51 protein-coding genes and 1 other RNA gene (1 of these 52 only partly in view) are annotated in these 56,682 nt (G+C 66.2%); 29 read left to right on the forward strand and 23 right to left on the reverse strand.

Annotated features, from left to right (window positions below; all coding sequences use genetic code 11):
- Positions 1–64 precede the first annotated feature (64 nt).
- Together BCY78_RS15975 and BCY78_RS15980 are read right to left on the reverse strand one after the other, a co-directional pair.
- Positions 65–706 (reverse strand): MotA/TolQ/ExbB proton channel family protein, encoded by a 642-nt coding sequence (locus BCY78_RS15975; protein ID WP_068303947.1) that lies wholly within the window; start codon positions 704–706, stop codon positions 65–67.
- The gene (locus tag BCY78_RS15980) at positions 703–1,104 is read right to left on the reverse strand and encodes a hypothetical protein (RefSeq protein ID WP_068303948.1); all 402 of its coding nucleotides are present in this window, start codon (positions 1,102–1,104) and stop codon (positions 703–705) included. The genes BCY78_RS15975 and BCY78_RS15980 overlap by 4 nt, the downstream gene beginning before the upstream one ends.
- A gap of 235 nt (positions 1,105–1,339) precedes the next feature.
- On the opposite strand from BCY78_RS15980, the gene BCY78_RS15985 reads away from it, so the two are divergent.
- Genes BCY78_RS15985 through BCY78_RS16005 form a run of 5 tightly spaced genes read left to right on the forward strand, consistent with a single transcriptional unit; the run spans position 1,340 to position 7,210 of the window.
- Positions 1,340–2,416, forward strand: coding sequence for a hemin-degrading factor (locus BCY78_RS15985; RefSeq protein WP_068303949.1), 1,077 nt, complete (start codon positions 1,340–1,342; stop codon positions 2,414–2,416).
- Positions 2,417–2,419: 3 nt separating this feature from the next.
- Entirely contained in the window at positions 2,420–3,238 is an 819-nt protein-coding gene (locus BCY78_RS15990) for a hemin ABC transporter substrate-binding protein (RefSeq protein WP_068303951.1), read from the forward strand.
- Between the two features lie 3 nt (positions 3,239–3,241).
- Positions 3,242–4,291 (forward strand): iron ABC transporter permease, encoded by a 1,050-nt coding sequence (locus BCY78_RS15995; protein WP_068303953.1) that lies wholly within the window; start codon positions 3,242–3,244, stop codon positions 4,289–4,291.
- The gene (locus BCY78_RS16000) at positions 4,291–5,073 is read left to right on the forward strand and encodes a heme ABC transporter ATP-binding protein (RefSeq protein ID WP_068303955.1); all 783 of its coding nucleotides are present in this window, start codon (positions 4,291–4,293) and stop codon (positions 5,071–5,073) included. The genes BCY78_RS15995 and BCY78_RS16000 overlap by 1 nt, the downstream gene beginning before the upstream one ends.
- Positions 5,074–5,125: 52 nt before the next feature.
- Positions 5,126–7,210 carry a TonB-dependent receptor domain-containing protein gene (locus tag BCY78_RS16005; RefSeq protein WP_068303957.1) on the forward strand — a complete coding sequence of 695 codons (2,085 nt, stop codon included), beginning with the start codon at positions 5,126–5,128 and terminating at the stop codon, positions 7,208–7,210.
- 4 nt (positions 7,211–7,214) lie between these two features.
- On the opposite strand, the gene BCY78_RS16010 is transcribed toward BCY78_RS16005, so the two are convergent.
- Positions 7,215–8,132: a hydrogen peroxide-inducible genes activator gene (locus BCY78_RS16010; protein ID WP_068303959.1), complete on the reverse strand. Its 918-nt coding sequence runs from the start codon at positions 8,130–8,132 to the stop codon at positions 7,215–7,217.
- A gap of 176 nt (positions 8,133–8,308) precedes the next feature.
- On the opposite strand from BCY78_RS16010, the gene katG reads away from it, so the two are divergent.
- Positions 8,309–10,474, forward strand: a complete 2,166-nt coding sequence (gene katG / locus BCY78_RS16015) for a catalase/peroxidase HPI (protein ID WP_068303961.1) — start codon at positions 8,309–8,311, stop codon at positions 10,472–10,474.
- Positions 10,475–10,544: 70 nt separating this feature from the next.
- Here the strand turns inward: katG and galE are convergent, their stop codons facing one another.
- The 7 genes from galE to BCY78_RS16050 form a co-directional block, all read right to left on the reverse strand.
- On the reverse strand, positions 10,545–11,531 hold the full coding sequence (gene galE / locus BCY78_RS16020; RefSeq protein ID WP_068303963.1) for a UDP-glucose 4-epimerase GalE: 987 nt from the start codon (positions 11,529–11,531) through the stop codon (positions 10,545–10,547).
- Between the two features lie 12 nt (positions 11,532–11,543).
- Entirely contained in the window at positions 11,544–12,458 is a 915-nt protein-coding gene (gene galU, locus BCY78_RS16025) for a UTP--glucose-1-phosphate uridylyltransferase GalU (protein WP_068303964.1), read from the reverse strand.
- 173 nt (positions 12,459–12,631) lie between these two features.
- On the reverse strand, positions 12,632–14,089 hold the full coding sequence (locus tag BCY78_RS16030; RefSeq protein WP_068303965.1) for an MFS transporter: 1,458 nt from the start codon (positions 14,087–14,089) through the stop codon (positions 12,632–12,634).
- Positions 14,090–14,214: 125 nt separating this feature from the next.
- Positions 14,215–15,159: a Gfo/Idh/MocA family oxidoreductase gene (locus BCY78_RS16035; RefSeq protein ID WP_068303966.1), complete on the reverse strand. Its 945-nt coding sequence runs from the start codon at positions 15,157–15,159 to the stop codon at positions 14,215–14,217.
- 15 nt (positions 15,160–15,174) lie between these two features.
- Positions 15,175–16,059, reverse strand: coding sequence for a class III extradiol dioxygenase subunit beta (locus tag BCY78_RS16040; RefSeq protein ID WP_068303967.1), 885 nt, complete (start codon positions 16,057–16,059; stop codon positions 15,175–15,177).
- Positions 16,059–16,448, reverse strand: a complete 390-nt coding sequence (gene ligA, locus BCY78_RS16045) for a protocatechuate 4,5-dioxygenase subunit alpha (protein WP_068303968.1) — start codon at positions 16,446–16,448, stop codon at positions 16,059–16,061. Before ligA ends, BCY78_RS16040 begins: the two co-directional genes overlap by 1 nt.
- Positions 16,449–16,594: 146 nt before the next feature.
- The gene (locus tag BCY78_RS16050) at positions 16,595–17,860 is read right to left on the reverse strand and encodes a LysR family transcriptional regulator (protein WP_068303970.1); all 1,266 of its coding nucleotides are present in this window, start codon (positions 17,858–17,860) and stop codon (positions 16,595–16,597) included.
- Positions 17,861–17,989: 129 nt separating this feature from the next.
- Between BCY78_RS16050 and BCY78_RS16055 the strand changes: the two genes are divergently transcribed.
- The 3 genes from BCY78_RS16055 (at position 17,990) to BCY78_RS16065 (ending at position 20,447) form a co-directional block, all read left to right on the forward strand.
- On the forward strand, positions 17,990–18,883 hold the full coding sequence (locus BCY78_RS16055) for an amidohydrolase family protein (protein ID WP_233499420.1): 894 nt from the start codon (positions 17,990–17,992) through the stop codon (positions 18,881–18,883).
- A gap of 323 nt (positions 18,884–19,206) precedes the next feature.
- Positions 19,207–19,587 (forward strand): protocatechuate 4,5-dioxygenase subunit alpha, encoded by a 381-nt coding sequence (locus tag BCY78_RS16060; protein WP_233499421.1) that lies wholly within the window; start codon positions 19,207–19,209, stop codon positions 19,585–19,587.
- Positions 19,588–19,601: 14 nt separating this feature from the next.
- On the forward strand, positions 19,602–20,447 hold the full coding sequence (locus tag BCY78_RS16065; protein ID WP_068303971.1) for a class III extradiol dioxygenase family protein: 846 nt from the start codon (positions 19,602–19,604) through the stop codon (positions 20,445–20,447).
- 108 nt (positions 20,448–20,555) lie between these two features.
- Here BCY78_RS16065 and BCY78_RS16070 read toward each other — a convergent pair whose 3' ends face one another.
- The 5 genes from BCY78_RS16070 to BCY78_RS16090 all read right to left on the reverse strand — a co-directional run bounded on the left by BCY78_RS16070 (position 20,556) and on the right by BCY78_RS16090 (position 24,857).
- The gene (locus BCY78_RS16070; RefSeq protein ID WP_068303973.1) at positions 20,556–21,413 is read right to left on the reverse strand and encodes a helix-turn-helix domain-containing protein; all 858 of its coding nucleotides are present in this window, start codon (positions 21,411–21,413) and stop codon (positions 20,556–20,558) included.
- Positions 21,414–21,452: 39 nt separating this feature from the next.
- A complete protein-coding gene (locus BCY78_RS16075) occupies positions 21,453–22,001 on the reverse strand; it encodes a 5-formyltetrahydrofolate cyclo-ligase (protein ID WP_068304062.1) in 549 nt (182 codons plus the stop codon).
- Between the two features lie 5 nt (positions 22,002–22,006).
- Complete coding sequence (mgtE, locus tag BCY78_RS16080; RefSeq protein ID WP_068304059.1) at positions 22,007–23,356, reverse strand: magnesium transporter; 1,350 nt, start codon at positions 23,354–23,356, stop codon at positions 22,007–22,009.
- Between the two features lie 228 nt (positions 23,357–23,584).
- Positions 23,585–24,397: a histidinol-phosphatase gene (gene hisN, locus BCY78_RS16085; RefSeq protein WP_068303976.1), complete on the reverse strand. Its 813-nt coding sequence runs from the start codon at positions 24,395–24,397 to the stop codon at positions 23,585–23,587.
- 97 nt (positions 24,398–24,494) lie between these two features.
- On the reverse strand, positions 24,495–24,857 hold the full coding sequence (locus BCY78_RS16090) for a helix-turn-helix domain-containing protein (RefSeq protein WP_068303978.1): 363 nt from the start codon (positions 24,855–24,857) through the stop codon (positions 24,495–24,497).
- Between the two features lie 459 nt (positions 24,858–25,316).
- On the opposite strand from BCY78_RS16090, the gene BCY78_RS16095 reads away from it, so the two are divergent.
- Positions 25,317–26,279 (forward strand): NADPH:quinone oxidoreductase family protein, encoded by a 963-nt coding sequence (locus tag BCY78_RS16095; protein WP_068303979.1) that lies wholly within the window; start codon positions 25,317–25,319, stop codon positions 26,277–26,279.
- A gap of 2 nt (positions 26,280–26,281) precedes the next feature.
- Here the strand turns inward: BCY78_RS16095 and BCY78_RS16100 are convergent, their stop codons facing one another.
- Positions 26,282–27,166: a LysR family transcriptional regulator gene (locus BCY78_RS16100; RefSeq protein ID WP_068304064.1), complete on the reverse strand. Its 885-nt coding sequence runs from the start codon at positions 27,164–27,166 to the stop codon at positions 26,282–26,284.
- A 123-nt stretch (positions 27,167–27,289) separates the two neighbouring features.
- Between BCY78_RS16100 and BCY78_RS16105 the strand changes: the two genes are divergently transcribed.
- Both BCY78_RS16105 and BCY78_RS16110 read left to right on the forward strand, forming a co-directional pair.
- A complete protein-coding gene (locus tag BCY78_RS16105) occupies positions 27,290–27,520 on the forward strand; it encodes a hypothetical protein (protein ID WP_068303980.1) in 231 nt (76 codons plus the stop codon).
- 205 nt (positions 27,521–27,725) lie between these two features.
- Complete coding sequence (locus BCY78_RS16110; RefSeq protein WP_068303981.1) at positions 27,726–28,529, forward strand: Bax inhibitor-1/YccA family protein; 804 nt, start codon at positions 27,726–27,728, stop codon at positions 28,527–28,529.
- Between the two features lie 326 nt (positions 28,530–28,855).
- Here the strand turns inward: BCY78_RS16110 and rpmG are convergent, their stop codons facing one another.
- The 5 genes from rpmG to BCY78_RS16135 all read right to left on the reverse strand — a co-directional run bounded on the left by rpmG (position 28,856) and on the right by BCY78_RS16135 (position 32,715).
- Positions 28,856–29,023 carry a 50S ribosomal protein L33 gene (rpmG, locus tag BCY78_RS16115; RefSeq protein WP_068303983.1) on the reverse strand — a complete coding sequence of 56 codons (168 nt, stop codon included), beginning with the start codon at positions 29,021–29,023 and terminating at the stop codon, positions 28,856–28,858.
- A gap of 107 nt (positions 29,024–29,130) precedes the next feature.
- On the reverse strand, positions 29,131–30,660 hold the full coding sequence (locus BCY78_RS16120) for an undecaprenyl-phosphate glucose phosphotransferase (RefSeq protein WP_068303985.1): 1,530 nt from the start codon (positions 30,658–30,660) through the stop codon (positions 29,131–29,133).
- A gap of 118 nt (positions 30,661–30,778) precedes the next feature.
- Positions 30,779–31,189, reverse strand: an RNA gene (gene rnpB, locus BCY78_RS16125) — RNase P RNA component class A.
- Between the two features lie 51 nt (positions 31,190–31,240).
- Entirely contained in the window at positions 31,241–31,669 is a 429-nt protein-coding gene (locus tag BCY78_RS16130) for a hypothetical protein (protein WP_068303987.1), read from the reverse strand.
- 2 nt (positions 31,670–31,671) lie between these two features.
- Positions 31,672–32,715, reverse strand: a complete 1,044-nt coding sequence (locus BCY78_RS16135; RefSeq protein WP_068303989.1) for an aldo/keto reductase — start codon at positions 32,713–32,715, stop codon at positions 31,672–31,674.
- 87 nt (positions 32,716–32,802) lie between these two features.
- Here BCY78_RS16135 and BCY78_RS16140 point away from each other — a divergent pair, with 87 nt between their 5' ends.
- Positions 32,803–33,510: an ImuA family protein gene (locus BCY78_RS16140; RefSeq protein ID WP_139103199.1), complete on the forward strand. Its 708-nt coding sequence runs from the start codon at positions 32,803–32,805 to the stop codon at positions 33,508–33,510.
- 346 nt (positions 33,511–33,856) lie between these two features.
- Here the strand turns inward: BCY78_RS16140 and BCY78_RS16145 are convergent, their stop codons facing one another.
- A complete protein-coding gene (locus BCY78_RS16145) occupies positions 33,857–35,893 on the reverse strand; it encodes an NADH:flavin oxidoreductase (RefSeq protein WP_068303990.1) in 2,037 nt (678 codons plus the stop codon).
- Between the two features lie 107 nt (positions 35,894–36,000).
- On the opposite strand from BCY78_RS16145, the gene BCY78_RS16150 reads away from it, so the two are divergent.
- From BCY78_RS16150 to dacB, 4 genes are all read left to right on the forward strand, one after another.
- Positions 36,001–36,891, forward strand: a complete 891-nt coding sequence (locus tag BCY78_RS16150; RefSeq protein WP_068303993.1) for a LysR substrate-binding domain-containing protein — start codon at positions 36,001–36,003, stop codon at positions 36,889–36,891.
- 91 nt (positions 36,892–36,982) lie between these two features.
- Entirely contained in the window at positions 36,983–38,530 is a 1,548-nt protein-coding gene (locus tag BCY78_RS16155; protein ID WP_068303994.1) for a trimethylamine methyltransferase family protein, read from the forward strand.
- A gap of 75 nt (positions 38,531–38,605) precedes the next feature.
- On the forward strand, positions 38,606–39,202 hold the full coding sequence (locus BCY78_RS16160; protein ID WP_068303995.1) for a nicotinate-nucleotide adenylyltransferase: 597 nt from the start codon (positions 38,606–38,608) through the stop codon (positions 39,200–39,202).
- A gap of 164 nt (positions 39,203–39,366) precedes the next feature.
- The gene (gene dacB, locus BCY78_RS16165) at positions 39,367–40,857 is read left to right on the forward strand and encodes a D-alanyl-D-alanine carboxypeptidase/D-alanyl-D-alanine-endopeptidase (protein ID WP_233499422.1); all 1,491 of its coding nucleotides are present in this window, start codon (positions 39,367–39,369) and stop codon (positions 40,855–40,857) included.
- Positions 40,858–40,860: 3 nt separating this feature from the next.
- On the opposite strand, the gene BCY78_RS16170 is transcribed toward dacB, so the two are convergent.
- Positions 40,861–41,283: a tellurite resistance TerB family protein gene (locus BCY78_RS16170; protein ID WP_068304000.1), complete on the reverse strand. Its 423-nt coding sequence runs from the start codon at positions 41,281–41,283 to the stop codon at positions 40,861–40,863.
- Positions 41,284–41,413: 130 nt separating this feature from the next.
- Between BCY78_RS16170 and BCY78_RS16175 the strand changes: the two genes are divergently transcribed.
- The 12 genes from BCY78_RS16175 to BCY78_RS16230 all read left to right on the forward strand — a co-directional run.
- A complete protein-coding gene (locus BCY78_RS16175; RefSeq protein ID WP_068304001.1) occupies positions 41,414–42,994 on the forward strand; it encodes a lysine--tRNA ligase in 1,581 nt (526 codons plus the stop codon).
- 79 nt (positions 42,995–43,073) lie between these two features.
- A complete protein-coding gene (locus tag BCY78_RS16180) occupies positions 43,074–43,808 on the forward strand; it encodes a DUF4336 domain-containing protein (protein ID WP_068304002.1) in 735 nt (244 codons plus the stop codon).
- A 57-nt stretch (positions 43,809–43,865) separates the two neighbouring features.
- Positions 43,866–44,273, forward strand: a complete 408-nt coding sequence (locus tag BCY78_RS16185) for a DUF4864 domain-containing protein (protein WP_139103200.1) — start codon at positions 43,866–43,868, stop codon at positions 44,271–44,273.
- Positions 44,274–44,404: 131 nt separating this feature from the next.
- Positions 44,405–46,696, forward strand: coding sequence for a glycosyl hydrolase family 28-related protein (locus BCY78_RS16190; protein ID WP_068304006.1), 2,292 nt, complete (start codon positions 44,405–44,407; stop codon positions 46,694–46,696).
- 438 nt (positions 46,697–47,134) lie between these two features.
- Positions 47,135–49,096: an acetate--CoA ligase gene (gene acs, locus BCY78_RS16195; RefSeq protein WP_068304008.1), complete on the forward strand. Its 1,962-nt coding sequence runs from the start codon at positions 47,135–47,137 to the stop codon at positions 49,094–49,096.
- A 17-nt stretch (positions 49,097–49,113) separates the two neighbouring features.
- Positions 49,114–49,797: an adenylate kinase gene (locus BCY78_RS16200; protein ID WP_068304067.1), complete on the forward strand. Its 684-nt coding sequence runs from the start codon at positions 49,114–49,116 to the stop codon at positions 49,795–49,797.
- A gap of 97 nt (positions 49,798–49,894) precedes the next feature.
- Positions 49,895–50,149, forward strand: coding sequence for a DUF4212 domain-containing protein (locus BCY78_RS16205; protein ID WP_068304010.1), 255 nt, complete (start codon positions 49,895–49,897; stop codon positions 50,147–50,149).
- Between the two features lie 16 nt (positions 50,150–50,165).
- Positions 50,166–51,932 carry a sodium:solute symporter family protein gene (locus BCY78_RS16210; protein WP_068304012.1) on the forward strand — a complete coding sequence of 589 codons (1,767 nt, stop codon included), beginning with the start codon at positions 50,166–50,168 and terminating at the stop codon, positions 51,930–51,932.
- Positions 51,933–51,995: 63 nt separating this feature from the next.
- Positions 51,996–53,819, forward strand: coding sequence for a DUF294 nucleotidyltransferase-like domain-containing protein (locus BCY78_RS16215; protein WP_068304068.1), 1,824 nt, complete (start codon positions 51,996–51,998; stop codon positions 53,817–53,819).
- Between the two features lie 13 nt (positions 53,820–53,832).
- On the forward strand, positions 53,833–54,387 hold the full coding sequence (locus tag BCY78_RS16220; RefSeq protein ID WP_068304013.1) for a hypothetical protein: 555 nt from the start codon (positions 53,833–53,835) through the stop codon (positions 54,385–54,387).
- Positions 54,365–54,811 (forward strand): response regulator transcription factor, encoded by a 447-nt coding sequence (locus tag BCY78_RS16225; RefSeq protein ID WP_068304014.1) that lies wholly within the window; start codon positions 54,365–54,367, stop codon positions 54,809–54,811. Before BCY78_RS16220 ends, BCY78_RS16225 begins: the two co-directional genes overlap by 23 nt.
- A protein-coding gene (locus BCY78_RS16230; RefSeq protein WP_068304016.1) for an exonuclease domain-containing protein crosses the window boundary here: on the forward strand, positions 54,804–56,682 show its 5' portion. The gene runs 200 nt beyond the window's last position; only the first 1,879 of its 2,079 coding nucleotides appear in the window; the start codon lies at positions 54,804–54,806; the stop codon falls past the right edge of the window. The genes BCY78_RS16225 and BCY78_RS16230 overlap by 8 nt, the downstream gene beginning before the upstream one ends.

Consider the following 56,682-nt stretch of genomic DNA (forward strand, 5'->3'; position numbering starts at 1 on the left):
TCGATCAGCGAGGTCAGCGTGAGGCCCGACCGTCGCGGGGCAGGGACGAGGCTGGCCATCGGGATCAGCCCTCGGCGCCGACGCCGGCGCAGAGAGCGGTGTCGATGATCCGCTCGGCCATCTGGGCTTCACGGGCGATACGGGCATCGAACCACGTCAGCACCAGCGAGGCCGGCATCGCCACGGCGAGGCCCACGGCGGTGGTCAGCAGCGCCACCCAGATCCCGCCGGCCAGCGCCGAAGGGTCGACGGCGGCACCGGCCTGTTGCAGGCCTTGGAACGCCTCGATCATGCCCAGTACGGTGCCGAACAGGCCCAGTAGCGGGGCCACCTGCGCCACGGAGTCGAGCAGGCGCAGACCGGCGCCCAGACGGGCCAGCCGGGCCGAGGCCAGACCAGTCAGTCGCGCGCGCAGGGCGCCCTCGTCATAAGCCGGCGCCTCGGCCGAGCGCAGGGCAGCGACGGCAACGCCCGCCAGATGCGAGGGCGCACCGGCAGCTTCGCGCGTCGCACGCTCGGCCTCGCCCCGGTCCCAATCGGCGAGCGCTTTTTCCAACGCGCCGTGGCGACCGACGCCAAGCCGCAGGAATTGCACCAGTTTCGCCAGGATCAGCGCCAGCGCGATCATCGACATGACGATCAGGATCATCACCACCGGGCCGCCCAGATCGGCGACGCGGCCGACGGCTTCGAAGATCAGGTTCATTGCAGCACCTCGACCGGCACGCGGCTTTCCAGCGCGAGGGGCTCGGCGCAGACGGCGCTGTCGGGTTCGCAGGCGGAGACGCCGTTGACCAGCAGGCGCGAGAGATTGTCACAGGCGAGGCCCGCGATCTCGAAAGAGCGCACCCGCATCCGGGCGGCGGGCAGGTCCTGCAGATCCAAGAGCGTCAGTGCCGCGACCTGACCGCCCGCGTCGAACAGTACTGCCTCCAGCACCAGCCGCTGCAGATCCGTCTCGGAATCGTTCTGGGCCACGAAGACCATCTGGCAGGCCCCGTCGCGCGGATGCAGCGCATTCAGCTCCAGCCGCACGGGCTCGGCATGGGCCGCCCCCGCGGCACAGGTCACAACAAGGGGGAGGATTCGGGATAGAGTCGCCATGTCTGCTCCGTAATCGGTCAGGGCCTGAAACACGTTGCTGGCTGGCCGGATCGGGCCTTGGCTGGCGAAGAGGCGGAAAGCGTTAAGCAAATTTCCGCTTGCATGTTTTCGCTAGAATGACCTACAGAAATTGTCAAGTAAGGCGCCGCCTCAAATCGGACGCCTCGCGCCATCCAGCCCTTTCGCCAGAGCCGCGCAGAGAAACCTGCCTCTTTGTGACCCGAAAGGACTGCCGATGAGCACTCTCGTCGTTGATGAACCCGCGACCCTGCGCGCGGCCCGTGCCGAGAACCCGAAAAGCCGCGCCCGTGATCTGGCCGAGACGCTGGGTGTGACCGAAGCCCATCTGGTCGCCGCCATGGTCGACGGGGTGGAGGTCGTCCGCATCGACGCGGATCTGGACCGGCTGATCCCGGCCGTGCAGACCCTCGGCCCGGTTCTGGCGCTGACCCGTAACGACAGCTGCGTGCATGAGCGTGACGGCAGCTACCTCGATTTCCGGGCGGGGGCGCATGCGGCGATGGTGCTGGGGCCGGACATCGACCTGCGCATGTTCCCGCGCCATTGGGTCCATGCCTTTGCCGTGCGCGAGGGCGAGAAGCGTTCGGTTCAGGTCTTCGATGCGGCGGGCGATGCGGTGCACAAGGTGCATCTGCGACCGGCCTCGGATGTCGCGGCTTTTGACGCCTTGGTGACGGCCCTGCGTCTTGAGGACCAATCCGACCGGCTGGAGACAGCGCCGCGCGCGCCGGTCGAAGCCGCGAAAGGCAACCCCGAGAAGCTGGAGATCCTGCGCAAGGAATGGGACGGCATGACCGACACCCATCAGTTCCTGCGCCTGACGTCGAAGCTGAAGATGAACCGCCTCGGCGCCTATCGCATCATCGGCGAGCCCTATGCCAAGCTTCTGCAACCCGAGGCCCTGAACGAGGCCCTCCGCCGTGCCGCGCATGATCAGGTGCCGGTGATGATCTTCGTCGGCAATGCCGGCTGCATCCAGATCCACGCCGGTGCGATCCACCGGGTCGAGCCAATGGGGCCGTGGATGAACGTCCTCGATCCCGGCTTCAACCTGCACCTGCGCGCCGATCACGTGGCCGAGGTCTGGCTGGTGCGCAAACCGACGCGGCACGGGCTGGCGATCTCGATCGAGGCCTTCGATGCGCGCGGCGCGTTGATCCTGCAGATGTTCGGCCAGCGCGAGGCCGGCTCCGAACAGGCGGACGATGCGGCCGATGCCTCGGGTCCGCTGCCGGGCACGCTGGGCTGGGCGGCGCTGACCGGGGCGCTGGCTGCCGAGATGGGGGCCTGAGCGATGCGTTCGCTGGCTTTGACCCTTGCCCTCGGCCTGATCGCCGGGCCCACCTTGGCGCAGGAGCGCGTGATTGTCGCCGGCTCGGCGCTGGGCGAGATCGTCGCGGCACTAGGCGCTGAGGACCGTCTGGTCGGGCGCGACACGACGGTGATGTACCCGGAAACGCTGACCAATCTGCCGGACATCGGCTATCTGCGCGCTCTCTCGGCCGAGGGGCTGCTGTCCTTGGGGCCGGATCTGATTCTGGCCGATGCCGATGCCGGCCCGCCGGAAACACTGGCGCTGGTCGAGGCGACCGAGGTGCCGGTGGTCCGCATCGAGGCCGGCTTCACCGAGGCCGGCGTTCTGGAACGGATCGACCGCGTGGCCGAGGCCCTTTCAGTCGATGCCACGGCCCTGCGCGCGCAGGTCACCGGCGATTTCGCCGAGCTGGCGCAGGCACGGGCCGAGGCCGCGCCGGTGCGGGCGATCTTCATCCTCTCGGCTGCGGGCGGGCGCGTGCTGGCCTCGGGGCAGGGGACGGCGGCGGACGGGATCTTCCAACTCGCCGGGATCGAGAACGCGGTGACCGGGTTCGAAGGCTACCGCCCGCTCAGCGACGAGGCGCTGGTGGCCGCCGCGCCCGAGGCGATCGTGATGATGACCCGCACCGGTGACCACGCGTTGACCGATGCGCAGATCCGCGCCCATCCGGCGCTGGGCCTGACCCCGGCGGCCGAGGCCGGTCGGATCCTTCGTATGGACGGGGTCTATCTGCTGGGCTTCGGTCCGCGCACGCCCGCCGCCGCGCGGGACCTGATGGACGCGCTGGGGGGCTGAGGCATGGTCGCGCTGCGCTTCACCGCCAACCCCGGCGACCGCGCGCCCCGCGCAAGGCTGGCGCTTTGGGCGCTGGGCCTGTTGCTGCTGCTCACCGGCGCCGTCTCGCTGGCCGTGGGCGCGGCCGGCGTGTCGCTGCCGCAGGTCTTAGCCGACTGGCTCTCCGGCGATGGGGTGGGGCTGCGCGAGCGGGTGATCCTGACGGACATCCGCCTGCCGCGCCTTCTGACCGGCGCCTTGGTCGGGGCCTCGCTCGCGGTGTCGGGTGCGCTGATGCAGGGGCTGTTCCGCAACCCGCTGGCCGATCCGGGCCTGATCGGCGTCAGCGCAGGCGCCGGGTTGGGGGCAATCTGTGCCATCGTTCTGGGCGGGGTATTGCCTTTCGGCGGGCCGCATCTGGTGCCTCTGGCGGCCTTCCTCGGCGGCTGGGGCGTGACGATGATCCTCTACCGGATCTCGACCCGCGCAGGGCGGACCTCGGTCGCGACCATGCTGTTGGCCGGGATCGCGCTCGCGGCACTGGCGGGCGCAGGGCAGGGGGTTCTGATCGCCCGCGCTGATGATGCGCAGCTGCGGGACCTGACTTTCTGGAACCTCGGCTCGTTGGCCGGGACGAGCTGGGCCAAGCTCTCCGTCGCCGGCCCGGTGATGCTGGCGGGGTTGATCGCCGCGCCGTTCCTCGCTCGGGCCCTGAACGCCCTGTCGCTGGGCGAGGCCGCTGCTATGCATCTGGGGATCCGGGTGCAGCGGGTGAAATCGGTGGCGGTGCTGGCCGTCGCGGCCTCGGTCGGGGCGGCGGTGGCGATCTCGGGCGGGGTCGGTTTCGTCGGCATCGTCGTGCCACACCTGTTGCGACTGGCGATCGGCCCGGACCACCGCTTCCTGCTGCCGGCCTCGGCCCTTCTGGGTGCGGTGCTGCTGATCGGCGCGGATATGGTCGCGCGGGTGATCGTCGCCCCGGCCGAGTTGCCGATCGGCATCGTCACCGCATTGGCGGGTGCGCCGGTGTTCCTGTGGCTGTTGCTGCGCAAGCGCGGATTGGTGGACCTGTGATGCTGCAAGCCCTTGATCTGCATGTCTCACTGAACCGGCAGGAGATCCTGCGCGGCCTCGATTTCACCGCCCATGCTGGCGCGCTGACCTGCATCGTCGGGCCCAATGGCTCGGGCAAGACGACCTTGTTGAAAGCTCTGACCGGTGAGCTGCCTTATGCCGGGCAGGTCAGGCTGGACGGCACCGACCTGTCCCGCCAGCGGCCCGAGGATCTGGCGCAACGCCGAGCCGTGCTGCCGCAATCCATGCCGCTGGCCTTTCCCTTCACGGTGCTCGAGATCGTTCGGCTGGGCCTCACCGGCGCCACCGCGTTGTCGGCGCAGGCCGCCGATCTGCCGCGTCGCGCGCTGGCCCGCGTGGGGCTTGAAGGCTACGAGGGGCGGCTGTTCCAGCAGCTTTCGGGCGGCGAGCAGCAACGGGCCCATTTGGCGCGGGTGCTGTTGCAGGTCTGGCAGCCCGTGGTCGACGGCCAGCCGCGCTGGCTGTTCCTCGACGAGCCCGTCGCCGCCTTGGACATCGGTCATCAGCTGCAGGTGATGCGGCTGGCGCAGGATTTCGCCCGCGCGGGGGGCGGCGTCGTGGCCGTAATGCACGACCTCAACCTGACCGCCTTGTTCGCGGATGCCGTCTGCCTGATGCAGGCCGGACGCGTGCTTGCGACCGGCGCGCCCGGCGCGGTCTTCACCGATCAGACCCTGAGCACGGCCTATGGCTGCGCGCTGAAGGTCTCGACGCCCCCGCCCGGCGGCGGCGTCTACATCTTGCCACAGGCAGCCGCCTGAGACATCCAGCCAGCGTCCCGCCAGCACCAACAACAAAGGAAATGGGGGACCCATGTCACCGAAATTCCGGCACGTCTGTGCCGTCTCCACGCTGGCGCTGACGACCGCGCTGGCGATGCCCGCCACCGCCCAAACGGCGGGCGAGGGCGTCTTCACCATGCTCGGCCGGATCATCCTCGGCGCCGGTCGCGCGCGGGTCGCGCTCGACACACCGCAGGCCGTGACGGCGCTGGAAACCGAGGATCTGGAGCGCGAGCAAGCCTCGACGCCCGGCGATCTGCTCCGCGCTGTGCCGGGGGCCGAGGCTTTTGGCGGCTCGGCCATGACCGGGCAGTTTCTCAACATTCGGGGTGTCGGCACCTCGACCTCGTCCGACGAGAACCGCATCGTCGTCACCGTCGACGGCGTGCAGAAATACTTCGAGCAATACCGCGTCGGCTCGCATTTCGGCGAGCCTGAGCTCTATCGCCGGGTCGAGGTCCTGCGCGGGCCGGGCTCGTCGATGCTGTACGGCTCGGGCGCGATCGGCGGCGTCGTGGCCTTCGAGACCCGCGAGGCCTCGGACTTCCTGACCGAAGGGTCCGACACCGCCATCCGCCTGCGCGCGGGCGGAAATTCCAATGGTGAGGGGCACTTCGGCTCGATCATCATGGCCCATCGCTTCAATGACCGGGTCGAGATGCTGGCCGCGTTGACCCGCCGTTTCGAGGGCGATTACGAGGATGGTGACGGCACCACGGTGACCGGATCGAACATGGATTCGATCTCGGGTCTGGTCAGCGGATCGGTGCGACTGTCAGACGAATCCGAGCAGGTTCTGCGCTTCTCGGCCTCGCGCTGGACCACCGAGGGCGAGCAGGTGCCTTATTCGGCCTATGGCAATTTTTCGATCTTCGGCAATGTCGACCGGACCGTCGTCGATGAGAGCGCGCAGATCACTTGGGAAAACCCGGCCTCGGACAATCCGTGGGTGGACGCCCGTGTTCAACTCGCCTGGACCCGCAGCCAAACCGATCAGACCAACGCCACCAACTACCCGGGCCATCCCTTCGCGCCGCCTTACGGCCTGTGGCAGGATTCGACCTATGCCTATGAGGGGCTGAGCCTCGATGCGCGCAACACCGTGACGATGCGGGGCGAGGGTTGGGAGAACTACCTGACCTTCGGCGCGACCGTCGCGCAGCGCGACCGCTTCACCGAAGTGGGCGGCGGCGGCTATGCCTCGCAGCCGGGCGGGACCAGCGACACCTATGGCCTGTATCTGCAAAACGAGCTGATCGTGAACCAGCGCCTGACCGTGCTGTCGGCTCTGCGCTATGACCGCACGCGACTGGAGGCGACCTCGGGCGCGGATGCAAGCCTGCTGAACCAGCCGATCATGCATTCCGGCACCGCCGCCTCGCTGGCCCTGCATTACGAGCTGAACGAGGCCTGGTCGGTGTTCGGCTCGCTCGCCCGCACCACCCGCCTGCCGACGATCGACGAGGTCTTCGACAGCGCCGATCCCACCGCGACCGACCCGCTGGGCCTGCGGCCCGAACATGCGCGCACGGTCGAGCTGGGCTTCTCGTGGACCGGGCGTGATGTCTTCGCGGGCGGCGATGGGCTGGAGGTGAAGGTCACGGCGTTCAACAACCAGTTCACCGACATGATCACCCGGACCGGAGGGGGCGTGCCCTTCACCAACATCGGCCGCGCCCGTATCCGCGGGGTGGAGCTGGAAGCCAGCTACGAGAGCGCCCGTTGGTTCGGCCGCGCCGCGGCCTCGGCCATTGAGGGCGAGAACCAAGTCTCGGGCGCGGTGTTGGGCTCGACCCCGGCGAACCAGATCACGCTGGAAGTGGGGCACCGGCTCCCGAGCCGCAACGTCGAATTCGGCTGGCGCGGCACCTTCGCGCAGGGGATGACGGTGGCCTCGGGCGATTATGTGCCGGGCTACGGCGTGCATGACCTGTTCGTCACCTGGCGCCCGACGCAGGGCGTGCTGCGCGATCTGGAAGTGCAGCTGGCGGTCAACAACATCTTCGACCGCTATTACTACAACGCGCTGGATGTGGGCGCCTATGGCTATGCTTATTCCAACCCGCGCGCGGGCCGCGATGTGCGCCTGACCCTGGGTCGGACGATCAACTTCTGATCGCTCAGGCCACGATCTCGATGCGGCCGGGCAATTGCTCGGCCGTTTCGCGTACCACCTCGGCGATCTGCATCAGCTGCTTGGCCAAGGGGCTGGAATTGCGCCAGATCATGCCGATCATCCGGCGCGGCTGAGGGTCCGGGAAGCGGGTCACGGCCACATCGGCTGATCGGGTTTCGACCGCCACCGCCATCTCGGGGATCAGGGTCACGCCGATGCCGGCGCCGACCATCTGCACCAGCGTCGACAGGGACGAGCCGTCGAGCAGCTCGCGTGGGGCGGCGCTTTGCAGGTTGCAGAAACTTAGCGCCTGATCGCGGAAGCAATGGCCTTCCTCCAACAGCAGAAGGCGCATCTCGCGCAGAAGGTCCGGGGTGGGGACGGGCAGGTTGGCCTCTGAGCGCGGGCGGACCAGCACAAAATCCTCGGAGAACAGCGCGACCTCGGTGAAGGCGGGCTCCGACACCGGCAGGGCGACGATGGCCGTGTCCAGGCGCCCCTCGTGCAGCTCGTGCAGCAGTTTCGGCGTCACAGTCTCGCGCACATGGATGTCGAGATCGGCGTTCATCTGCGTCAGCCGCCCGATCAGCGCCGGCAGCAGATAGGGCGCGATGGTCGGAATCACCCCGAGGCGCAGCCGCCCCACCAGCCGCTCGCGCGAGGCGCGGGCGAGGTCTTCCAGCTCATCCACCGCGCACAGGATCTCGCGCACGCGGCCGGCGAACTCCTCGCCGAAGGCGGTGAGGCGCACCTGACGCGCCCCCCTCTCGAACAGGGCCGAGCCGAGGTTCTCCTCCATCTCCTTGATCTGCATGGACAAAGCCGGTTGCGAGATGGCGCAGACATCCGCCGCCCGGCCGAAATGCCCGTGACGGGCGAGGGCCTCGAAATAGCGGAACTGGCGGAGGGTGAGGTTTATCATCAGAATAACTTATCGTCACAATCAGGAAATACAACTTATCCTAATGGAAATCGCTTGCTAGAGTGATTCTAACGAAGGTCGGGAGGATCCAACGACCGCGATGCCAAGACCACACGCCCTCACGGGGGCGGTGATGCCCCATGCCTTCGTGATGCAAGCAAACAGGAGAGAGCCAGATGGACGGGAACAACGCGGGCAAATGCCCGGTGAACCACGGCGGAAACACCGCTCTGGGCAAATCGGTGACGGGCTGGTGGCCCAATGCCCTGAACCTCGACATCCTGCACCAGCATGACAGCAAGACCAATCCGCTGGGCGCCGAGTTCAACTACCGCGAGGAAGTGAAGAAGCTCGACGTCGAGGCACTGAAGGATGACCTGCGCAAGCTGATGACCGACAGCCAGGATTGGTGGCCGGCCGACTGGGGCAGCTATGTCGGCATGTTCGCCCGTGTCGCCTGGCACGCTGCCGGGTCCTACCGTCTGGCCGATGGCCGGGGCGGCGCCGGCACCGGCAACCAGCGTTTCGCGCCGCTGAACTCGTGGCCCGACAACGTCAACACCGACAAGGGCCGCCGCCTGCTGTGGCCGATCAAGAAGAAATACGGCAACCAGATCAGCTGGGCCGACCTGATGATCCTCTCGGGCACCGTCGCCTACGAGGTCGCGGGCCTGAAGACCTTCGGCTTCGGTTTCGGCCGCGAGGATATCTGGCATCCGGAGAAGGACACCTATTGGGGGTCGGAGAAGGAATGGCTGGCGCCGTCCGACACCCGTTACGATGACGTCTCGAAGCCCGAGACCCTGCAGAACCCGCTCTCGGCGGTGCAGATGGGCCTGATCTACGTCAACCCGGAAGGCGTGAACGGCAAGCCCGACCCGATGAAGACCGCGGCGATGATGCGCGAGACCTTCGCCCGCATGGCCATGAACGACGAGGAAACCGTCGCCCTGACCGCCGGTGGCCACACCATCGGCAAGTCGCATGGCAACGGCAATGCCGGCGATCTCTCGGCCGATCCGGAAGCGGCGGATGTCGAATTCCAGGGCATCGGCTGGATGAACACCAAGGGGCGCGGCATCGGTCGCAACACCGTGGTGTCCGGGATCGAAGGCGCCTGGCCCTCGACCCCGACGCAGTGGGACATGGGCTATTTCGACATGCTGTTCGGCCATGAGTGGGAGCTGACCAAGTCGCCCGCCGGTGCCAACCAGTGGAAGCCCGTCACCATCGCCGAGGCCGACATGCCGGCCGACGTGGAAGACGCGGGCATCAAGACCATGCCGATGATGACCGATGCCGACATGGCGCTGAAGATCGACCCGATCTACAACGCCATCTGCCAGAAGTTCATCGCGGATCCGGCCTATTTCTCGGAAACCTTCGCCCGCGCCTGGTTCAAGCTGACCCACCGCGATATGGGGCCGAAGGTCCGCTACATCGGCCCGGACGTCCCGGCAGAGGATCTGATCTGGCAGGACCCGGTGCCCGCGGGCTCGACTTCGTATGACGTGGCGGCGGTGAAGGCGAAGATCGCAGCCTCGGGCCTGTCGCTGAGTGACATGGTCAACACGGCCTGGGATTCCGCCCGCACCTACCGCGGGTCGGACATGCGCGGCGGGGCCAATGGCGCTCGCATCCGTCTGGCACCGCAGAAGGACTGGGTCGGCAACGAGCCCGAGCGTCTGGCGCGCGTGCTGTCGGTGCTGGAGCCGATCGCGGCGGCCTCGGGCGCGTCGATCGCCGATGTGATCGTGCTGGCCGGCAACCTCGGGATCGAGCAGGCGGCGAAGGCTGCCGGCGTCGAGGTCTCGGTGCCCTTCGCGCCGGGTCGGGGCGATGCGACCGACGCGATGACGGACGCGGACTCGTTCAGCGTGCTCGAGCCGCTGGCCGATGGCTTCCGCAACTTCGTCAAGCAGGACTATGTCGTCAGCGCCGAGGAACTGCTGCTGGATCGCGCCCAGCTGATGGGCCTCACCGCCGCCGAGATGACGGTGCTGGTGGGCGGCATGCGCGCCATGGGCACCAACTACGGCGGCAGCAAGCTGGGCGAGTTCACCGACCGTCCGGGCACGCTGAGCACGGATTTCTTCGTGAACCTGACCGACATGGCCAATTCCTGGCATCCGGTCGGCGGCAGCTACGAGATCCGTGACCGCAAGACCGGTGCGGTGAAATGGACCGCTTCGCGCGTCGATCTGGTGTTCGGCTCGAACTCGGTGCTGCGCGCCTATGCCGAGGTCTATGCCCAGGACGACAACAAGGCGAAGTTCGTCAAGGACTTCGTCGCCGCCTGGACCAAGGTGATGAACGCCGACCGCTTCGACCTGAAGGCCTGAGCGATCTGACCTAAGGAAACGGGCGCGACCGAAAGGCCGCGCCCGTTTTCATTTTCGCCGGGAGGGGGCCTCAGCCCGCGTAGCCGCCCGTCTTGTGCCAGGTCCAGGCGTCCTTGATCATCACCTTGAGCGAGGACCGCGCCGGGTCCCAGCCCAGCTCGTTCAGCGCCGCATGGCTGCCCGACACCAGCGCCGTCGCGTCGCCGCCCCGGCGGGGGCCATAGCGATGCGGCACCTTGTGGCCCGTCGCCGCGCGGGCATGGCCGATCACTTCCTTGACCGTGAAACCCGCGCCGGTGCCGAGGTTGAACACCCGGCTCTCCTTGCCGTCGAGCAGCCATTCAAGGCCCAGCACATGCGCCTCGACCAGATCCATCACATGGACATAGTCGCGGATGCAGGTGCCGTCATGGGTGTCGTAATCGTCGCCATGGATCACCAGTTCGGGCCGCTGGCCGTCGATGGCCTCCAGCATCACCGGGATCAGATGCGTCTCGGGGCGGTGGCATTCGCCAACCTCGCCCTCGGGGTCGGCACCCGCCACGTTAAAATAGCGGAAGATGACGGTGCGCAGCCCATGCGCCGCGCGGAAATCGCGGAGGATTTCCTCGACCGCGCGTTTGGACGAGCCATAGGCGTTGATCGGCTGCTGCGTACTGTCCTCGGTCAGAAGCACCCCGTCCTGCTCACCATAGGTGGCGCAGGTCGAGGAGAAGACGAAGTCCAGAACGCCGTTCGCCACCGCGGCCTCGGCCAGCGAGAGCGAGCCCATCACGTTGTTGCGCCAGTATTTTCCGGGGTCGGACATGGCCTCGCCGACTTGGCTGAAGGCGGCGAAATGCATCACCGCCACCGGCTTGTACTCGGCGAAGGCCGCATCCAGCGCGGCCCGGTCCATCAGGTCGCCCTGCACTAAGGGGCCGTATTTGACCGCCTGCGCCCAGCCGGTCGAGAGATTGTCGTAGGTGACGGGCACATAGCCCTTCGCGGACAGAACTTTACAGGCGTGCGAGCCGATATAGCCCGCACCCCCCGTTACCAATACATGCTTCGTCATCTCCGAGGCCCTTCAGCGACCGGCCTTGGCGGCGGGCGCCGGCGCGCTGTCGTGCTGCGCGAGGCGGTCACGCATCAGTTCGATGAATTTGTCGCGGAACTCGTCGTGGTCCAGCGCATGGTCGACGATGGCGTTCAGGTAACCGAACTTCGAGCCGCAATCATAACGCTCGGCCGACATCTCCATCGCCGCGACCTTGCCCTTGGCGGCGAGGATGTCGATGGCGTCCGCCAGCTGGATCTCGCCCCCGGCACCCGGCTCCAGCTTGCGCAGCACGTCGAAGACTTCGGCGTTGAAGACGTAGCGGCCCATCGAGGCGAGGTGCGAGGGCGCGTCCTCAAGCTTCGGCTTCTCGACGAGGCCGGCGACGGTGACACGGCCATCGGGGCCAACCGGGCCCGGCTTCACGATCCCGTACTTGTGGACGACGTCTTCCTCGACTTCGGTCACACAGAGGTAGTTCGTCGGGTTCTGGTCATAGGCCGCGACCATCTCGGCAGTCGGCAGCGACTTGCCCTTCATCAGGTCGTCGGCCAGCAGCACCACGAAGGGCGCATCGCCCACTGCGGGGGCGGCCATGAGCACCGCGTCCCCGAGGCCCTTGGGCTCGGGCTGACGGATGAAGATGCAATTCACACCTTCGGGGACGATGTTGCGGACCATGTCGCGTTCCTTGTGCTTGCCCTTCTGGGACAGCTGGAACTCAAGCTCGAGGTTGGCGTCGAAATGGTCGCCGATGGCGCGCTTCGGGCGGCCGGTCACAAAGATCAGGTCAGTGATACCAGCGGCAATGGCTTCCTCGACAGCGTATTGCACGATCGGCTTGTCGATGATCGGCAGCAGCTCCTTCGGCATGGCCTTGGTCGCGGGAAGAAACCGCGTGCCTAGGCCGGCGACGGGAAATACTGCTTTCCGAATTTTGGTCATGATATCCTAGATTCCGTGCTGAAATTCACAAATAGCGCTCCAGTTGTACGCCTCCGCCTGCGTTACGGCAACAGGCGTCGCCGAGATGCGGCGGTGCAGCGCGCGTTCCCGCTCAGCCTATCCTGGCTGAGATCTGCGGGATGCGGCAGCGCAGCACCCTCATGGTGCAGGGGTCAATCTAGGCGGCGGACCGGATTCATCAACGCCATCAGCCATTCAATGGCGATGAACACGGCAATCGTGCCGAAGGTTGCCTGAAATGCGACCTGCCAGGCGGCGTGGCTGGCGGTATCGGCGGCATGATTGCCATTGAGGATCGCGCCGGCATCCGCGCCGCCGGGCGCCACCATGAACAGCACCAGCGAGGTCAGGGCCGTACCCACCACGGCGCCGATGGAGCGGAAGAAGGTCATCGACCCGGCGGCGCGTCCCCGTGCGGCATCGGGTGCCATGTGCTGTACCAGCGTGTTCATCACCGCCATGACCGTGCCCAAGGACAGCCCGATGGCGAGGTAGGTGGCCATCAGCGCGGGGCGGCTCATGTCCGGGCCAAAGAACGACAGGAAGACCACCAGCGAGCCACAGATCGGCAGGCTGATCGAGGGGAACAGCAGCGTCCGGCCCGTCATCGTCACGAGGTTGCCGGTGATGAAGCCCGCGACCCCCAGCGAGACGGTCAGCGCCAGCATCGAGGTCGCCGTGGCCACCGCCCCGTCCGAGCGCAGGATGGCGTGGAACAGCGGGATCGTCGTCACCAGAGAGACCATCGCCGCGCCGTGGCAGAACACCATGACCGAGGCGCGGGTGATGGCCGGAACCGCGAACAGCGCCGGGGGGAACAGCGGGTTGGTCGCCCGCCTCTCGGCCCGCACGAGGCCAAGGAGCGCGGCGATGCCGACCACGGCCCCTGCGGCGGCGATCCAGCGGCGACCCTCCTCGCCGGCCAGCTCGATCGCCACCGTCACCCCCAGCACCAGCGCCAGCAGCGTCACGAAGCCTCCCGCATCGAAACGCCGCTGTGCGCTGACCTCACGCGCGGGGACCTTCCACATCGCCAGCACCACCATCGCCAGCAAGGCCAAGGGCAACGTGCCAAGGAACATCGCCCGCCATCCGAAGGCCTGCACCATCAGTCCGCCGACCAACGGCCCGGCGGTCGAGGCCAGCACCGAGATCGCGGCGATGTTGCCTTGCGCGCGTCCCCGGTCCCGAGGCGCGACCACATCGCCGATCAGCGCCTGACTGAGCGCCATCAAGCCGCCACCGCCAAGGCCCTGAACCAGACGTCCGCCGGCCAGCACCTCGATCGTCCCGGCCGAGGCGCAGATCAGGGATCCGGCCATGTAGACCACCAGCGCCGTCAGCATCATCTTCTTGCGCCCGAAGGTATCGCCCAGCACGCCATAAAGGGGCCCGGCCACGGTCAGGGCAATCATGTAACCCATCACCAACCAAGGCAGGCGCCGCAACTGGCCCAGATCCGCCCCGATGGAGGGCAGGGCCACCGACACCATGGTCTGGTTCGCGATGGCCAGAAAGACCGGCACGCCGATGAGCGGCAGCAGCGCGAAGGGCGAGGCATAGACAGGGCGAGATGGCGAAACGGCGGCGGAAGCCGTGGCATCGGTCAAGGCGAGAATCCGGAAAGGGCATTGAAAAAGGCGCCAGCCCGAAGGGGGGCGGCGCCTTTCTTTAACAGGTTAACGTCCGAAGGGGAAGTGCTTCACGCGTACATAATCCCCCTCCGAGGCGCCGCTCAGCCGAAGCTGCGCTCGATCTGGTCGAGCGTCTTCATCGCGGCCAGCACGTCATGCACCGAGCCATTGGGCTCGCGGCCTTCCTGGATCGCGGCAATGAACTCGCGGTCGATGAGCTCGATGCCGTTGTTCGACACGGCCACATCCGACAGGTCGATGGGGTTTTCCTTGCCGTCGAACAGGTCGTCGTAGCGGGCGATATAGGTGCCGTTGTCGCAGATGTAGCGGAAGAACGTACCCAGAGGACCGTCGTTGTTGAAGGACAAAGACAGCGTGCAGATCGCGCCATTGGCCGCTTTCAGGCCGATGGACATGTCCATGGCGATGCCCAGCTCGGGGTGGTGCGGACCCTCAAGGCCATAGGCCTGAACGACCTCGCCGCCGGTCTGGTACTGGAACAGGTCGACCGTGTGGCAGGCGTGGTGCCACAGCAGGTGGTCGGTCCAGCTGCGCGGCTCGCCCTTGGCTTTCATGTTCGAGGGGGGGAAGAAGTAGGTCTGAACATCCATCTGCTGGCCCTTCAGCTCACCCGCCATGATCTTGTTGTGGATCCACTGGTGTGAGGGGTTGAAGCGGCGGACCTGACCGGCCATCGCCAGCACGCCCGTCTCCTTCTGCACCGCGCAGATCGCTTCCGAATCCTCGAGGCTATCGGCCATCGGGATCTCGATCAGCACCGGCTTGCCCGCCTTCATGCAGGCAATCGCCTGCTCGGCATGCAGCTGGGTGGGCGTCGCCAGAATGACCGCGTCCACGTCGTCACGGGCCAGACACTCGGCCAGATCGGTCGCGGCATGGCCGATGCCGCGCTGGGCGGCAAGGGCGTCGATCTTCTCGCGGGTCGGGCCCATCACCGAGGTGACGGTCACGCCCTCGATCGCGGCCAGCGCGTCGAGATGCTTGATGCCGAAGGCGCCATAGGCACCGGCAACACATATACGCATGGGGTCTCTCTCCCGTTACTCGGCCGCGAGGGTCTTGCGGCTGTCGTGGTAATCCTTGTTCTCAAGGATGATATGACCCACCGCCGTGTTCGAGGCGGGGACGTGGTAGTGACGGTGCACTTCGACGACATCCTCGTCCAGAGCGCCACGCATGACGTGCCACATCACCATCTCAACGCCTTCCGAACCCGCTTCGCGCAGGTAGTCGACATGCGGCATCTTCGACAGGCCCACGGGGTCCGAGGTCAGCTTGTCGAGGAACATGTTGTCGAACTCGGGGTTGATCAGGCCCGCGCGCTTGTACTGCAGCTGGTGCGACATGCCGCCGGTGCCGAAGATCATGACCTTCAGGTCTTCCGGATAGCTTTCGACGGCGCGGCGAATGGCCTTGCCGAGATTGTAGCAGCGGTTGCCGGTGGGTGCCGGGTATTGCACCACGTTCACGGCCAGCGGGATCACCTTCACGCCCCAATCATCCTCGGGCGTCTTGTCGCCATACATCACCGACAGCGGCACAGTCAGGCCGTGGTCGACTTCCATCTCGTTCATGATGGTGATGTCGAATTCGTCGAGGATCAGCGACTGGGCGATATGGCTGGCCATCTTCTGATGGTTGTAGACCATCGGCACCGGACGCGGGCCCCAGCCTTCATCGGCGGGGGTGAACGACGCGGCGCAGCCCAGCGCGAAGGTCGGGATCACCGAGGCGTCGAAGGCGGTGCAATGGTCGTTGTACACGAGGAAGACGACGTCGGGCTTTTCCTCGGCCATCCATTTGCGCGAGAATTCAAAGCCCTTGAACACCGGCTGCCAATACGGCTGGTCGGTGATATGGGTGTCCATTGCGACACCGATGGCGGGGACGTGCGAGCATCCCACCCCTGCGACGATGCGTGCCATTACTTGTCCTCCCATTCCGATTTGTAGCGATTGCCCTCGGGCGAACGGCCGCCGGCGAGCATCATGTCGCGGTAGGCCTCGACGCCCATGCCGGTCATCAGGCCGGCGAGGTTCTGGAAGTTGATGCCGTCATTGGCGGCCAGCTTCGAGGTGTAATAGATGTTGCCACCCAGCTCGAGCAGGCGGTTCCAGTCGCGCTTGAGCACCGCGTCGCGCTGCTCGGGCGTCATCGGATACTTGTCGAGATAGGTTTCCTGATCGGCATTGAACGCATCGCGGTTCTTCTGCAGGCGCAGCGAGATGCAGAACTGGTTCAGGTGATAGCCCTCGCGCGAGCGGTCCGCGTCGAAGACGAAGGTCCCGGGGATATCCTCGTAGTCCTTTTGCATTGGTTCTTCTCCCGTTTATCGTGGCGTTCCGTAACCTTGGCGCGATGCGGACTGCACGGCGGCGGGCGGAAACCCGATCGCGCGATGTATACATCCAGGCGGGGTCGGAGGGCCAATTGAATCAGCCCGCCTTCCATTGAAAAAAGCTATTCCACGCTCACCTTTGCGCGATCCCGAGGGGTGCCCGCACCGGGGCTTTCGGCCCGTAAAAGCTCAAGGAAACGGGCCTGCGTCGCGGTGGGACGCCAGCTGCTGCGATAGGTCAGGCCGATCGGTCGTACGCTGTTTTCCAGCGGCAGATCGAGGGCGACGATATGGCCGTCGGCGATCTCGGTCTCGACCTGATGCAGCGAGACGATGGAGACATAATCCCCCGCCGCCAATAGCCCGCGCAGGAACACCAGCGACGAGGCGACCACCCGCACCGGGGTCTGGGGCCGGTCCTGAATGCGCAAGGTCTCGAACAGATAGCTGCCGGCGGGCGTGGGTTTCGGCGGCGCGACCCAAGGGTAGGCGAGCGTATCTTCCAGCGTGACGCCGCGCTTGCCCGCCAACGGGTGGCGTGGATGGGTGACGACGGCCAGCGCGTCGTCGAACAGCGGCTCCTGCGTCACGTCCTCGGCCGGGGCAGGGTCGCGCAGCGCGCCGATCAGGCAGTCGAGGTCGCCCTCGCGCAGGCTGCGCAGAAGCTCGGGGTAGCGGCCGTCCACGACCCGGACCTGCACGCCCTGCGTCTCGGAGATCAGCCGATGGGTCGCCGCCGGCACGATCGAGGTCCGGGCGAGGGGCAGGGACCCCAGATTGAACGTGCCGCGGTCGTCGCCCAGCGCATGGCCGATTTCTTCAAACCCCTGACGGATCTCGGCCTGTGCCAGTTTCGCCCCCAGAACAAAGGCTTGCGCGGCCGTGGTCAGTTCGACCCCGCTGACCGTGGTCTGGAACAGGGGGACGCCCGCGATCTCCTCGAGGCTGCGGGCCGCGCGGTGGACGGTGGGTTGCGCCAGTCCCAATTCCTGCGCGGCGAGGGTGAAGCTGCCGGTCCCGGCCACGGCGATCAGCGCCCGCAATTGTGCCGCCGTCACGAGGTGGTCGAAGGCCGAGCGGGGCGCGCCGCCTTTCCAGCCCGAGCCATCGCGCGCGCCGTTCCTGAGCGCCGCGCGGGCACCGCTGTGCAGGTGGTTGAGCGCAGCCTCGACCCGGTTGGCAAACAACGCGCCGCAGGGGGTGGGGCCGAAGCGCCGGGTCCGGCGGACTAACAAGGGCGTGCCCAGATCCGCCTCCAGCCGCGCCAGTGCCTGTGTCGCGGCAGGTTGGGACAACAGGCAGCGTTCCGCCGCGACCGAGACCGAGCCGGACCGCGCGGTCTCGAGGAACACCCGCATGTGTCTCAGGTTCGGCAGGCTGTTGTTCATCTTGACCTCGAATAGCCAAAACTTATCCTACTTGCGGCTTTCGGAATAGGCAAATCCCGTCGCGTGGCGCATGGTGCGCGCGCAAGGAGGCCCGTCCCGATGAGAGGGCCGCCAAGGGAGAGACACGCGATGAGCACGCAACCGCAGCCGATGGACGCCGACTGGCTGGTCTATCACCCGAACCCCAAGACCCCGGATTTCAAATTGCCCGCCGGCGCGGTCGACGCGCATTGCCACGTCTTCGGCCCCTCGGCTGAATTCCCCTATGCCCCCGAGCGGAAGTATACGCCGGGCGACGCCGGCAAGGACAAGCTCTACGCGCTGCGCGATTTCCTTGGGTTCGACAAGAACGTGATCGTGCAGGCGACCTGCCACGGCAAAGACAACCGCGCCATGGTCGACGCCTGCCGCACTGCCGGTGACAAGGCGCGCGGCGTGGCCTCGGTCGGCAAGGACATCACCCGCGAGGAACTGCGCGAGATGCACGACGCCGGTGTGCGCGGCGTGCGCTTCAACTTCGTGAAGCGTCTGGTGGATGCGACCCCGCCCGAGGTCTTCCTCGGCATCGCCGACAAGATCCAGGAGTTCGGCTGGTCCACCGTCGTCTATTTCGAGGCGCAGGATCTAGAGGGGCTGGAGCCTTTCCTCGGTCAGTTGCCGGGTATCATCGTGGTCGACCATATGGGCCGTCCCGATGTGACGAAGGGCGTCGACCATCCGGATTTCCAGCGCTTCATCAACCTGATGGCGAACAATGAGAACGTCTGGACCAAGGTGACCTGCCCCGAGCGTCTGACCAAGGACGGCGTGCCCTATGACGACGTGGTGCCGTATTATCAGGCGATCGTCGACCGCTTCGAGGACCGGGTCCTTTGGGGCACCGACTGGCCGCATCCGAACATGAAATCGCATATGCCGGATGACGGGCTCTTGGTGGACTACATCCCGCGCATCGCCCGGACTGAGGCACAGCGGCAGAAGCTGCTGGTCGACAACCCGATGCGGCTCTACTGGGCCGATTGAGGTCTTTGACAGCGATCTAGAAAGGGGCGTGTCCTAGGGCGCGCCTTTTTTCTTTGGCCCGGAACAAGGTCGAAGCCCGCCGGGCCAACGCTCGTCCGCCCCCTCCGGGCGGGCGCTTTGGCAACGCCACCGCGAGGCATGAGGTCGTCCGGATCTGTCGGCATAAAGTGACGACCATCATTGTTGCTGCGTCCACCCGGCGGACGGGCGCCAGCCCTCTTCTCAGCATAAGTTTTGTGTCAGGGATATTCGTTTGCCGTCCGCAGCGGCGCCGATTTGATTCAGGTCAAACTCGGGTTGAAGACCGCATGAGAAAAACAGGCATGAGCGAAGGAGGACGCGCCATGCATGACATGCCCGGCTACGATTATCACATCGACATCCCCGGCACGGTCCTGTTCGACGGCAAGCAGGCCATGAAGGGCTATGCGCTGAACAAGATGTGCTACGATTTCAACCGCGCCGAGAACCGTGAGGGGTTCAAGGCCGACGAGGAAGGCTGGATGGCCAAGTATGGCCTCAACGACCAGCAGAAGGCGGCGATCCGCGCGCGGGATATCCTCGCCATGATCGATGCGGGCGGGAACATCTATTACCTCGCCAAGCTCGCCGGCATCTTCAAACTGTCGGTACAGGACGTGGGGGGCCTCCAGACCGGCCGCACCACCGAGGAATTCCAACAATATCTCGCCAGTCAGGCGTAAGGGGAGGCACGGACATGGCTCGTATTCTCGGTGGCATCACCACCTCGCATATCCCGGCGGTCGGCAACGCGATCCAGAAGGACTTGCAAGACGATCCCTATTGGAAGCCGTTCTTCGACGGCTATCCGAAGGTCCATCAGTGGATCAAGGACAACAAGCCCGATTATGTGATCAACATCTACAACGATCACGGGCTGGGGTTCTTCCTCGACCGGATGCCGACCTTCGCAATCGGCGCCGCGCATGAATACCGCAACGAGGACGAAGGCTGGGGCCTGCCCTCGCTGCCGCCGTTCCCGGGCGCGCCCGAGCTATCGTGGCACATCATCGAGTCGCTGGTGGCGGACGAGTTCGACATCACCTCGTGTCAGGAACTGGCGGTGGATCACGGCTTCGTCGTGCCGATGCAGCTGTTCTGGCCGGGCGCACCGAACAACCCCGACATGCCGCGGGCGGTACCGATCTCGGCCAATACCGTGCAGCACCCGATCCCGACGCTGAATCGCGCGCTGAATTTCGGTAAGGCGCTGAGGAAGGCGCTGCTGTCGTTCCCCGAGGATGCGAAGATCGTCGTGCTGGGCACCGGCGGGCTGTCGCATCAGCTGGACGGGCAGCGGGCGGGCTTCATCAACAAGGAGTTCGACCAGTATTGTCTGGAGAACATCGTCCACAACCCCGAAGAGCTGACCAAGATCACCCGTCAGGAGTTGGTCAAGAACGCGGGCGCGCAGGGAACGGAATTCCTGATGTGGATGATGATGCGCGGCGCGCTGGGCGATGACGTGACCGAGATCACCCGCAACTACCATATCCCGATCTCGAACACCGCCGCCGGCACGCTGCTGCTGGAATGCGCGTAAGCGAGGGGTTTCGCCCTCGTTCCCCGCGCTGACGCGCGGGCGCCTCGGGCGACCGGGCGGGGGGCTCTGCCCCCCGCACCCCCCGGGATATTTGGGGAGCAAAGATGATCAGGCTTCGTTCAGGCGCTGGCGAAAGGCGCGAGGGGAGAGGCCGGTGGCGCGGGTGAAGACGCGGGTGAAATAGGCCGGGTCTTCGAAGCCGAGCGCATAGGCGATGCGCGATACGGGCAAGTTCGTATAGGCGAGGTTGCGGCGCGCCTCGCGGATCAGGCGCTCCTCGATCAGGCCGGAGGCGGGGCGGCCGGTCGCCGCGCGCGTGACGCGCGACAGATGCGGCGCGCTGACGGCGAGCTTTCTGGCATAGTCCGCGACGCTCCAATGCTGCAGGTAATGCATCTCGATCAGGGCTTCGAACCGGGCGAGGAGGTCGCTCTGTGCTGCCGTGCCGCGCGGAGCGCCTTCGGTCGCAATGGCGCGGGCGGTCTGGCCGAGCACCAGCCCGGAGAGCGAGCGGAGGATTTGGGCGCGGGCGAAGTCCCGCCCGGAATAGGCGTCGAAGATCGCCGCCATTGTCTGGCCGATCTCTGAGGGCGCTGGCAGAACGCGAGGCAGGGCAAGGACTTCGCGCAGGCCTTCGCCGGTACGGAGGCTTTCGTCCAGCATCTCGGCGGCGAAGGTCAGAACCAGCCCCCGTGTGCCGGGTTGAAACCGAAAGCCATGCACGACCCCCATCGGCACGTTGACCAAGGTGCCGGGGGGCAGGGGGTGGCGCTGTTCCTCAAGGCTGACGCTGCCGTCGCCTTCCGCCAAATGCAGCAGTTGATGCAGGCGCGCATGGCGGTGGGCCGAAAGTTCCCAGTCATGCAGACGCGAGCGGATCTCGATCGTCTCGCAATGCACGACATCGGGGAGGTCGGCGGCCTCGCCGAACAGGTTGTAATTGGGAATGCGCGCGCCTTGGATCATGCGCGAAATGTACAAGTGGCGCGCGCGCCGGGCAACGGGTCAGGCGAAGAGGCGCAAGCCGCTTTCGGTGACCACCCCGTCGAGACGTTGGTCATAGGCGTCGATCGGCACCTCGGGGATCTCCTGTGCGTCGAAGGCGAAGCCGAGGGCGGTGACCGGGCCTGCTGCGCGCAGCTTCTGCAAGGTGCGGTCATAGAAGCCGCCGCCATAGCCCAGCCGGTAGCCGCGAGCGTCAAAGGCCAGCATCGGCACGATCAGCACCCGCGGGGTCATCGCCACACCGTCTGCGGGAACCTTGGCGCCGAAGGGGCCGTCGATCAGTTCGGCCTCGGGCGACCAGAGGTGGAACAACAGCGGTTGCGCCGCGCCGGGGATGACCGGTACGCCGACCGGGCCGCGATGCGAGGCCATCACCGGCACCGGGTCGATTTCTGTGCGGATCGGCAGGTAGCCGGAGAGGGGGGCGTCGGCATGCTCGGCCAAAGCGGCGCGCAGGGCGTCTTGCGCGGCGGCATCGCGGCCGGTGCGGAACACGGCTTTGCGGGCGGCGAAGGCGGATTTGCGGGTCTCGGCCTTGATCAGATCCATATCGGTCACAGCAGCACCAGCGTTGCAAGGCCGAGGAAGGCGAAGAAGCCCACGACGTCGGTCACGGTTGTCACGAAGGTCCCCGACGCGAGGGCGGGGTCCAGTTTCAGTCGGTTCAGCACCAAGGGCACCATCACCCCGGCCAAGGCGGCGACGACAAGGTTGATGATCAGTGCCGCGCCGATGACGACGCCCAGCATCGGGTTGCCGCCATAGAGCGTCCAGGCGACGGCCCCCATCACCAGCGCGAAGCCGATGCCGTTGATCAGGCCCACGAACAGCTCCCGTCGGACCACGCGGGCGGCGTTCGATTCCGTCAGGTCCCGGGTCGCTAGCGCACGCACGGCCACGGTCAACGACTGGGTTCCGGCATTGCCGCCCATCGAGGCGACGATCGGCATCAGCGCGGCCAAGGCCACCAACACGGCGATCGTGCCTTCGAACAGGCCGATCACCGCGGCAGCGAGGTTGGCGGTCACGAGGTTCACGGCCAGCCACGGGAAGCGTTGGCGCACGGTTTCCCAGATGCCGTCGGTGAGGCTGGATTCCTCGCCCACACCGGCCATCAGCAGCATGTCTTCCTCGTGCTCGTCATCGAGCACCGTCATGGCGTCGTCGATGGTGATCACGCCGACCAGCCGCCCCGCGCCGTCGACCACGGGGGTCGAGATCAGGTGGTACTTGTTGAACAGATGCGCGACTTCGGCCTCTTCTTCGTCGGCCTCGACCGTCTTGAAGATGTCCTCGGTGATCTCGGCCAGCGGCACGTCGCGTTTGGAGGCCAGCACCCGGCCGAGGGTCGCATGGGCTGTCGGGCGGTGGCGTTCGTCGACGAGGATGACGTGATAGAACTGATCGGGCAGCCAATCCACGTTCCGCAGGTGGTCGATGGTCTGGCCGACCGTCCAGTCCTGCGGGACGGTGACGGTTTCCGACTGCATGAGACGACCGGCCGAATACTCCGGCCAGGACATCGAGCTTTCAACGGCAGCCCGGTCGTCTTTCTCAAGCGAATCAAGGATGAAGGCCTGATCGTGGTCTTCGAGATCCTCAAGGATGTCGACGACGTCATCGGTGTCGAGTTCACGAACGGCCTCGGCCAGCGCCTCGCGGGGGAGGGCCTCTATGACCTCTTCGCGGACACCTTCGTCGAGTTCCGAGAGAACCTCGCCGTCGATGCCCTCGGGGTACAGTTCCAGCAGCGCCTTCCGCTCCTGGCTGGAGATCTGTTCCAGCAGGTCCGAGATATCGGCGGCGTGCAGGGGTTCCAGCGCTTCGGCCACAGCTTGGGCGTCACCGGCTTCGATGGCCTCGAGGACGGTATCGATGCGCTCGCCGTCCAGCTCCTCGTTCATCTCCTCGCGCGGTTCGGGCGGGGTGACGGGGCTGTCCTGCGGATCGGGGAGGGCGGGTTTCTCGCGTTCGGATTCGGTCATCGCTGCCTCCTGCGCCCGTAAGTCCTGCGCGCCGGTGACTCGGGGGCGGCGCGCCTGCCATCGGGTGTTTGTTATGCGCAAACAGGCGCGGGGGGAAGGCATTCCCCGACCCCTCGGGTCCCGGTTGCGTCGCCGTTCGCGGGCCGCTCAGCTATTCAGCAGCGCCATCGCCTCGGCATGGATCTGGGGATTGGCGGCGGCGATCACCTGCCCGCCCCCATGCGCCGGGCCGCCCTGCCAATCGGTGACGATACCGCCGGCGGCTTCCACCACGGCCAGAGGCGCGAGGATGTCGTAGCGCTGCAGGCCGGCCTCGATCACCAGATCGATTTGGCCCGCCGCCAGAAGGGCATAGGCGTAGCAATCCATTCCGTAGCGGGTCAGCCGGGCCGAACCCGCGACACGCTGGAAGGCGGCGCGTTCATAGGGCGTGCCGACCTCGGGGAAGGTGGTGAACAGGGTTGCTTCGGCCAGGGGCCGTGCGGGCCGGGTGGCGAGTCGATGACGGCCGGTCGGCCCCTCGACAAAGGCTTCGCCAAGTCCGCCCCAGAAGCGCTCGCCGATGAAGGGCTGATCGATGACTCCCAAGAGCGCGCCTTGGTCGTCCTCCAGACCGATCAGCACGCCCCAAGTCGGGGTGCCGGAGACGTAGCCGCGGGTGCCGTCGATCGGGTCCAGCACCCAGGTGAGGCCCGAGGTGCCCGGTTTGGCCTCTTGTTCCTCGCCGAGGATCGCGTCCTGCGGGCGGCGTTCGGCCAGCACACGGCGCATGGCCTCTTCGCTGGCGCGGTCGGCGGCGGTGACCGGGTCAAACCCACCGTCGGCCTTGTTTTCGGCCTCAAGGCTGGCGAGGCGGAAGTGCTTCAGGGTTTCCGGGCGGGCGGCATCGGCCAGCGCATGGGCGCTGCGCCACAGCTCGGCGATGGCTCCGGGTGAGAGCGAGCGATCGGTGGCAGGCATGGGCGGTCTCCGGCTTCTGCGTTACGCGGATGTCTAGAGACAGGAAAAGCGCCGGGCAAGCCTGTTGCCCGGCGCTTTTTCAGGGATCGTGATGCTCTCAGGCGGCGTCGGACAGGACGCGGGCCAGATCGAACAGGCGTTTGCGCTGGGCTTCCGGGATCGCGTAATAGGCGCGCACCAGTTCCATCGCTTCCTTGTTGGCCAGGATATCGGCTTCGATCGAGGCCTGAGTGTCCTCTTCGCCGCCTAGTCCTTCAAAGAAGAAGCCGATCTGCACGCCGAGCGTACGGGCGATATCCCAAAGACGCGAAGCGCTGACGCGGTTCATGCCGGTTTCGTATTTCTGGATCTGTTGGAACTTGATCCCCACCGAATCAGCGAGTTGCTGTTGGGTCATGCCGACCATCCAGCGCCGGTGGCGAATACGCTTGCCGACATGTACGTCCACGGGGTGCTTCACGTCCTGACTCCTTTTCGTGGTGCGGACCCATCGCTGTGTTGCGACATGACCCGCTTGTCCCTCGTAAGGAGTAGAAGCAATATCCGTGCCAACTTCGTTCGTGTTTCTCATTTTCTTCCCGCCTTCGTCGGTCGGACCGTTTTGTCGGGGCTGTTGCCGCTACCATCGTTGCGGGAACAACACAAACTGGGACGGGTCCAACCCTGATTGTACGCGGCTTGAAAACTTGACGTAACGGCAAGCAATGTGAGTCTCGCGTATCCCCCGAGGGATGTAAGCACTCCTCACGAATTCTATCAAGACGTGTTTCGCATTTTGCAATGCAACTGGCATCAACCAGAACGTGCATTCGCAATTTGCAAAGGTTGCGCTGCGAAGGATCCCGACCCTGCGTCGCGCTTGTCCTTGCCGGTGCCCCTCGCCATGCTGCCGCGCAAGGATCTTAAGGGAGGAACATCCATGCGCGCCTTCGTGCTCAGCGCCACTGACACCCCGCCGTCCGTCGTCGACATCCCCATGCCCGAGCCCGCGGCCGGCGAGGTTCGACTGCGCATCCACGCCTGCGGGTTGAATTTCGCCGATCTCTTGATGGCCAAGGGCACCTATCAGGACACGCCGCAGGCACCCTTCGTCATGGGGATGGAGCTGGCCGGCGTCGTCGATGCCGTGGGCGAGGGCGTCACGCAGCTGAAGCCGGGGCAGCGGGTCGCGGCCTTCGCGGGTAAGGGCGGATTGGCGGAATATGGCTGCTTCCCGGTCGAGCGTTGCCTGCCCTTGCCCGATGGCATGCCGTTCGAACATGCGGCAGGGTTCATGGTGGCCTATGGCACCTCGCATGTCGGCCTGAAGCATCGCGCACGGCTGAAAGCGGGGGAAACCCTGCTGGTTCTGGGCGCGGCGGGCGGTGTCGGCCTGACAGCGGTCGAGATCGGCGCCAAGATGGGGGCCAAGGTGGTCGCCGTCGCCCGCGGGGCCGAGAAGTTGAAGGTCGCGGCGGCGGCCGGGGCCTCGGTGCTGATCGACAGCGAAGGGGCCGACCTGAAGGCCGAGTTCAAGGCGCTGGGCGGCGTTGACGTGATCTATGACGCCGTGGGCGATCCGGCGGCCTCGGCCGCGCTGCGCGCTCTGCGGCCCGAGGGACGCTTCGTCGTCATCGGCTTCGCCGGTGGGCAGGTGCCGCAATTCCCCGCCAACATCCTGCTGGTGAAGAACATCGACGTGCTGGGCTTCTACTGGGGCGGGTATTCCACCTTCGCGCCGCAGGTCATCACGCAATCCTTGGGCGAGCTGATGGGCCTCTATGCCGAGGGCGCGCTGAAGCCGCATGTCAGCCACGCGCTGCCCTTGGAGCGCACGGCCGAGGCGATGGAGCTGATGCGCTCGCGGGCCTCGACCGGCAAGGTCGTCATCACGATGGGCTAAGCCTATTCGGCGGCCATCGGGATGGCGGCGCGGTTGTCGCCGTCCCAGGCCTTTTCCAACAGCTCGGCCAGGGCGGTGACCCCCGGCGTCGCATTGCCCGGCCGGACATAAAGGTTGATCAGGTAGCTCGACAGCTCGGGCAGGGCGCCGCCATGGGCGATTCGCTCGGCATGCGGCGCCTCGGTCCCGGCGAGCAGTGCGTGGATCGCCATATCGCAGCTGACAGCGGCCTCCAGCGTGCGGTCCGATTCCGATTCCACCGCCGTCTCCCACGGAATGCCCGCCCGATCCAGCGAGGCGACGATGCCCGCCCGGAAGGCACAGGCGCGGCCTTGTGCCAGCCGCAGCGGGCGCTGGCGCCAGGCCTGGCCGTTCGGCGCGCCGATCCACAGCAGGGGCAGGCGGGTCAGGGTTTTGCCACCTACCTCGCATTGCATCTCGGTCGTCAGGATCAGGTCGCATTCCCCGCGCGCAAAGCTTTCCTTGGCGCGGCTGGTGTTCTGGGTCAGCAACGTCACCTGCATGCGCGGATACATCGAATGGAAGTGGCGCAGCACCTGCGGCACATGCGGGTAAACGATGTCATGCGGCACGATGACTGTGATCTCGCCCTCGTACTCGCTGTCGGTCAGCTTCTCGACGGCTTCATCGTTGAGGGCGATGATCCGGCGGGCATAGCCCAGCAGCTGTTCCCCGGCCGAAGTCAGGCTCACCCCGCGACCGCTGCGGTCCAGCAAGGTCAGGCCCAGCGATTCCTCCAGACGCTTGATCTGCATCGAGACGGCCGATTGCGTCAGGTTGAGCAGCTGCGCCGCGCGGGTCACCCCACCGAAGTCGGCAATGGCGGCGAGGGCGCGGAGGGCGGACAGGTCGAGGTTGCGGCGCATATCACGATCCTTGAACGAGACCATCAAAAACATTCGATGTTCTTATACGCCGTGTCGACGTAGAAGATCAATGCCCGTGATGAGTGACGCGGGATTGATCACCTCTTTGACAAGGATAGTCCGATGACCAGCTCCACCGTTTCCCTCCAGCAACCCGCTCTGTGCCAGCCGGTGCGTGTTTCGGGTTTCGGCCAGCTGCTGAAGCGCGTGGCCGAACTGCGGGCAATCGCGCGACAGCGCCGCGATCTGGCCGCGCTCGACACGCATCGACTGTTCGATCTGGGCCTTGATGCGCAGGCCGCCCAGCGTGAGGCAGCCCGCCCGTTCTGGGACGCACCGTCCTACTGGCGCTGATTGCTGCGTCAAAAGCCGCAACCCTGACGACTCGACCGGATCCGGGCTGCCGAAAGGCGCCCGGATTTCGCGCGATATGTCGCAATGGTTCACGCGAAATGCATCATTCCAAGGCTTGAATCACGGGGGGGCGACCCCGATATTGGAGGCAATCGCGCGGGCCCTCTTCAATCCGCGCGGCGATGGTTTTCCAACGGAGGGTTTCATGGCCAATTACCAGTCGGCGTACAGCTCCGACACCGGCGCGCTCGGCGCCCGGATCGATGCGGGCCTGCGCGCCCATATGAACAAGGTCTACGGCACGATGTCCGTGGGCATGCTGATCACCGCGCTGGGCGCCTGGGCCATCGCTGGCCTTGCCGTGACCGGCGATATGTCGGCCGCCGCCACCAACGCCGAGGGTCAGGTTCTGGCCGTCAGCCAGGGCGAATACCTCACCTCGCTGGGCGCGCTTCTGTACACGACACCGCTGCGCTATGTGGTGATGTTTGCGCCGCTCGCCTTCATCTTCTTCGGCTTCGGCGCGATGATGCGCAACGCGTCGGCTGCGGCGCTGCAGGTTGCGTTCTTCGTCTTCTCGGCGATGATCGGCCTGTCGCTCAGCTCGATTTTCCTGATCTACACCGATATCTCGATCGTTCAGACGTTCCTCGTGACCGCGATCGCCTTCGCCGGTCTCAGCCTGTTCGGCTACACCACGAAGCGGAACCTGTCGGGCATGGGCACCTTCCTCGTGATGGGGGTGATCGGCCTGCTGGTCGCAATGGTGCTGAACATCTTCATCGCCTCGGCTGCGATGACCTTCGCGATCTCGGCGATCGGTGTGCTGCTGTTCGCGGGCCTGACCGCCTATGACACGCAGACGATCAAGGCGAACTACATCGCCCACGCCGCCCAAGGCGATCAGGAGTGGCTGGAGAAGTCGGCGATCGCCGGCGCGCTGAACCTGTATCTGGACTTCCTGAACATGTTCCAGTTCCTGCTGATGTTCCTCGGCAACCGCGAATAAGTGGCAGCCACATTCCACGTCGAAAGGCCGGTCTCGCGACCGGCCTTTTTTCATGCCGTTCTCCAGGCCTTTCGCCAGTTCCTCTTCGTTCCGAAAATATCCCGGGGGTGAGGCGAAGCCGAGGGGGCAGAGCCCCCTGCGCCGAGCGAAGCGAGGCGCCCCTGGTCGCGTGAGGCCTGCGTGCCGGAGGCATGTCGGACGAGGGCGAAACCCCTCACCCGGCTGCGTGTTTTTCCCGACGCCAGCCACTGAAAGCCCACAGCGCCAGCCTGAAACGAAAAGAGCCACCCCGAAGGGTGGCTCAAGTCCGGAATGGACGGCAGATCTTACTTGATCTTGCCTTCCTTGTATTCCACGTGCTGACGCACAACCGGATCGAACTTCCGGATGGTCATTTTCTCGGTCATCGTCCGGGCATTTTTCTTGGTCACGTAGAAGTGGCCAGTGCCCGCCGTCGAGTTCAGACGGATCTTGATCGTCGTCGGCTTCGCCATGGGGTATCTCCTGCGCACGGCTGCCACAGGCTGCCGGTGAATTCCTTTGAAGCCCGCCTTTTACGCATTGCCGGGCCAGAGTCAACGCCCCTTTCGGGACATTTCGGTCAATAGGCGTTTTTCGTGGTGACGAGGCTCACCGGCGTCATCAGCACGATCTTCAGATCGAACCACAGCGACCAGTGTTCGATGTAATAGAGGTCATGCTCCAGACGCTGGCGGATCTTCTCCTCCGAGTTCATCTCGCCGCGCCAGCCCTTGATCTGCGCCCAGCCGGTGACGCCCGGCTTGACCTTGTGGCGGGCCGAATAGGCGCGCTCGATCTGGTCATACAGCATGTCGCCGGTGCGGGCGGAGGTCGCATGCGGGCGGGGGCCCACCAGCGACAGGTCGCCCTTGATGACGTTGATGAACTGCGGCAGCTCGTCGATCGAGGCCCGGCGGATGAACCGGCCGACCTTGGTCACACGGTTGTCCCCGCGGCGCACGGCATTCACCGCTGTTGGGTCACACAGATCGGTGTACATCGAGCGGAATTTCAGCACCTCGATCGGCTTGTTGTTGTAGCCGTGGCGCTTCTGCCGGAACAGCACCGGCCCGGGCGAATCGAGTTTGATCGCCACCGCCGTCGCCAGCATGAAGGGCGTGAACATCACCAATGCGATGGTGCCGAAGACGATGTCGAACAGGCGCTTCTGCACGGCCGAGAAGCCTTCGATCGGGCGCTTGTAGATCTCGATCAGCTTGAACGGCCCGATCTTCGAACGTTTACGACGCGCGGAATTGGGGATCTCGGCCCCCTCCATCACCCGGATGTCGACGGGCAGCACGAAGAGGCGGGTGAGCAGCTCGCGGATGCGTTCCTGCGAGGCGCCGGGAATGGCGATGATCACCGTGTCGATCTTGGCGAGGCGGGCGAATTCGACGAGGTCGTCGACATCGCCGGTCTTGTGATGCCCCCCCACGACCGAGGGCGAGCGCTGCCCCAGCCGCTCATCGAAAAAGCCGCACAGACGGCGGCCGCGGCCCCGCTCGCGGTCGATCTCGCGGATCAGGGGGGCGATATCCTCGCCGCCGCCGACCAGCACAATACGATGCTCCAGACGGCCGGTCTGCACCAGCTGCGAGATCCGCACCTGCATCAACACGCGGCTGCCCAGCATCAGCACGCCGGCCGCCGCGAACCAGACGGGCATCCAGCCCCGCAGCGTCACGGTATCGGCCCCGGCCCAGGCCAGTGCCGCCGCCAGCAGCCCCAGACCGCCGACAAGCGCCGCCATGCCCACCACGGAGGCCCGACCGAGGTTGCGCATGCAGCGGAAGCCATAGGCGCCCGCCAGCCGCGCCGCGACGACCACTGCCAGCGCGCCTAGCCAGATGGCGCCGGTGCCGATGATGGTCTCCAGCAGTGCGTCCTGCACCAGTGTATGGGTGATCAGGCCCGCCAGCCCGACCGTCAACAGGTCGGTGAAGAACTGGATATAGCCCAGCACCCGCGGCTTCATCGAGGATTGGCTCAACCGCTGCGCTGCGGCCAGCGCCTGTCCGCCCAGCAGTCGCGGTCGCGGCGCCCCGGTCCAGGGGCGGCGGCGATGGGTCTCGGTGAACAGGCGTTTGCGCGCGGCAGTCTCGGTCATCAACGGATACTCGGTCTGAAAATACGGATACGGCCCCCGAATCGTGAGGGCTTCAGGGCCGAGGTTAGGGACCGCTTCGGGCACAAATGTGGCCGTTCGGAGGTCATCGAAGTGGGAAATGCGCGGATGGCCTGTAAGCCGGATTCTGTTCCGGGTTGCCCCGGCGACGACCATTCATCTGCCCCGTCCGTTGCCGGCGGGGTCGAGCTGCCAACCCGGACCTCTGGGCTGAGATGTCCCTGCGGCGATATCGGCTTGAGGCCGATCATGCCCGCGCGAGGTCCCTATTCGGCATTGCTCCCGGTGGGGCTTGCCATGCCGGTCCGGTTGCCCGTCCCGCGGTGGGCTCTTACCCCACCGTTTCACCCTTGCCGCGGCCCGTTTCCCTTGCGGTAGCGGGCAGTGCGGCGGTCTGTTCTCTGTGGCGCTTTCCCTCGGGTTGCCCCGGCCGGGCGTTACCCGGCACCGTTATCTCATGGAGTCCGGACTTTCCTCGGACCCAAGGGCCCGCGGCCGTCCGGCCATCCGCGCGAGGGCTCTCCTACGCCGCGGCCTGCCTTGCGTCAACGGGGGGATGGCCTCAGTCGATGCAGAGCGTCTCGCGGTGGTTGCGGGCGGTGAAGACCTCCTGACAGCCAAAGACGGGTCGGAACGGCGCACAGGTGCCAGAGCGCGCAAGGCACAGCCCCTGACAATCGCTCGCCGCCGTGCAGCTGCGCCCGGCGTCACGGGTCGGGTGAACGCAGGCATAGATCCCGCGGGCCCGGGTCATCAGCTGGCCGCCGCTGTCCTGACAGGCCGTGCGCTGCAGGGCCAGTGCGGGTGGCTCCGGCGGGGGCGGCACGTCGGGCAGGGCAGGGGGCGCGGGCTGCGTTTCGGGGGCTGTGGCCTCTGTCGCAGTCTCAGGCTCTGTCACGGCCGGTTCCGCGGCGGGCGGCGCCGACGGCGCTGCCATCTGGCAGGCCGTCAGCGTCACCGTCATCAGGATCAGGACAAGGAGCCTGCGCATGGTCAATACGGCATCGGATGGGCGCGATGCACCGCGTCGATGCCGTCGATCAGCTCTTGCGTCAGCTCGGTATGCAGGGCCGGCAGCTGGCTTTCCAGCTGGGCCGTGGTGGTCGCGCCGATGATCGGCAGCGAGGTGAAGGGCCGCGTGCGGTGCCACGCCAGCGCCATCACCACCGGGTCGACGCCATGATCGCGCGCCAGCCCCAGATAGGCCGAGACCGCCTCGAAGACCCGCGGCGTGATCCGCCCGCCCAGATCCGGCGTCGCGGCGCGGCGGGAATCGTCGGGCGTCACGTCGCCCGCGTATTTGCCCGTCAGCAGCCCCGCCGCGAGGGGCGAGAAGGCGAGGACCGGCACATCCTCCATCGCGCAGGCCTCGGCGAGGTCCGTATCGGGCAGGCGGGCGAGCAGCGAATATTCGTTCTGGATCGAAGCGATGCGCGGCAGGCCCGCTTCCTCCGACGCGCGGATCCATTGCGCCAGGCCCCAGGCGGATTCGTTCGACAGCGCGATATGGCCGATCTTGCCCTCGGCGATCAGCGCGGCGGCCTCGGTCAGGATCTCATGCACATGGGCGCGGAAATGGGCGGCGTCATGCGGTGGTTTGTAGGTCCAGTTGCGGCGGAACTGATACGAGCCGCGGTTCGGCCAATGCAGCTGGAACAGGTCGATATGCTCGGTCTGCAGACGCTGGAGCGATTCCTCCACTGCCGAGCGCAGGCGGGGTCCGTCGATCGGCGGCGTGCCCCCCTCCATCACGTGGCTGCCCACGCCCGAGACCTTGGGGGCGAGGATCAGCCGGTCCCGCCCGCCGGTCTTGGCGATCCAATTGCCGATGATCGCCTCGGTCCCGCCGCGGGTTTCGGCCATCACCGGGTTGGTCGGGTACATCTCGGCGGTGTCGAGGAAGTTGATGCCGTGGTCCAGCGCCAGGTCGATCTGGCGATGGGCATCGACCTCGTCGGTCTGGCGGCCCCAGGTCATGGTGCCAAGGCAGAATTCGGGGACGAGGGGGCCGTTCTGGCCGAGGGGAAGGGTTTTCATCGCGGCTCCTGTTATCGCGGGGACGATAGCGCCTTGGGGCTGAAAGGCAAGATTGAGGACAAAGTAAGAACATGTTAGGTTTTGTGGATGAGTATGATCCCCGATTCCCCTCCCGACCGGCTGGCCACGCTGGTCGAAAGCCTCAAGGGCCTCTCGGGGGCGGAGGGGCCTGCGGCGCTGCCGCCCCTCGCGGTGCTACCGCAGATGGCGCTGGCGCGGGGCCGGTTGCACGAGGTCGCGGGGCCGGCACGGCGGGTGCTGGCGGCGCTGGCGGCGGGCGTTGCCGTGGCGGAAGGGCCGGTGGTCTGGCTGCGACCCGCTTGGCGGAGCGAGGGATTGAACCCGTTGGGGCTGGCGGGGCTGATGGGCGATCCCGGCGCGCTGGTGCAGGTCGCCTGCCCCAAGGCCGAGGATGTGCTCTGGGGCATGGAGGAGGCGCTGCGCGCGGGTTGCGCGGCTCTGGTGGTCGGCGAGCTGGCCGAGGCCCCGGACCTGCGGCAGGTGCGGCGGCTGCATCTGGCGGCGGCGGAAGGCGTGTCGCGCAATCGGCTGGCCGGGCGGTCCCGGCCCGCACCGCTGGGGCTGGTGCTGGACACAGAGAGCGCCGAGAGCCGGGTGCCGGGGGTCGAGACGCGCTGGGCCCTGCACCCCCTGCCGCCGGCTCTGGGGGAGGAGGGGCGGCGCTGGCGGCTGGACCGGCTTCTCGCCCGCAGCCTGCCGCCGCGCGACTGGGTGATGACGGGGCTGCGCAGACCGGAGAGCGCCGAGGTGCAGCCGAAGCGGTTGTTGATGTGAGGGGGCGGCTCTGGGCCATCCTTTCAGCCCAGGGGTGTGAGGTGCAGCGACCTGATCGCTTAACGGTCGGTGGCTCCGTCAGCGAGGGGCGCTGGCTAGGCTGCCGACGCGGCTCGTGGCCATGCTTGCCACCTTGGCCCGCGAGAGGGCAGGTGTTGGTGGCCCCAAGCCCCCAAGCCCCCGAGCGCGCCGCGGAGGGAGGATGGCCTCGTGGCGAACAGCCCGCCCGACTGGTCGGCTGGGCAAAGGCGCTCGGCTGCGGTGGTCTGCCGTCAGCCGATAGCGTGGCCCCCAACCAAAACGAAGGAAGCCGGACGAACCGGCTTCCCCCTGTTTCCATCGAGGCTCAATGCACCGCCATCAGTCGCAGAGCGTCGAGGATCGCGGCATGGGTGTTGCGCGACGCGACAGCATCGCCGATGCGCCAGAGCCGGAACTGCCCCTCGGGGTTACGCACGACCGTCTGCGGTGCCTGCGCCACCAGCTCCTCATGGTCCAACGCGCCTAGGTTCACCGACAGCGGCTTCAGCGCGAAATAGAGGTCGTCCAAGGGCAGCGTCCCGTGGTTCACCACCACCTGATCGACCACCCGCTCCTGCGCCATCGCGCCGTAATCGCTGCCGACCACGGCCTTCAGCTGGTTGCCCTGCCGCTCGACACCCGTCAGGCGCCAGGTCACGGTGAAGGTCACGCCCTTCGGCTGCAGCGCGCGCATATAGGGGACGAGGTTCATCGCCATGACCTCGGGCGCGAAGCTGCGGTCGGGGGTCATCACCTCCAGCGCGGCGCCGGTTTCGGCAATCATTTCAGCCGCCTGCATCCCCGCATGGTCGCCTGCATCGTCGAATAGCAACACATTGCGGCCGGGCTTCACATCGCCCGAGAGGATGTCCCAGGTCGAGACGACCAGATCGTTGCCCGCGGACAGGATCTCGGTGTTCGGCAACCCGCCCGTCGCCACGATGACGATATCGGGCGAGAGGGCCAGCACGTCCTCGGCTTCGGCGAAGGTGTTGAAGCGGAATTCGACGCCCGCGGCCTCGCATTCCACCATGCGCCAGTCGATGATGCCGATCATCTCCTTCTTGCGCGGGCTCTGCGCGGTCAGCCGCACCTGCCCGCCCGCCCGATCGGCGGCCTCGAAGACGGTGACGCGGTGGCCCCGCTGGCCGGCAACGCGCGCGGCCTCCAGCCCGGCCGGGCCGGCGCCGATGATCACCACGCGCTTGGCCTCTGCGGCGGGCTCGACCTCCTGCGGCAGCATCTCCTCACGGCCCGAGGCGGCGTTGTGGATGCACAGAGCCATGCCGCCCTGGTAGATCCGGTCGAGGCAATAATTCGCGCCGACACAGGGACGGATCCGGTCCTCCTGCTTCTCGCGGATGCGGCGCACGAGGTTGGGCTCGGTCAGATGGGCGCGGGTCATGCCGATCATATCGACCTTGCCGCTGTCGATGGCATGACGCGCGGTCGCCACATCGGGCACGCGGGCGGCGTGGAAGATCGGGAAATCAACGGCTTGCCGAACTTCGCCCGCGAAATCCAGATGCGGCGAGGCGGGCATGCCCTGGATCGGGATCACATCCGTCAGGCCCGGATCCGTGTCGATATGACCGCGGATGATGTTGAGGAAGTCGACATGGCCCGATTGCTTGAAACGCCGGCCGATCTCGATCCCCTCCGAGCTGTCGACGCCGCCCGGCAGACGCTCGTCCGCGACATAGCGCACGCCCAGCAGGAAATCCTCGCCGACCCGCTCGCGGCAGGCCTTGAGCAGCGCCAGCGGCACGCTCATCCGCTGCTCCAGATCGCCGCCGAAGGGCGCGTCCAGCTTGTTCGTCAGCGGCGAGAGGAACTGGTCCATCAGATGGCCGTAGCATTCGAACTCGACGCCATCCATGCCGCCGGCCTTCATCCGCTCGCAGGCATCAGCGTAATCCTGGATCACGCGCTCGATGTCCCATTCCTCCATCTTCTTGGTGAAGGCGCGGTGGGCGGGCTCGCGTTCATGGCTGGGCGAAAGGACCGGCAGCCAATCGCCCTTGTCCCAGCGCGTGCGCCGGCCGAGATGCGAGATCTGGATCATCACCGCCGCGCCATGCTCGTGCACGGCATCGGTCAGGTCGCGCACATAGGGCACGACCTCGTCCTTCCAGGCGAGGATGTTGTTGAACACCGGCGGGCTGTCGCGCGACACGCTGGCCGAGCCCGCGGTCATCGTCAGCGCCACGCCGCCCTTGGCGCGCGCGGCGTGATAGGCGCGGTAGCGGCCCTTGGGCATGCCGTCCTCGGCATAGGCGGGCTCGTGCGAGGAGACGAAGATGCGGTTCCTGAGCGTCAGGTGCTTCAGTTGATAGGGCTGCAGCAGCGGGTCGGTTGACATGAGAATTCCTGTCTGTGGCCCGCCCAGACTGGCCCGCGTGGGGGGCTTTCCACAAGCCGAATTCCGCGTCATGCTGCCATGATCAGGGCTTATGCGAGACGGGGTAAATGGCGGGATTCAGACGGGAAGTGTCGTCTTTGGGCGCCTTGGCCACTTTCGAGGCGGCGGCGCGTCTGATGGGCTTCACCCGCGCGGCCGAGGAGCTGGGGGTGACGCAGGCCGCGGTCTCGCGCCAGATCAAGCTCTTGGAGGCCGAGCTGAACATGACCTTGTTCGTGCGCGGCCATCGCAAGGTCGAGCTGACGCCGGCCGGCCTGACCCTGTCACGCGCGCTGACCGGGGCCTTCGATCAGGTCTCCGAGGCCCTGGATACCATCCGCCGCCCGGTTGCCGGCAAGACGGTGACGGTGGCGGCGACGCTGGCCTTCACGCATTTCTGGCTGCTGCCCCGGCTGCCCGCCTTCCGCGCCGCGCATCCCGAGGTGCAGCTGCGGCTGGTGTCGCAGGACAGCGGCTTCGATCTGCGGCGCGATACTGTGGATGTCTTGATCCATTACGGAAAACCGCCGGTCGATGGTGGGCGTTGTCTGGCCGAATTGCCGGAACGGGTGTTCCCGGTCGCGGCGCCCGCGCTGGCGGATCGGCCTTGGGACAGCCTGCCGCTGATCGCCTGCGAATGGGTCGAACCGAGTTGGATGGGCTGGCGGCGCTGGTCGCAGCTGGCAGGGCAGGGGGCGATGACACGGCCGAGCGCCCTGCGCTTCACGCAATATTCCGACGCGATCTATGCGGCGATCGGCGGCGAGGGGGTGGCCTTGGGCTGGCAGGCCCTGGTCGGTGGGCATCTGGCCGACGGGCGGCTGGTGCGTCTGGGCGAGACCGAAGTTGTGCCTGAGGAATCCAACATGCTGCTGGTGCCGACCACGCGGCGGCCCGGCAAGGCGGCGCAGGTCTTCACGGACTGGCTGGTGGCTGCCTTCGGGGCTGCTCAGGCATAAGCACAGGTCATTCAAACCCGCCGCATTTCTGGGCGTCACAGGAACGGGGCACGGGCCTAGCGTCAAGCATCCCATTCTGCGAGGCCCTGTCATGACCGTCGATGCCGTAGTTGAACCCGCCCGCTCCCGCTCGGGCCGTGCCGCGCGTCGGGCGGAACGCGCGGTCGTGAAGGGCGTGCACACACCCTATATCGTGCGTGGCATCCCGACCTATGACATTCTGGGCGAAGAGAGCCTGCTGCGGATCGAGCACGCCGCCGACCGCATCCTCGCCGAGACCGGCCTCGATTTCCGCGATGATGACGAGGCCTTGGCTTTGTGGCGCAAGGCCGGCGCGAAGGTCGACGGCATCCGTGTCCGCTTCGAGCCCGGAATGCTACGCGAGATCCTGAAGACCGCGCCGCGCGAATTCACCCAGCACGCCCGCAACCCCATGAATTCGGTGCGAATCGGCGGCAAGAACGTGGTCTTCGCGCCGGCCTATGGCAGCCCCTTCGTGATGGATCTAGACAAGGGGCGGCGCTTCGGCACGCTCGAGGATTTCGAGAATTTTGTGAAGCTAGCGCAATCCTCGCCCTGGCTGCACCATTCGGGCGGCACGATCTGCGAGCCCACGGATGTGGCGGTGAACAAGCGCCATCTCGACATGGTCTATGCCCATATCCGCTATTCTGACCGGGCGTTTCTGGGCTCGGTCACCGCCGAGGAACGGGCGGAGGACAGCATCGACATGGCGCGCCTCCTGTTCGGCGAGGCCTTTGCCGCCGAGAATTGCGTCATCATGGGCAATTTCAACGTGAACTCGCCGCTGGTCTGGGACGGGACCATGACCAAGGGCCTGAGGGCCTATGCCCGCGCAGGGCAGGGGGTGGTGCTGGTGCCCTTCATCCTCGGCGGCGCGATGGGGCCGGTGACCAATGCGGGCGCCATCGCCCAATCGCTGGCCGAGACGATGGCCGGCTGCGCGCTGGCGCAGTTGGAGCGGCCCGGCGCGCCGGTGGTGTTCGGGAATTTCCTGTCGTCGATGTCGCTCAGATCGGGTTCGCCCACCTTCGGCACGCCCGAACCCGCGATTGGCTCGATGGTGATCGGGCAATTGGCGCGGCGGCTGGGGCTGCCTTTGCGGTGCTCGGGCAATTTCACCAACTCGAAGCTGCCCGACGCGCAGGCGATGATGGAAGGCACGATGTCGATGCTGGCGGCGGTGCAATGCGGGGCGAATTACGTCCTGCATTCGGCGGGCTTCCTCGATGGTCTTCTGTCGATGTCCTACGAGAAATTCATGCTGGATTGCGACCTGTGCGGGGCCTTGCACAGCTACATGAAGGGCGTCGAGGTGACGGACGACCATCTGGCCGTCGATGCCTTCGCTGAGGTCGGGCCGGGCAACCATTTCTTCGGCTGCAACCACACGCTCCAGCATTATGAGGCCGCGTTTTGGGATTCCGCCCTGTCCGACAACGAACCGTTCGAGAAATGGGAGGCCGCCGGCAGCACCGATTCCGCCACACGCGCGAACAAGGCATGGAAGAAAACGCTGGCCGAGTATCAGGCACCGGCGCTTGATGAGGGCATCGACGAGGCGCTGCGCGATTTCGTCGCCCAACGAAAACAGGCGGTTGCAGATCAGTGGTATTGACGGAAATGTGACAGGCCCCCTTGGCGCGGCTCCGGTTTGAGGGCATCTTGCCGCCTGTTTGGCGGGAGTGCGCGTATGACGAGGCCCTGGGCAGCGCCGGGTCAGGTGGTCGGCCTGTTGGGGGGATCCTTCGATCCGCCCCACGCGGGGCATGTGCATCTCACGCGAGAGGCGCTGAAGCGGCTGCGGTTGGATCAGGTCTGGTGGATGGTGAGCCCCGGCAACCCGATCAAGGCCCACGCGCCGGCGGCTTTGGACGAGCGTTTGCAGGCCTCCCGCGCGATCATGCTGCACCCCAAAGTGCGGATCACCGACCTTGAGGCCGGGTTCGGCACGCGCGCTACGGCGGACACTTTGGCCGCGCTGCAACAGGCCTATCCGCTGGTGAATTTCGTCTGGCTGATGGGCGCGGACAATCTCGCGGGCTTCCACAAATGGGACCGCTGGCCCGAAATCATGGCCCGCGTGCCAGTCGCTGTCTTCGCCCGACCGGGGCAGCGCATGCGCGCGCTCCATTCGCCCGCGGCCCAGCGATTCCGGCTGGCGCGGGTGCCGACACGGGATGCGGAACTGCTCGGGCACTTGACTCCGCCCGCCTGGCTCTATCTGGACATGCCGATGCGGGACATTTCGTCGACGGCCTTGCGCAAGGCGCGGCGTCTTGCCCCCTGATGGCCCGGTTCCTGCCCCGAATTAACCGGTTTACGTTGCGAAAACTGGTGTAGACTGGGGTCGGCCCGCGTCCGAACAGATTCTGTGGCGCACCGGCCGTTATTTAGAGAAGCCAAGGTCAAAAGATGTTTCGCGATCGACCAGAGCTAAGCCGCCGTGCCCTTTTGGCCGGCCTGTTGGCTGGGGCGGCCTCGCCGGTCCTGGCCCGTGCACCCAGCCATTCCCCCCGCCCGCCAGCCCGGCCCGCGGGCCAGCAACTCGCCGCGCTTGCGCCTGAGGCTCCGCCCGTCCGCGTCCCCACGGGAACGCTGGCCTCGGTGCTGGAGCGCGCCGGTGTCAGCGGCGAGACCTCGGTCATCGCGCTGGATGCCGAAACCGGCTCGGTGATCGAAGAACACCGCGCTGATCTGCGGGTTCCCCCGGCCTCGACGGCGAAGGCACTGACGACGCTCTATGCGATGCACCACCTCGGGTCGGAGTATCGCTTCGTCACCCGCGCGGAATCGCGCGGCGGCGCTCTGGAGAACGGTGTCCTGCAAGGTGATCTGGTTCTGCGCGGCGGCGGCGATCCCACGTTGCAGACCGCCGAACTCGCGGCCATCGCCGACGCGTTGATTGCGCGGGGTCTGCGCCGGATCACCGGGCAGTTCATCGTCGATACCGGGGCGCTGCCCGAACTGGAGGAGATCGACCCCGGCCAACCCGTGGCCGCGGGCTATAACCCGGCGATCGGCGGGCTGAACCTGAATTTCAACCGCGTGCATTTCGGATGGGAAGTGGCCAATGGTCGCGCCTCGCTGGCGATGGATGCGCGGTCCAACACCGAGACGCCGGGCGTCTCCGTCATCGGTATCGAGGCCGTTGGCCGGGATCTGCCGGTCTACACCCACGATCTGCGCGGAGATCGTGAGCGTTGGACAGTTGCGGCCAGTGCCCTGAACCAATCGGGCTCGCGCTGGCTGCCGGTGCGCCGGCCGGGCGTCTATGCCGCCGATGTGTTCCGGGTGCTGATGCAGACACGCGGGTGCAGCCTGCCTGCGCCGCGGTTCACCTCGGTTCCGGCGGGGCCGGTGCTGGCCGAGAGCCGTTCGGGCAGCCTGCCGGGTGTCTTGCGCGAAATGCTGCGCTATTCGACCAACATCACCGCCGAGGCGGTCGGTCTGATGGCCACCGCGCGCGCCGGCAACCAGCCGCGATCGCTGAGCTATTCGGCGCAGCAGATGAACAGCTGGCTGGCGCAGCAATACGGGGCCGAGGGGCTGGCCCTCGTCGATCATTCGGGACTGGGTGAGGAATCGCGGGTCTCGACGCGCGCGATGGCGACCTTCCTGCGTGCGGCGCGGAGCGAGGGGATCCTGCCGGGTCTGCTGCGCGATCATCCGATGCGCGACCAGAACGGGCGGCCGGTCAATGGCCATCCGGTCAGCGTGCAGGCCAAGACCGGCACGCTGAATTTCGTCTCGGCGCTGGCGGGCTATGCCCAACCGCGCGGAGGCCGGCCGATTGTCTTCTCGATCGTCAGTGCCGACATGGCCGCGCGCCGCGCGATTGCCGACGACACCAGCGAGCGTCCGGCGGGCGTGCGGACCTGGACGGGCCGGGCCCGGACGCTGCAGCAGGATCTGATCGAACGCTGGTCGGCGCTCAGCGGCTGACGCTCAGGCGTGCGCGAACCGGGCGCGGGCGCCGCGCTCGATCGCGGCGGCATGCAGCCGGTCGAGGTTCAGCTCGTGGCGCATTTCCTCCAGCAAACGCAGCTCGGTCTGGGTCAGCGCCCCGTCCGAGGCGGCGATGTCGCAGGCCAGCGCATAGGCGGTCTCGTTCAGACGCTCAGGCAGGCTTTCACGCACGAGGCCGAAGATGGCATCGAGCCCGTCCTCATCTTCCAGCAGTTCGAACACGGTTTGCGACACGACCTTGATGCGGTCGGCGTCATAGCCGGCGAAAACCGGCAGTTGGGCCACGACCTGTTCGATGGCCAAAAGTTCGACCGTGCGGATCGCGCTGTCGGCGATCGAGACGGTCAGCATCACGGCGACAAGGCTGTCCTGCGGCGAGAGGGAGGTCGTGGTGTCGTTCATCTGATATTCCGTTCCGGCACAGTGTCCAAAGGCTGGGGTGCAGAATATTGACTGGGGCGGGGGCGGGCAATAGGAAGCGCAGGTTCCCCAAGGGCGCGCGATGGCGCCCGGCAACAGGAAAGAATGATCCATGACTTCTCTGCGTGACGCCGCGATGACCTCCAAGGCCTGGCCCTTCGAAGAGGCCCGCCGGCTGCTTAAACGCTACGAGAAGAAGCCGCCCGAGAAGGGCTACGTCCTGTTCGAGACGGGCTATGGCCCCTCGGGCCTGCCGCATATCGGCACCTTCGGCGAGGTCGCGCGCACGACGATGATCCGCCGCGCCTTCGAGGCCATCTCGGACATTCCGACCCGGCTGATCTGTTTCTCGGATGACATGGACGGCATGCGCAAGGTGCCGGAGAACGTCCCGAACCAGGACCTGCTGCGCGCCAATATCCAGAAGCCGCTGACCGCGGTCCCCGATCCGTTCGAGAAATTCGACAGCTTCGGCGATCATAACAACGCCATGCTGCGCCGGTTCCTCGATACCTTCGGGTTCGAATACGAGTTCTATTCGGCGACCGAGTTCTACAAGACCGGCCAGTTCGACAAGATCCTGCTTCTGGCCTGCGAGCGCTACGACGAGATCATGGCCGTCATGCTGAAGTCGCTGCGCGAAGAGCGTCAGCAGACCTATTCCTGCTTCCTGCCGATCCACCCCGAGACCGGCCGCGTGCTGTACGTCCCGATGAAGGAAGTGAATGCCAAGGACGGCACGATCACTTTCGACGACGAGGACGGCAAGGAGTGGACGCTGCCCGTCACCGGCGGTCAGGGGAAGCTGCAATGGAAGCCCGATTTCGGCGCGCGCTGGGCGGCTCTCGATGTCGATTTCGAGATGTATGGCAAGGACCACAGCACCAACACGCCGATCTACGACAAGATTTGCGAGATCCTCGGCGGCAAGAAGCCCGAGCATTTCACCTATGAGCTGTTCCTCGACGAGAATGGCGAGAAGATCTCGAAATCCAAGGGCAACGGCCTGACGATCGACGAATGGCTGACCTATGCCTCGTCCGAAAGCCTGTCGTATTTCATGTTCCAGAAGCCCAAGACCGCGAAGCGGCTGTGGTGGGACGTGATCCCGAAGGCCGTCGACGAATATCACCAGCAGCTGCGCGCCTATCCGACGCAGACGGTCGACCAGCAACTGGCGAACCCGGTCTGGCATATCCACGGCGGCAATGTGCCGGCGTCTGACATGGTGGTGCCGTTCTCGATGCTGCTGAACCTCGCCTCGGTGGCGGGGGCGAAGGATGCGGCCGGGCTTTGGGGCTTCATCAAGCGCTATGCGCCCGAGGCCAGCCCGGAAGCGAACCCGCAGCTCGACCAAGCCGCCGGTTTCGCGGTGCGCTACTTCAACGATTTCGTGGCGCCGAAACGGGTCTTCCGCCTGCCGACGGATCAGGAGCGCGCGGCGATGCAGGATCTGGTGACCCGGCTCAAGGGCTGGGACGGCGGGCTCGATGCCGAGGCACTGCAATCCGAGGTCTTCGCGGTCGGCAAGGAGCATGGCTTCGAGAACCTGCGCGAATGGTTCCAGGCGCTGTACGAGGTGCTGCTGGGCCAAAGCCAGGGCCCGCGCTTCGGTGGCTTCATCGCGCTCTATGGTCTCGATGAGACGGTGGCGCTGATGGAAAAGGGCCTCGCGGGCGATCTGGCCGCCTGAAGCGTGTGACGGAACGGAATGAGGGGGAGGAGGGGCGACCTTTCTCCCCTTTGTCATGGGCGCGTGCTAGGCAGGCGGCATGAGTACCAGTCCCGCCTATGCCCCGCTGAACACCCTGAAATCCGTCGCGCCCGATGTCTGGATCGTCGATGGTCCCGCCATCCGCTTCTACGGTCTGCCCTTCACCACGCGGATGACTGTGATCCGTTTGCCCGGTGGTGGCTTGTGGGTGCATTCCCCCATCGCGGTCGATGATGCACTGATGGCAGAGATCGACGTGCTGGGCCCCGTTCAATGCCTGATCGCGCCGAACTGGATCCATTACGCCTATGTCGGTGCGTGGCAGGCGCGTTATCCGGAGGCTCGCTGCTGGGCCGCCCCCGGCGTGCGCGAGAGGGCGGCATCGCGCGACGTGGCGATCCGCATCGACGCGGTGTTGGGGGACGAGGCGCCGGTCGAGTGGGCCGGGGTCATCGAGCAGTTGGTGGTGGCAGGCAGTTCCTCGCACCATGAGGCGGTGTTCTTCCACTTGGCGACGAAGACGCTGGTGCTGACCGACCTCATCGAGAATTTCGAGCGTCGCGCGGTGCCGGTCTGGCAGGTGCCGTTCCTGTTCCTCGCTGGGAACCTCGATCCCGACGGCAAAGCGCCGCGGGACATGCAGGCGACGTTCCGCAAGGGGCGCGAGGCGGCGCGGGCCTCGGTCGAGCGCATGATCGGTTGGGGGCCTGAGCGGGTGATCCTCGCCCACGGGCGCTGGTATCCGGAAAAGGGTGTGGAGGAGCTGAAGCGCGCTTTCCGGTGGATTCTGTGACGCCTGACTGATCCGCACGGCGCCTTGCCACGTAAAGCGGGCAGGGAGGAATGACAGATGACAAGAATGTCCACCGCCAAGGTCGCCCTTCTGCTGGCGACTGCTCTTGCTGCCGGCAGTGCGCAAAGCCAGACCGCGCCTGACATCATCTCGGCCCAGATCGACGCCTTTCGCAGTGCGGATTTCGAAGAGGCCTTCACCTATGCCTCGGACAACCTGCAACGCATATTCGGTTCGCCCGAGAATTTTGGCCGCATGGTTGCGGGCGGCTATCCGATGATCCTCGACCCGGCCGAGCTGCGCTTCCTTGACCGCGGCGAACGCGCCGGGCGTGAGATCCAGCGCGTGCTGATCCTCGACCAAGACGGGCGCAGCTTCGTTCTGGAATACGAGATGATCGGTGCCGGTGCGGACCTGCGCATCGCCGGCGTTCGTGTCCTGCCCGAGACAGGCACCGGCGTCTGACCCTTCTTGCCGGGCCGCGCAACGCGCGCCCGCCTCAGGGCGCCTTAAGGCCCTGTTGGTACTTCCTCGGGGCGAGTGGCCGTCCCCATGGGCGGTGCGCGGATCGAGGTTTTGCAAGACAGGGGTCTGATATGAACAAGGCTGTGACCGAAGGGCTGATCCTGATGCCGCCGCCCTTTGCCGACGGGTTGACCGCGTGGTCCAGCGGCGACGGCACGCCGGGATCGCCCGATTACGACGGCGCGGCCAACGCGGCCTATGTCCCGTCCGACCCAGATTTCGAGGGCTGTCTGGAGCTGCTGAAGACCGCCAGCACGCAAAAGCTGCGCTGGAAGGGCAACACGCCGGTGATCAATGGCCTGTATCTGCGCGTCACGGCGCAGGTGAAGGCCATGTCGGGCTCGCTGCCCTCGGTGCGGATCGCGGGCTTCGCGGCGACCTCGGGCGATGCGGCGGTGGGGGGCGTGGTGGTCAACGGGCCGTCCACCACGCTGACCACCTATGGCGAGATCGTCGAGGTCAGCGCCATCATCGCCACCGCCAACCGCACCGGCGTCGACATGAACTGGCATGGCGTGCATCACGGGCATGTCGGGCTGGACCTGACGGGGGCCAATGGCGGTGTAGTGCGCATCGACGACATTCAGGTCGAAGATGTCACCAGCTTCTGGCTGCGCGATATGATGGATTGGGTCGATGTGCGCGACTACGGCGCCGTCGGCAACGGTTCGGCCAACGATTACAACGCCTTCACCGCTGCGGCGGCCGAGGCCGTTGCCTCGGGTCGGACCCTGCTGGTGTCCGAGGGGGCCTATTACATCGGCTCGACGCTGACGCTGGAATGCCCGGTCCGGTTCCAAGGCACGCTGGTGATGCCCTCGGATGCGCGGCTGCAATGCGCCAAGAACTTCGACTTTCCGACCTATGCCGCGGCCTTCGGCTCCGAGGGGCTGGGTCTGCGCAAGGGCCTGCAGGCGCTGTTCTGGTACACCGACCACGACACGTTCGATCTGCGCGGCCGCCGCATCGTACTGGATGCGCCGATCGATCTGGCCGAGACGACGGGCCTCGATTCCTACGCCATCCGGCGGGTGTTGAGGAACGGCCTGATCGAGGTGAACGAGGGTTCGCCCTGGGACAGCTATACCGTCAACTCGCAGGCGACCTATTCGACCAGTCAGTCGGGCGTGCTGACCAATGTGTCAAACATCGCGAACGTGCCGGTGGGCGCGCGGGTGTCGGGCAGCGGCGTCGGGCGGGAGGTCTATGTCAAGGCGCGCAACATTTCGAACGGCACGCTGACGCTGAGCCAGCCGCTGTACGGCGCGCAGGGCACGCAGAACTACAGCTTCGAGAAGTTCCAGTACGTCCTGGACATGTCCGGCTTCGGCACGCTCGAGCGGTTCGAGATCAACAATGTCGAATTCCAGTGCAAGAACATTGCCTCGGCGCTGAACCTGTCGAAGGACGGGCCGATCTTCTCGGTCCGGCATTGCACGTTCAACCGGCCCAAGGACAAGGCGATCACTTCGATCGGGCGGGGCTGTCAGGGGATGCTGGTCGACAATTGCATCTTCCTGTCATCGGAAGCGCCGGTCCGCTCGCAGGACCGGGTGTCGGTGGCGATCAACGTCAACGCCAATGACGTGAAGCTGCGCTCGAACCTGGTGCAGCGGTTCGGCAAGTTCGCGGTAATGGCCGGAACCTATCACCTGATCGAAGGCAACCACTTCTATCACGGGGACAACGAACAGAACGCCGTTCGCCAGTCGGGCATCGTGCTGACCTACCCGAACACCGTCACCTCGATCACCGGGAACTATGTCGACAACACCTTCTTCGAGCATACCAACGAGCATGATGCGACCCCGAACTGGGGCGGCGAATACTCGTTCGGCGGGCTGTCGATCACCAACAACGTCATGCTGGTGTCGAACACCCTGTCGGGCTTCAAGTTCATCGTGGTGAAGCCTTATGGCACCGGGCATTTCCTGTCCGGGCAGATCGTCACGGGCAATGTCTTCCGTACCGTGAACGCCACGCCGAACCGGCCCGAGGGGGTGGATACCACGCATGCCGACCTCGACTACTCGCGGTTCCGCAACGTGATCTGGGCCAACAACACCTACAACGGCATCTCGACCCAGACCGAGAGCCCGATGACGATCCGGCACAATCAGTCCAGCGCCGCGCATAACTGGACGATCTCGACCGGGGGGCGGCTGCCGTATAACGGCTGGGCCCGCACCGTCAGCGCGCTGGTGATGGAGGGGCAGGCCAATGACGGCGGCAACACCGTTCGCACCGCGATGCCCTATGTGAACATCCAGCAGGGCAGCAACAACAACCAGATCCGACTGACATGGCCGAGTGCCACGCGGGGCCGGGTGGTGATCACCATTCGGGGCGACAACCCGCTCTGAGGCGATGTCGGATACGGCGGCAGGCCGGCCCCTCGGGGCCGGTCTTGTCTTGTGTTGGGCTGAGTCGCGTCAGGCGCGAATCACCAAGGTTGGCTCTGTTTCCGCGAGCGCTCACAGCGAATCCCCGACTTTTCGACAATTCAACGAGGCGAGACTTGCCGTGTCATCGCGGCCCCTACACCCGCGGACGTTGCGTCACGGCGTTGACTTGCGCCTGGGCTGCAGGGGGTTGGAAAACATGGCGGAAATGTGAAGGCAGTTGTCAAAATTTACAGATTGCCGTTAATGGCGGTGAAGAAATTTACAAAAATCTTGTTATGTAAAAAAGAGTTACCCATAAATTGACCGATGCGCTATCCTGACCTCGGATGGAGGAGGTTCAGGTCGGGTTTGCGCGAGGGGCGCTGCCGGGCCGGCCCACAGGCTGGAGGAGCGCTCATGTCTGATTTGGCGCAATCGGGGGCTTATGCCGCCACGGCGGATTTTATTGCCAAGGCCCATGTCGACGCGGCGAAGTACGAAGAGATGTATGCCGCTTCGATCAACGACCCCGAGGGGTTCTGGGGCGAACACGGCAAGCGCCTCGACTGGATCAAGCCCTATACCAAGGTCAAGAACACCAGCTTCGAATTCGGCAAGGTCGATATCAAATGGTACGAGGACGGCGTCCTGAACGTCGCCGCCAATTGCGTCGACCGCCATCTCGCGACCCGCGGCGACCAGACCGCGATCATCTTCGAGCCCGATGACCCCGAGGCTCCCGCCCAGCACATCACCTACAAGGAGCTCTCCGAGAAGGTGAACCGCATGGCCAACGTTCTGCTTTCGCAGGGCGTGATGCGCGGCGACCGGGTGGTGATCTATCTGCCGATGATCCCCGAGGCCGCCTATGCCATGCTGGCCTGCGCCCGCATCGGCGCCATCCATTCCATCGTCTTCGCCGGCTTCTCGCCCGACGCGCTGGCCAACCGCATCAACGATTGCGGCGCCAAGCTGGTGATCACCGCCGACACCGCCCCGCGCGGTGGTCGTCGCACGGCGCTGAAGGCCAATACCGACGCGGCGCTGCTGCATTGCTCGGACAAGGTGCGCTGCCTCGTCGTCAAGCATACCGGCGACCAGACCACCTGGATCGAGGGCCGCGACGTCGACGTGAAGGCGATGATGGCGCTGGCCGCCCCCGATTGCCCGCCGCGCCCGATGAACGCCGAGGACCCGCTGTTCATCCTCTATACCTCGGGTTCGACCGGCAAGCCGAAGGGCGTCGTGCACAGCTCGGGCGGGTATCTCGTCTACGCGGCGATGACCCAGCAGCTGACCTTCGACTACCACGAGGGCGACATCTTCTGGTGCACGGCGGATGTGGGTTGGGTCACCGGCCACAGCTACATCATCTACGGGCCGCTCGCGAATGGTGCGACCACGCTGATGTTCGAGGGCGTGCCGACCTATCCGGATGCGGGCCGCTTCTGGGCCGTCTGCGAGAAGCACAAGGTCAACCAGTTCTACACCGCGCCGACGGCGATCCGCGCGCTGATGGGGCAGGGGCCGGAATGGGTCGAGAAATACGACCTGTCCTCGCTGAAGCTGCTGGGCTCGGTCGGCGAGCCGATCAACCCGGAAGCCTGGAACTGGTACAACACCCATGTCGGCAAGGGGAATTGTCCCATCGTCGACACCTTCTGGCAGACCGAGACCGGCGGCCACATGCTGACCCCGCTGCCGGGCGCGATCCCGACGAAGCCGGGCTCGGCCACGAAGCCCTTCTTCGGCGTGAAGCCCGAGATCCTCGACGCCACCACCGCCGAGATCCAGTCCGAGACCAAGGCCTCGGGCGTCCTCTGCATCGCCGACAGCTGGCCGGGCCAGATGCGCACGGTCTGGGGCGATCACGAGCGGTTCCAGGACACCTATTTCAGCCAGTACAAAGGCTATTACTTCACCGGCGACGGCTGTCAGCGCGATGAGGACGGCTATTACTGGATCACCGGCCGCGTGGATGACGTGATCAACGTCTCGGGCCACCGGATGGGCACGGCCGAGGTCGAAAGCGCCCTCGTCGCCCATGCTCAGGTCGCCGAGGCTGCCGTCGTGGGCTATCCGCACCCGGTCAAGGGGCAGGGCATCTACGCCTATGTCACCCTGATGAACGACGTGGAACCCAGCGAGGATCTGCGCAAGGATCTGGTGAAATGGGTCCGCACCGAGATCGGGCCGATCGCTTCGCCGGACCTGATCCAATGGGCGCCGGGCCTGCCGAAGACGCGCTCGGGCAAGATCATGCGCCGCATCCTGCGCAAGATCGCCGAGAACGATTACGGCGCGCTGGGCGACATCTCGACGCTGGCCGATCCCTCGGTCGTCGAGGAATTGATCGAAAACCGTCAGAACAAGGGGTGAGCGGCATGTCGGAAACCATGACCCCCGAGACGATGACCAAAGCTGCCGTCCTGATCCTGCTGGGCCCGCCGGGCGCGGGCAAAGGCACTCAAGCCCGCATGCTTGAGGAGCGTTACGGGCTGGTGCAATTGTCCACGGGCGACCTGCTGCGCGCGGCGGTTGCCGCCGGGACGGATGCCGGCCGCGCCGCGAAATCGGTGATGGAGGCCGGTGGCCTTGTCTCCGACGAGATCGTACTCGCGATCCTCAAGGACCGCATGGCCGAGCCGGACACCGCCAAGGGCGTGATCCTCGATGGCTTCCCGCGCACGCCGGGGCAGGCCGAGGCGCTGGATGCGCTGCTGGCCGAACAAGGGCTGAAGATCTCGGCCGCCGTCTCGATGGAGGTCGATGACGCGGCGATGGTGACCCGGGTTTCGGGTCGCTACACCTGCGCCGATTGCGGCGAGGGCTATCACGACAGCTTCAAGCAGCCCGCCGTGGATGGCTGCTGCGACAAATGTGGCGGCAAGGCGTTCAAGCGCCGCGCCGACGACAATGCCGAGACGGTGGGGGCCAGGCTGACGGCCTACCACGCGTCGACGGCGCCGCTGATCGCCTATTACGGCCAGCGCGGAGTCCTGCGGAAAGTCGATGGTATGGGAGCCATCGACAGCATCGCCGCGGACCTCGGCCGGATCGTCGACGAGGTGACAGCCTGACCCGTCGGGGCCTGCCGCAGGGCGGGCCCCGACGGCCATGACAGGCGGGTATCCCGTGTCGGGGTGCCCGCAGGAGGATAAACCGGGAGGACAAAAAATGTCTGACAAATCGGCTACGGCCTATTGGGCGGCGAATATCCGGCTGATCACCATTTGCTTGGTGGTCTGGGGGATCGTCTCCTTCGGCTTCGGAATTCTGCTGCGCCCGCTGCTTTCGGGCATCGCCATCGGCGGTACGGATCTCGGCTTCTGGTTCGCCCAGCAAGGCTCGATCCTGACCTTCATCGTTCTGATCTTCTTCTATGCCGCGCGGATGAATGCCATCGACCGCGAATTCGGCGTGAACGAATAACGGGAGCACGGGACAGATGGATCAATTCACCCTCAACCTGATCGTCGTGGGCGCGTCCTTCGCCCTCTACATCGGGATCGCGATCTGGGCCCGGGCGGGCTCCACGTCGGAATTCTACGCCGCCAACCGCGGCGTGCACCCCGTTCTGAACGGCATGGCCACCGCCGCTGACTGGATGTCGGCTGCGTCCTTCATCTCGATGGCCGGTATCATCGCCTTCGTCGGCTATGACAACTCGACCTACCTGATGGGCTGGACCGGCGGCTACGTGCTGCTGGCGCTGCTGCTGGCGCCGTACCTGCGCAAGTTCGGCCGCTTCACCGTGCCGGACTTCATCGGCGACCGCTTCTACAGCCAGACCGCCCGTATCGTGGCCGTCATCGCGCTGCTGGTGATCTCGATCACCTACGTGATCGGGCAGATGGCCGGCGCCGGCGTGGCCTTCTCGCGCTTCCTCGAAGTGTCGAGCTCGACCGGCCTGTGGATCGCTTCGGCCGTGGTGTTCTGCTACGCCGTTCTCGGCGGCATGAAGGGCATCACCTACACCCAGGTCGCCCAGTACTGCGTGCTGATCGTCGCCTATACCATCCCGGCGATCTTTATCTCGCTGCAGCTGACCGGCAGCTTCCTGCCGCAAATCGGCCTGTTCAGCGCCGATGCCTCGGGTCAGCCGCTGCTGGCGCACCTTGACGGGCTGCTGTCGGATCTGGGCTTCCGCACCTATACCGAGCACCATTCCAACACGCTCGACATGGTGCTGTTCACCCTCGCGCTGATGATCGGTACCGCCGGTCTGCCGCACGTGATCATCCGCTTCTTCACCGTGCCGAAAGTGTCGGATGCCCGCGCCTCGGCTGGTTGGGCGCTGGTGTTCATCGCGCTGCTGTACACCGTGGCCCCGGCCGTCGGTGCCATGGCCCGCCTGAACATCATCAACACGATCTACCCGAACGGCATCGACGGCGAGACCTCGCTGTCCTATGCCGATCAGCCGCAGTGGATGAGCAACTGGGAAAACACCGGCCTGCTGGCGTTCGAAGACAAGAACGGCGACGGCATGATCCAGTACTACAACGAAGCGAACGCCCCGGCGATCGCGGCGGAGAATGGCTGGGCCGGTAACGAGATGACCACGTTCAACCGTGACATCCTCGTGCTTGCGAACCCGGAAATCGCCGGCCTGCCGGGCTGGGTCATCGCCCTGATCGCTGCCGGTGGTCTGGCCGCTGCCCTCTCGACCGCTGCCGGTCTGCTGCTGGCGATCTCGTCGGCCGTGTCGCACGACCTGATCAAGTCGGTGATCAACCCCGGTATCTCGGAAAAAGGCGAGATGCTGGCCGCCCGCGTCTCGATGGCCATCGCCATCCTGATCGCGACGCTGCTGGGTCTGAACCCCCCGGGCTTCGCCGCTCAGGTGGTCGCCATTGCCTTCGGTCTGGCCGCAGCCTCGCTGTTCCCGACCATCATGATGGGCATCTTCTCGAAGACCATGAACTCGGCCGGTGCGGTCGCGGGCATGCTGGTCGGTCTCTTGGTCGAGATGGTCTACATCTTCACCTATGTCGGCTGGTTCTTCATCCCCGGCACCAACATGCTGCCGAACACCGCCGACAACTGGCTGTTCGGTATCCAGCCGGCCTCGTTCGGCGTGGTCGCTGCCATCCTGAACTTCATCGTTGCCTACATCGTTCTGGCCATGACGAAGCCGGCCCCGGCCGAGATCCAGGATCTGGTGGAATCGATCCGCGTCCCGCGTGGCGCCGGTGCGGCCCAGTCGCACTGACCTGACTTCCGGAGGGGCGCCGACATCGCGCCCCTCCGACCTCACGGACGCAGGGTGGAGAAGATGGATACGCAGATCGACACGATCCTCGCCTTCCTCGAATCCGTGCATCCCTATGACAGCCTGCCGCGGAACGAGATGGCGCGTGTCGCCGCCTCCTTCGGCCGCAGGGAATACCTCGCCGGAGACCGGATCTACGAGGTCGGGGAGCCCCTCAAGGGCCTGTACCTGATCAAGCGCGGCGCGGTCGAAGTGACCGACCGCAACGGGGTGCTGGTCTCGATCCTCGGGCCGCGGAACACCTTCGGCGAGCGTGGCCTGATGCGCGACGGCCTCGCCGTCACCAATGCCATCGCCGTCGAGCCCAGCGTGGTTCTGGTCCTGCCCGAGGGCGACTGGCGCCAGCTCATCGCCGGCGTCCCGGCCTTCGAGCGTTTCTTCCAGCGCGGTCGCTCGGCCGAGGTGCGCTCGTCGGATCTGACGACGCTCAAGGTCACCGATCTGATGGCCCGCAGCCCGGTCAGCCTGCCGCCCGAGGCCAGCGTGACCGAGGCCGCGCAGTTGATGCGCGAGAAGCATGTCAGCTCCGTCGCCGTGACGCGGGAGGACACGCTGCTGGGCCTCGTCACCACCCGCGACCTGACCGAGAAGGTGCTGGCCGCCGAGCTGCCCGGCTCCACCGCGCTGGGACAGGTGATGACGGTCGATCCCCTGACGCTGAGCCCCGATGCGCTGGGCTCGGACATCCTGCACATGATGCTGGAACGCTCGATCGGCCATCTGCCGGTGGTGCAGGACGGCAAGCTGAAGGGCATGGTCACGCAGACCGACCTCACCCGTTTTCAGGCCGTAAGCTCGGCGCAGTTGGTGCGTGACGTGGTTGCCTGCGAGACGGCAGAGGAAATGGCCGAGGTCACCGCCCGCATTCCGCGCCTGCTGCAACAGCTGGTCGCGGCGCATAACGCGCATGAGGTGGTGACGCGGCTGATCACCGACATCGCCGACACCGTCACCCGCCGTCTGCTGAAACTGGCCGAGGCGCAACTTGGCCCGGCGCCGGTGCCGTATCTGTGGCTCGCCTGCGGCAGCCAGGGCCGGCAGGAACAGACGGGCGTGTCGGATCAGGACAATTGCCTGATCCTCGACGACAGCGTGACCGAGGGGGACCGCCCGTATTTCAAGGCCTTGGCCAAGTTCGTCTCGGACGGGCTGAACACGGCGGGCTACGTCTATTGCCCCGGCGACATGATGGCGACGGCCGAGCGTTGGTGCCAGCCCAAGGCCGTCTGGCGCCAGTATTTCCGCGGCTGGATCGATACCCCCAGCCCCGAGGCGCAGATGCTGGCCTCGGTCATGTTCGATCTGCGACCCATCGGCGGCACCACGGCGCTGTTCCGCGAATTGCAGGAAGAGACTTTGGCGGCGGCCTCGAAAAACTCGATCTTCGTGGCCCACATGATCTCGAATTCGCTTAAGCACCACCCGCCCTTGGGCCTGTTGCGCGGCTTCGCCACCATCCGATCGGGTGAGCACAAGAACCATATCGACATGAAGGCCAACGGCGTCGTCCCGGTCACCGATATCGGCCGGGTCTATGCCCTGCGCGGCGAGCTGACCGAGGTGAACACCCGCGCCCGGATCGAGGCCGCCGAGGATGCGGGCGTCGTCTCCGTCTCGGGCGCGCGCGACCTGATCGAGGCCTATGACCTGATCGCCTCGCTGCGGCTGGAAAGCCAGGCGGCGCTGGTGAAGGCCGGCCGCAAGCCCGACAATTTCCTCGCGCCCTCGGACCTGTCCGATTTCGAGCGCAGCCACCTGCGCGACGCCTTCGTCGTCGTGCGCACCATGCAATCGGCGCTGGGCCAGAGAACCGGAGCGCTGGGATGAGAAGGGCCCCCCTATGCTGATCGACTTCATCGGATCGCTGGCCACCGGGCTGGGCCTTCTGGGCGTTGTGCTGCTGATCAACCGCCTGATCCTGAAGGGACGGTTCGGGCGCTGGATCTACCCGGCCACCGTCGCCTTGGGCATGGTCGGCTATACCGTCTGGGCCGAATACACCTGGGCCGAGCGGACCGTCGCGGGCCTGCCGCAGCTGGAGATGGTCTCGGAATCCGGGGACCCGGTGATCTACCGGCCCTGGACCTACCTCTGGCCTCAGGCAACCCGCGTGCTGGCCATCGACCTGTCGAACACCCGCACGCACCCTGAGCAGCCGGGGCAGGTGATGACGCAGGTCGTCTTCATCGCCCGCTGGCAGCCGATCCGGGCGGTGAGCGTGGTCTATGATTGCAACGAACACACGCGCGCCGATGTTCTGGACGGCGTGACGATGAATGCCGACGGCAGCCTGACGGGCGCCGAGTGGCACGCACTGGCCGCGGACGACCCGGTGATGGTCGCCGCCTGCCGCGCGGGAGAGGAGGGAAGCGATGACCGAGCAAGCGGCGCCTAAGCGCATCCTCGTCGTCGAGGACGAGGACAACATCGCCATCGCGCTCGACTATCTGATGACGCGCGAAGGCTATCAACAGCAGCGCATCGCCACCGGCGCCGGCGCGGTCGATCTGATCCGCGAGACGAAGCCGGACCTCGTGCTGCTGGACGTGATGCTGCCCGAGGTCTCGGGCTACGAGATCTGCCAGAATGTCCGAATGGACTCGGGTCTGAACGGGGTGAAGATCCTGATGATGACCGCGCGCGGCTCGGCCATGGAGCGGCGCAAGGGGCTGGCGATGGGCGCGGATGGCTTCATCTCCAAACCCTTTGAGCTGAAGGCCCTGCGCGCCGAGGTTCGGCGTATTCTCGCGGGCGAGGCCCCGGCGGACCCCTCCGTCGACAGCGACAGCAGCGCGCCCGGCGAGGCGCGCCATGCCTGAACGCACGGGCCTGCGTCGTCGCCTGCTGACCCTCTTTGGCGCGTTGGCGCTGGCCTGTGTCGTCGCCATTGCCGGCGGGTTGTGGGTGGCCGGCCGGACGGAGCCGGTCGCGCCCTCGGTCTTGAATGGCGCACTGGTCGCGGGCTTCGTGATCCTCGGGTTGGTGGTCTGGCTGTGGTTCGTGCTGGATCAGCAGTTGGCGCAACCGCTGGACCGGCTGGCCGCGGCCTTTCGGGCGCGGGCGCACGCCGGGATCACCCGCGACCTGTCCGAGGATCTGGGCCGCGCCCGTCTGCTGGGCGATCTGGCGCCTGCCGCCGACGCCATGGGCCGAGCCCTGACCGAGACACGCTCGGCTTTGGACGAGGCCGTCGCGCGCGAGACGACGCGCCTCGCGGCCGAGAAATCGCGGCTGGAAACCCTGCTGGCCGATGTGCCGGTGGCGGTGCTCTTGTGCTCGGCCGAACACCAGCTGGCGTTCTACAACGGGCAGGCGGTCGAGATCCTTGGCGGCGGGACCGCGCCGGGGCTGGACCGAAACCTGCTGGATTATCTGCGCGAAGGCCCGATCAGCCACGCCTATGCCCGCCTGCACGAGGCTGGCGATCCGGATGCGGCCTCGGACCTGCTCTGCGCCACGGTGAGCGGCGGGCAGATGCTGTCCGGCCGGATGCGGGTGCTGCGGCGGCGCGAGCCGGGTGTGGAGCCGGGCTATGTGCTGACCCTGCGCGACGTCACCGCCGACATCGCCGCCCATACCAGCCGTGACGCGCTGTTGTCCGAGGTCTTTGACCGGGTCCGTCGACCCGCTGCCAACCTGCAAACAGTCATCGGCGTCATGGCCGAGCTGGAGGGCGAGAGCGACCGCCCGGACCTCAGCGCCGCGATGCGCGACGAGGTCGAGGCGCTGACGCAGGCGATCACCGAATTGGGCGCGCGGCATGACGCGATGCAGACCGACTGGCGGCCCTTGGTGAGCACCCGTTCGGGCGATTTGCTGGACGGTTTGAAGGGCCGTTTTCAGGCCGAGGGGCTGGGGCTGGAAACCGAAAGCCTCGACCTGATCGTGCAGCTCGACGGGTTCGAGATCGTCGGCTTCTGGACCTGGCTCGCGGGGCATATCGCGAGGGACGGGCTGGCCCGCGACTTCCGTATCGAGATCGAGGAAGAGGACGGCCCCGGCGCGGTGATGCGCCTGTGCTGGCAGGGGGAGCCGCTGTCGGTCGGGCGTCTGGACGGCTGGCTGCCCGAGGTGCTGGGCCGCGATACCGGCGAGCTGACGGCGCGCGCGGTGTTGCAGACCCATGGCACCGAGGCCTGGCCCGAGACCTCGGTCGCGCGGCAGGCGGTGGTGATGCCGATCCGTCAGGCCCGCCGGGCCTCGCGCCGGATCCAGCCGATCACCCGCAAGGTGGTCTATGACTTCGATCTGCTGGGCAAGGCCAAGGGCACCAAGGTCGAGGACACAAAGCTGGAAGACCTGACCTTCGTCGTCTTCGATACCGAGACGACGGGGCTGGAGCCCTCGCAAGATGCCATCGTGCAGATCGCGGCGGTGCGGCTGGTCAATGGCCGGCGGGTCGAGACCGAGGTCTTCGACACGCTCGTGGACCCGGGCCGCCCGATCCCGCCGCGCTCGACCGATGTGCACGGGATCACCGACAGCATGGTCGTCGGCGCGCCCGATGTCATCGAGGCCGGGCGCCAGTTCCACAAATTCGCCGAAGGGGCGGTGCTGGTCGCGCATAACGCGCCCTTCGACATGGAGTTCCTGCGCCGGCAGGAAGGCGCGATCGGCAAGGCCTTCGACCATCCGGTGCTGGATACGGTGCTGCTCTCGGCGGTGGTCTATGGCCAGCTGGAGCCGCATT

The organism is Pararhodobacter sp. CCB-MM2, assembly GCF_001691415.1.
GTDB lineage: Bacteria > Pseudomonadota > Alphaproteobacteria > Rhodobacterales > Rhodobacteraceae > Pararhodobacter.

Bases quoted from the DNA above. Each gene is read 5' to 3' on its own strand.
- BCY78_RS16210 (WP_068304012.1), top strand. From the start codon at position 50,166: ATGGATCAATTCACCCTCAACCTGATCGTCGTGGGCGCGTCCTTCGCC.
- BCY78_RS16095 (WP_068303979.1), top strand. From the start codon at position 25,317: ATGCGCGCCTTCGTGCTCAGCGCCACTGACACCCCGCCGTCCGTCGTC.
- BCY78_RS16205 (WP_068304010.1), top strand. From the start codon at position 49,895: ATGTCTGACAAATCGGCTACGGCCTATTGGGCGGCGAATATCCGGCTG.
- BCY78_RS16140 (WP_139103199.1), top strand. From the start codon at position 32,803: ATGAGTATGATCCCCGATTCCCCTCCCGACCGGCTGGCCACGCTGGTC.
- BCY78_RS16155 (WP_068303994.1), top strand. From the start codon at position 36,983: ATGACCGTCGATGCCGTAGTTGAACCCGCCCGCTCCCGCTCGGGCCGT.
- BCY78_RS16130 (WP_068303987.1), bottom strand. From the start codon at position 31,669: ATGCGCAGGCTCCTTGTCCTGATCCTGATGACGGTGACGCTGACGGCC.
- BCY78_RS16170 (WP_068304000.1), bottom strand. From the start codon at position 41,283: ATGAACGACACCACGACCTCCCTCTCGCCGCAGGACAGCCTTGTCGCC.
- BCY78_RS16180 (WP_068304002.1), top strand. From the start codon at position 43,074: ATGAGTACCAGTCCCGCCTATGCCCCGCTGAACACCCTGAAATCCGTC.
- mgtE (WP_068304059.1), bottom strand. From the start codon at position 23,356: ATGAACGAGGAGCTGGACGGCGAGCGCATCGATACCGTCCTCGAGGCC.
- BCY78_RS16035 (WP_068303966.1), bottom strand. From the start codon at position 15,159: ATGCGTATATGTGTTGCCGGTGCCTATGGCGCCTTCGGCATCAAGCAT.
- BCY78_RS16200 (WP_068304067.1), top strand. From the start codon at position 49,114: ATGACCCCCGAGACGATGACCAAAGCTGCCGTCCTGATCCTGCTGGGC.
- katG (WP_068303961.1), top strand. From the start codon at position 8,309: ATGGACGGGAACAACGCGGGCAAATGCCCGGTGAACCACGGCGGAAAC.
- BCY78_RS16110 (WP_068303981.1), top strand. From the start codon at position 27,726: ATGGCCAATTACCAGTCGGCGTACAGCTCCGACACCGGCGCGCTCGGC.
- BCY78_RS16005 (WP_068303957.1), top strand. From the start codon at position 5,126: ATGTCACCGAAATTCCGGCACGTCTGTGCCGTCTCCACGCTGGCGCTG.
- BCY78_RS16060 (WP_233499421.1), top strand. From the start codon at position 19,207: ATGAGCGAAGGAGGACGCGCCATGCATGACATGCCCGGCTACGATTAT.
- galU (WP_068303964.1), bottom strand. From the start codon at position 12,458: ATGACCAAAATTCGGAAAGCAGTATTTCCCGTCGCCGGCCTAGGCACG.
- BCY78_RS16145 (WP_068303990.1), bottom strand. From the start codon at position 35,893: ATGTCAACCGACCCGCTGCTGCAGCCCTATCAACTGAAGCACCTGACG.
- BCY78_RS16075 (WP_068304062.1), bottom strand. From the start codon at position 22,001: ATGGATCTGATCAAGGCCGAGACCCGCAAATCCGCCTTCGCCGCCCGC.
- BCY78_RS16065 (WP_068303971.1), top strand. From the start codon at position 19,602: ATGGCTCGTATTCTCGGTGGCATCACCACCTCGCATATCCCGGCGGTC.
- BCY78_RS16070 (WP_068303973.1), bottom strand. From the start codon at position 21,413: ATGATCCAAGGCGCGCGCATTCCCAATTACAACCTGTTCGGCGAGGCC.
- BCY78_RS16150 (WP_068303993.1), top strand. From the start codon at position 36,001: ATGGCGGGATTCAGACGGGAAGTGTCGTCTTTGGGCGCCTTGGCCACT.
- ligA (WP_068303968.1), bottom strand. From the start codon at position 16,448: ATGCAAAAGGACTACGAGGATATCCCCGGGACCTTCGTCTTCGACGCG.
- BCY78_RS15980 (WP_068303948.1), bottom strand. From the start codon at position 1,104: ATGGCGACTCTATCCCGAATCCTCCCCCTTGTTGTGACCTGTGCCGCG.
- BCY78_RS16010 (WP_068303959.1), bottom strand. From the start codon at position 8,132: ATGATAAACCTCACCCTCCGCCAGTTCCGCTATTTCGAGGCCCTCGCC.
- BCY78_RS16160 (WP_068303995.1), top strand. From the start codon at position 38,606: ATGACGAGGCCCTGGGCAGCGCCGGGTCAGGTGGTCGGCCTGTTGGGG.
- BCY78_RS16220 (WP_068304013.1), top strand. From the start codon at position 53,833: ATGCTGATCGACTTCATCGGATCGCTGGCCACCGGGCTGGGCCTTCTG.
- BCY78_RS16050 (WP_068303970.1), bottom strand. From the start codon at position 17,860: ATGAACAACAGCCTGCCGAACCTGAGACACATGCGGGTGTTCCTCGAG.
- rpmG (WP_068303983.1), bottom strand. From the start codon at position 29,023: ATGGCGAAGCCGACGACGATCAAGATCCGTCTGAACTCGACGGCGGGC.
- BCY78_RS16105 (WP_068303980.1), top strand. From the start codon at position 27,290: ATGACCAGCTCCACCGTTTCCCTCCAGCAACCCGCTCTGTGCCAGCCG.
- BCY78_RS15995 (WP_068303953.1), top strand. From the start codon at position 3,242: ATGGTCGCGCTGCGCTTCACCGCCAACCCCGGCGACCGCGCGCCCCGC.
- BCY78_RS16000 (WP_068303955.1), top strand. From the start codon at position 4,291: ATGCTGCAAGCCCTTGATCTGCATGTCTCACTGAACCGGCAGGAGATC.
- BCY78_RS15990 (WP_068303951.1), top strand. From the start codon at position 2,420: ATGCGTTCGCTGGCTTTGACCCTTGCCCTCGGCCTGATCGCCGGGCCC.
- BCY78_RS16225 (WP_068304014.1), top strand. From the start codon at position 54,365: ATGACCGAGCAAGCGGCGCCTAAGCGCATCCTCGTCGTCGAGGACGAG.
- BCY78_RS16055 (WP_233499420.1), top strand. From the start codon at position 17,990: ATGAGCACGCAACCGCAGCCGATGGACGCCGACTGGCTGGTCTATCAC.
- BCY78_RS16100 (WP_068304064.1), bottom strand. From the start codon at position 27,166: ATGCGCCGCAACCTCGACCTGTCCGCCCTCCGCGCCCTCGCCGCCATT.
- galE (WP_068303963.1), bottom strand. From the start codon at position 11,531: ATGACGAAGCATGTATTGGTAACGGGGGGTGCGGGCTATATCGGCTCG.
- BCY78_RS16190 (WP_068304006.1), top strand. From the start codon at position 44,405: ATGAACAAGGCTGTGACCGAAGGGCTGATCCTGATGCCGCCGCCCTTT.
- BCY78_RS16135 (WP_068303989.1), bottom strand. From the start codon at position 32,715: ATGAAAACCCTTCCCCTCGGCCAGAACGGCCCCCTCGTCCCCGAATTC.
- BCY78_RS15985 (WP_068303949.1), top strand. From the start codon at position 1,340: ATGAGCACTCTCGTCGTTGATGAACCCGCGACCCTGCGCGCGGCCCGT.
- acs (WP_068304008.1), top strand. From the start codon at position 47,135: ATGTCTGATTTGGCGCAATCGGGGGCTTATGCCGCCACGGCGGATTTT.
- BCY78_RS15975 (WP_068303947.1), bottom strand. From the start codon at position 706: ATGAACCTGATCTTCGAAGCCGTCGGCCGCGTCGCCGATCTGGGCGGC.
- BCY78_RS16185 (WP_139103200.1), top strand. From the start codon at position 43,866: ATGACAAGAATGTCCACCGCCAAGGTCGCCCTTCTGCTGGCGACTGCT.
- BCY78_RS16120 (WP_068303985.1), bottom strand. From the start codon at position 30,660: ATGACCGAGACTGCCGCGCGCAAACGCCTGTTCACCGAGACCCATCGC.
- BCY78_RS16175 (WP_068304001.1), top strand. From the start codon at position 41,414: ATGACTTCTCTGCGTGACGCCGCGATGACCTCCAAGGCCTGGCCCTTC.
- BCY78_RS16040 (WP_068303967.1), bottom strand. From the start codon at position 16,059: ATGGCACGCATCGTCGCAGGGGTGGGATGCTCGCACGTCCCCGCCATC.
- hisN (WP_068303976.1), bottom strand. From the start codon at position 24,397: ATGCCTGCCACCGATCGCTCGCTCTCACCCGGAGCCATCGCCGAGCTG.
- BCY78_RS16215 (WP_068304068.1), top strand. From the start codon at position 51,996: ATGGATACGCAGATCGACACGATCCTCGCCTTCCTCGAATCCGTGCAT.